Below are 57,268 nucleotides of genomic sequence, written 5' to 3'. Positions count from 1 at the left end.
GCCCGGTCAATCACCCGCAAGGCCACGTTCGGTGCGACAACCTTGATCTGAGCGATTTCGCTCTTCGCAATCTTGTTGCCGACGGTGTCCATCATGTACGCCGCTTTCAACGTCAGCAGGCGCGCCATGTCGATTTCCATCCGCGAGTCGGCGATCTTGTCGATATTGCCGCCCAGACGTGCCAATGGTTTACCGAACGCAGTACGGGTTACCGCCCGTTTGCACATCAGTTCCAATGCACGTTCGGCCATGCCGATCGAACGCATGCAGTGGTGAATCCGACCTGGGCCAAGGCGACCCTGAGCGATTTCGAAGCCGCGTCCTTCGCCCAACAGGACGTTTTCGTACGGCACGCGGACGTTTTCGAACAGCACTTCGGCGTGGCCGTGAGGTGCGTCGTCGTAACCGAACACTGGCAGCGGACGAACGATCTTCACGCCCGGGGTATCCACCGGCACCAGAATCATCGAGTGCTGCGCATGACGCGGCGCGTCAGGATCGCTCAGGCCCATGAAGATCAGGATCTTGCAGCGTGGATCGCAAGCGCCTGAGGTCCACCATTTTTTGCCGTTGATCACCCACTCGTCGCCATCACGCACGGCGCGGGCGGCCATGTTGGTGGCGTCGGACGAGGCCACGTCCGGTTCGGTCATGGCGAACGCCGAGCGGATCTCGCCGCGCAGCAGCGGTTCGAGCCAGCGCTGTTTCTGTTCTTCATTGGCGTAGCGCACCAGCACTTCCATGTTGCCGGTGTCTGGCGCGGAGCAGTTGAACGGCTCGGGGCCCAGCAACGAACGGCCCATGATTTCGGCCAATGGCGCGTATTCGAGGTTGGTCAGGCCGGCACCGAGTTCGGACTCAGGCAGAAACAAATTCCACAAACCTTCAGCCTTGGCCTTGAGTTTGAGCTCCTCCATGATTGCGGTCGGCTGCCAGCGATCGCCCTCGGCGACCTGGCGCTCAAACACCGCTTCAGCGGGATAAACGTAGGTATCCATGAACGCGGTCACGCGCTCACGCAGTTCTTGCACCTTGGGCGAATAAGCGAAATCCATGGGCAGCTCTACCTTTTAACGGAGGGTTTTGATGAGTTGTTCAGGTCATGCAATCGATGCTAGAACAGCTACGAAAATTTACCTAGCCTATTCTCGGCGTGTATTAACATTCATCACCGATATATGATCGGCTGATCGAGAGCCCAACAATAAGAGTGCAGCGCAATGAATCTGAGCAAGGTCGACCTCAACCTTTTCATCGTCTTCGACGCGATCTACACCGAAGCCAACCTGACCCGCGCCGGGCAGATTGTCGGCATTACTCAACCGGCGGTCTCGAACGCGCTGGCCCGTCTGCGCGAGACCTTCAATGACCCGTTGTTCGTGCGTACCGCTCAGGGCATGGTCCCGACGCCAATGGCGCAAAACATCATCGGGCCAGTGCGCAACGCCCTCTCGCTGCTGCGGGTGTCGGTGCAGGAAAGCCGGATTTTCAACCCGTTGCAGGCGGTCAAGACCTATCGCATCAGCATGACCGACCTCACCGAAGCGGTGATCCTGCCGCCACTGTTCCAGCGCCTGCGTCGCCTGGCGCCGACGGTGATCATCGAAAGCTTTCTGTCCAAGCGCCGCGAAACCACCAAAGAACTGGCGGCCGGGCGTCTCGATTTCGCCGTCGATGCGCCGCTCAACACCGACCCGCAAGTACGCCACGTCAAGTTGATGGAAGACCGTTACGTGTGCGCCATGCGCAAAGGCCATCCGCTGGCGGGCAAAGAGAAATTCACCCTCGATGATTACCTGTCGCTGACCCACATCCACATCTCCAGCCGCCGCAGCGGTCTGGGCCATGTCGACCTGGCCCTGGGCAAGATGGGCATCCAGCGCAAGATCGCCCTGCGATCCCAGCATTATTTGATGGCATCCCAAGTGCTGCAGCAGACCGACATGGTGATGACCGTGCCGGAACGCTTTGCCCGTCGCCATGATTTGTACTCGGTGAACCTGCCGGTCAACGATGTGCCACCGGTGGAAACCCACCTCTACTGGCACGAAAGCACCGACCAGGACCCGGCGAACCGCTGGATGCGCGAGCAGATGATCGAGTTGTGCCAGCAGGTGACGGCACACGAGAAGAAACTCGACAAAGTGTAGGACTTGGCACCGCGTCATCGTTCTTCGCGAGCAAGCCCGCTCCCACATTCGATCGCATTCTTTCTGAAAGAACTGGGTTAAATGTGGGAGCGGGCTTGCTCGCGAATGGGCCCGCAAGAACACTGAAGATTCTTGCTGCTTGACGTAAACGTCAACCTGACATTAGCTTAGCGCCATGACCTTTTTCGAGCGCTTCCATGAGCAGCCAGACCTATAGCATTTCCGACCTCGCCCGCGAGCTCGACATCACCACCCGGGCCATTCGCTTTTATGAAGAGCAAGGCCTGCTCAGCCCCGAGCGACGCGGCCAGGAACGCATCTATTCGCCCCGTGACAAGGTAAGCCTGAAGCTGATCTTGCGGGGCAAGCGCATTGGTTTCTCCCTGGCCGAATGCCGCGAGTTGATCGAACTCTACGACCCCACCGGCGGCAATCAGAAACAGCTGCAAACCATGCTGACCAAAATCGCCGAACGTCGCGAACAGCTCGAGCAGCAAATGCTCGACATCGAGCAGATGAAACTCGAGCTGGACACCGCGCAGGAGCGTTGCACCCAGGCGCTGGAACAGACCATCCAGAACCAGAAGGTCGCCCAGTAAATCAACACAATCCCCTGTAGGAGTGAGCCTGCTCGCGATAGCGGACTGTCAGGCAGCATCAATGTTGAATGCAAGTCCGCCATCGCGAGCAGGCTCACTCCTACAGGGGTATTTGAACATTCAGACAATCAGCACAGGTCCATTGCCATGTCCCTACCCACTCACGTACGCCTGGTCGAAGTCGGCCCGCGCGACGGTCTTCAAAACGAAGCCCAACCCATCAGCGTTGCGGACAAGGTGCAACTGGTCGACGCGCTGACCGCCGCTGGCCTCGGCTATATAGAAGTCGGCAGTTTTGTGTCGCCCAAATGGGTTCCGCAAATGGCCGGTTCCGCCGACGTCTTCGCGCAGATCCAGCGCAAACCGGGCGTGACCTATGGTGCGCTTGCACCGAATATGCGCGGGTTTGAAGACGCCATCGCGGCCGGGGTCAAGGAAGTCGCAGTGTTCGCCGCCGCGTCGGAATCGTTTTCCCAGCGCAACATCAATTGCTCGATCAGCGAAAGCCTGGAGCGTTTCGTGCCGATCATGGACGCCGCGAGGCAACACGGTGTCAGCGTGCGCGGTTACGTGTCCTGCGTGCTGGGCTGCCCTTACGAAGGTAACGTCGCGCCGGAACAAGTCGCTCGAGTCGCTCGCGAGCTCTACGCGATGGGCTGCTATGAAGTATCCCTGGGCGACACCATCGGCACCGGCACCGCTGGCGCGACCCGCAAGATGTTCGAGGTGGTGTCGGCCGATGTGCCCCGTGAAAAACTGGCCGGGCACTTCCACGACACTTATGGCCAAGCCATGGCCAACATCTACGCCAGTCTGCTGGAAGGCATCTCGGTGTTCGACAGCTCCATCGCCGGCCTCGGCGGCTGCCCGTACGCCAAGGGCGCCAGCGGTAACGTCGCGACCGAAGACGTGGTTTACCTGCTCAATGGCTTGGGTATCGAGACCGGTATCGACCTGGACGCCTTGATTCTGGCCGGTCAGCAGATCTGCACGGTGCTGGGGCGACCGACCGGTTCGCGCGTGGCCAAGGCTCGTAGCGCTCAATGAGTGCGCGGATGTGTCCGGGTGTTACCGCTGCGTCTGAAACGTGGGGCGCAAGCGAGTAACACGGAAACAAATTGTCGGGTTTTGACTGAGCGAAAAATCCGACAAATACTTAAGACGCTGATTTTAAAGGCTTTTTAAAAGTTGGCACGGCTTCTGCTATCTCTACTGCATAACAAGAACAAAAAAAGCGGCAAACCTAATAAAAATAAGACGTAACGACTCTGACATAACAAAAACAACACGGCAGAGACGCAGCTAACAGATTTTTTTGGAGAGGATGTGCTTTTCAGGGTGCTTTCCGGAGTAACCCGCAACCGGGCAGAGAACAATAAAACTACCTTCAGGTAGCTCCCGAACTGGTTGGATCGCTTAGCGAAAAAGTAGATCAGCGCTCAAAAAAATACGTTTGCTCTTGATCCCGGATGGGGATCGACAAAAACAGCGGTAAAGGGTCACGGTTTCCAAAAACAACAACAGACCGCCCCTCAATAATAAAAAAAGAGCACGCGCAACGAAAAAATTAAAGGGGAGCTTCGGCTCCCCTTTGTGCTTTCTGGCGTTTGTAATTTGCAGCGCCACCCCATGTGGAAGCGATCTCGCTCCCACATGGGATTTTCGTCAAATGTTATTGGCCTTCAACTCCTCGATACTGATCTCGCGCATCCGGAACTTCTGGATCTTCCCGGTCACGGTCATCGGAAATTCATCGACGAACTTAAAGTAACGCGGTGTCTTGAAGTGCGCGATGCGCTCTTTGCACCACGCTTGCAGCTCCTGCTCGGTGGCGCTGTGGCCCGGATGGAACTTGATCCACGCGACAATCTCTTCGCCATACCGCGAGCACGGAATCCCGATCACTTGCACATCCGCCACTGCCGGATGGGTAAAGAAGAACTCTTCCAGCTCCCGCGGGTAAATATTCTCGCCGCCGCGGATGATCATGTCTTTGTTACGCCCGGCAATGCATACGTAGCCTTCGTCGTTCATGCTCGCCAGATCACCGGTGTGCATCCAACCGGCCTGATCGATGGCCTCGGCGGTGCCTTGCGGGTTGTTCCAGTAACCGAGCATCACGCTGTAGCCGCGGGTGCACAGTTCGCCGATAGTGCCACGCGGCACCAGGTTGCCCGCCTCGTCGATGATCTTGCTTTCCAGTTGCGGCTGAGTGCGACCGACGGTGGTGACGCGCAACTCCAGTTCGTCTGACGGACCGGTCTGCAACGACACCGGACTTGTTTCCGTCATGCCGTAGGCAATCTGCACTTCGCTCATGTGCATTTCACTGATGACCCGACGCATCACTTCGATCGGGCAGGTCGCCCCGGCCATGATCCCGGTGCGCAGGCTCGACAGATCGAATTCAGCGCGTTTGGGCTGATCGAGCATGGCGATGAACATGGTTGGCACGCCGTAGAGCGCGGTGGCCTTTTCTTCGGCGACGGTGGTCAGGGTCTGCAGCGGATCAAACGCATCGTTGGGGTAAATCATGGTGCTGCCATGGGTCATGCAGCCGAGGTTGCCCATGACCATGCCGAAGCAGTGATACAGCGGCACCGGGATGACCAGACGATCACTCGCGGTCAGGCCGAGGCTTTCGCCGACCATGTAACCGTTGTTCAGAATGTTGTAGTGACTGAGGGTCGCGCCCTTGGGGAAACCAGTGGTGCCGGAGGTGTACTGGATGTTCACCGCCTGGTCGAAATGCAGGCTGTGCTGACGTTCGCTCAACTGCTCGGCCGACACGCTCCCCGCGAGATCGGTCAATTGCGACCACGGCAGGAAACCCGAGGGCGGCTGAGCATCAAGACTGATGACACCGCGCAGTTCCGGCAATCGTTCGCTCTGCAACTTTCCGATGGAGTGCTCAGCCAGCTCGGGAACGAGGCCTTGCAGCATTCCGTGATAGTCGGAGGTTTTGAAGGCTCCGGCGCAGACCAGCCATTGGCAACCGGATTGCTTCAACACGTATTCGAGTTCGGAGCTGCGGTAGGCCGGGTTGATATTGACCAGAATCACGCCAATTTTCGCGCTGGCGAACTGGCTGATACACCACTGGGCGCAGTTCGGCGCCCAAATGCCGAGACGGTCACCGGCCTGCAAACCCAGCGCCAACAGCGCTTTGGCATGCAGGTCTACGGCTTCGGCCAGTTGCTGCCAGGTGTAACGCAACTGTTGATGACGAACGACCAGCGCCTCCCCGGTCGGATACTTCGCGACGGTCTGATCGAACTTCTCGCCGATGGTCATCGCCAGCAAGGCTTTGTCCTGGGAACCACGGGTATAACTGCGCTGCGGGCTTGCACTGGGTTGATCCATGACGACCCCTATTGTCTTTATTAGTGGGTGTTACGGCGGCCCCCCTGTGGGTTGGCTCACCTACTATGAACTGGCTCTACTCTCGCTCAAGTTGACGTTAACGTAAAGGGTGATTGACAGCCATTCGTCCCAGACTTACGTTAACGTAAAGGTGAGAACCAAATCACGGCCCTCCCTACCCTACAAAAAAGCCAAAAGGTGACCCATGAGCTACCCATCCCTGAACTTTGCCCTCGGTGAAACCATCGACATGCTGCGCGATCAGGTTCAGTCCTTCGTCGCCAAAGAGATCGCACCTCGCGCCGCTCAGATCGACATCGACAACCTGTTCCCCGCCGACCTGTGGCGTAAATTTGGCGACATGGGCCTGCTGGGCATTACCGTGCCGGAAGAGTACGGCGGTGCTGGCCTGGGTTACCTGGCCCACGTAGTGGCGATGGAAGAAATCAGCCGTGGCTCGGCCTCGGTTGCCCTGTCCTACGGCGCGCACTCCAACCTCTGCGTCAACCAGATCAACCGCAACGGCAATCACGAACAGAAAACCAAATACCTGCCGAAGCTGATCAGCGGCGAGCACATCGGCGCCCTGGCCATGAGCGAACCGAATGCCGGTTCCGACGTGGTATCGATGAAACTGCGTGCCGACAAACGCGGCGATCACTATGTCCTCAACGGCAGCAAGACCTGGATCACCAACGGCCCTGACGCCAACACCTACGTGATCTACGCCAAGACCGACCTGGAAAAAGGCCCCCACGGCATCACCGCGTTCATCGTAGAACGTGATTCCAAAGGCTTCAGCCGCAGCAACAAATTCGACAAGCTCGGCATGCGCGGTTCCAACACCTGCGAGCTGTTCTTCGACGACGTCGAAGTGCCGGAAGAAAACATTCTCGGCGTGCTCAACGGTGGCGTGAAAGTGCTGATGAGCGGTCTCGATTACGAGCGCGTTGTCCTGTCCGGCGGCCCGACCGGGATCATGCAGGCCTGCATGGACCTGATCGTGCCGTACATCCACGACCGCAAGCAGTTCGGCCAAAGCATCGGCGAGTTCCAGCTGATCCAGGGCAAGGTCGCCGACATGTACACCCAACTCAACGCCAGCCGCGCCTACCTCTATGCGGTAGCGCAAGCCTGCGAACGCGGCGAAACCACCCGCAAGGATGCCGCCGGGGTGATCCTTTACAGCGCCGAACGCGCCACACAAATGGCCCTCGACGCGATCCAGATTCTCGGTGGCAATGGCTACATCAACGAATTCCCGGCCGGTCGTCTGCTGCGTGACGCCAAGCTGTACGAAATCGGTGCCGGCACCAGTGAGATCCGTCGCATGCTGATCGGTCGCGAACTGTTCAACGAAACCCGCTAAACGGAGCTGTCCATGGCTATCCTGCATACCCAGCTCAACCCCCGTTCGGCGGAGTTCGCGGCCAACAGCGCGGCGATGCTCAAACAGGTCGACGCCCTGCACACCCTGCTCGCTAAAGTGCAGCAAGGTGGCGGCCCGAAGGCGCAAGAGCGCCACACCTCGCGGGGCAAACTGCTGCCTCGTGAACGGATCAATCGCCTGCTCGATCCGGGCTCGCCGTTTCTCGAGATCAGCCAACTGGCGGCCTACGAGGTGTATGGCGAAGACGTTCCAGCCGCTGGCGTGATTGCCGGGATCGGCCGTGTGGAAGGCGTCGAATGCATGATCGTCGCCAACGATGCCACCGTAAAAGGTGGCTCGTATTACCCGCTGACCGTGAAAAAACACCTGCGCGCCCAAACCATCGCCCAGCAGAATCGCTTGCCGTGCATCTACCTGGTGGACTCGGGCGGCGCCAACCTGCCGCGTCAGGATGAAGTGTTCCCGGACCGTGAGCACTTCGGACGGATCTTCTTCAACCAGGCCAACATGAGCGCCATGGGCATCCCGCAAATCGCGGTGGTCATGGGTTCCTGCACCGCCGGTGGCGCGTACGTGCCGGCCATGGCCGACGAAGCAATCATGGTGCGTGAACAAGCGACGATTTTCCTCGCCGGCCCGCCACTGGTGAAAGCCGCGACCGGTGAAGTGGTCAGCGCCGAAGACCTTGGCGGGGCCGATGTGCACTGCAAGATTTCCGGGGTGGCCGACCACTACGCCGAGAGCGACGAACACGCCTTGGCCATTGCGCGACGCAGCATTGCCAACCTCAACTGGCGCAAACTCGGTGAACTGCAACAGCGCACGCCCATCGCCCCGCTCTACGCCAGCGACGAGTTGTACGGCGTGGTGTCGGCGGACGCCAAGCAGCCGTTCGACGTGCGCGAAGTGATCGCGCGGCTGGTCGACGGTTCGGTGTTCGACGAATTCAAAGCGCTGTTCGGGACGACCCTGGTGTGCGGCTTTGCCCACCTGCACGGTTACCCGATCGCGATCCTCGCCAACAACGGCATTCTGTTCGCCGAAGCCGCGCAGAAAGGCGCGCACTTTATCGAACTGGCCTGCCAGCGCGGCATTCCGCTGCTGTTCCTGCAAAACATCACCGGTTTCATGGTCGGCCAGAAGTACGAGGCCGGCGGCATCGCCAAGCACGGCGCGAAACTGGTGACCGCCGTGGCGTGCGCCAAGGTGCCGAAATTCACCGTGATCATTGGCGGCAGTTTTGGTGCCGGTAACTACGGCATGTGCGGTCGAGCTTACGATCCACGATTCCTGTGGATGTGGCCGAACGCACGCATCGGCGTGATGGGCGCTGAGCAGGCCGCGGGTGTTTTAGTGCAGGTTAAACGCGAGCAGGCCGAACGCAGTGGTCACGGTTTCAGCGCCGAGCAGGAAGCCGAGATCAAGCAACCGATCCTCGACCAGTACGAAGAACAGGGTCATCCCTACTACTCCAGCGCCCGGTTGTGGGACGACGGTGTCATCGACCCGGCGCAAACCCGCGATGTATTGGCCCTGGCCTTGTCGGCATCGCTGAATGCGCCTGTCGAACAGAGCCGCTTCGGCGTGTTCCGGATGTGATCGGGAGAAAATCATGAGCGACTTCAACACCCTCGAACTGCTGACCGACCCGCGTGGCTTTGCCACCCTGTGGCTCAGCCGTGAAGAAAAGAACAACGCGTTCAACGCCGAAATGATCCGCGAACTGATCCTCGCGCTGGACAAAGTGTCGAGCGACACCAGCCTGCGGTTTCTGCTGGTGCGCGGACGCGGCAAGCATTTCAGCGCCGGCGCGGATCTGGCCTGGATGCAGCAATCGGCCGAACTCGATTACCACACCAACCTCGACGACGCCCGGGAACTGGCGGAGTTGATGTACAACCTCGCCAAGCTGAAAGTCCCGACGCTGGCGGTGGTGCAAGGCGCTGCATTCGGTGGTGCGCTGGGCCTGATCAGTTGCTGCGACATGGCAATTGGCGCCGATGACGCGCAGTTCTGCCTGTCGGAAGTGCGCATCGGCCTGGCCCCGGCGGTGATCAGTCCGTTCGTGGTGCAAGCCATCGGCGAACGTGCGGCACGTCGCTACGCGCTGACCGCCGAGCGTTTCGGCGGACAACGAGCACGGGAAATCGGTTTGTTGTCGGAGAGCTATCCGATCGCTGAGCTGGAACAGAAAGTCGAACAGTGGATCGACAACCTGTTGCTCAACAGCCCGGCCGCCATGCGCGCCAGCAAGGACTTGCTGCGCGAAGTCGGCCACGGCGCGCTGACCCCGGCGCTACGCCGCTACACCGAAAACGCCATCGCCCGCATCCGCGTCAGCCCCGAAGGTCAGGAAGGCTTGCGGGCCTTTCTGCAAAAACGTCCGCCGAGCTGGCAAGCCGAAACCACCACCAAGGAGCCGCGTTGATGAGCGCACCTGTTCTCACCACCCTGCTGGTGGCCAACCGCGGCGAAATCGCTTGCCGGGTGATGCGCACCGCCAAAGCCCTAGGCCTGACCACCGTGGCCGTGCACAGCGCCACGGACCGAGAAGCCCGACACAGCCGCGAAGCGGATATCCGCGTCGACCTCGGTGGCAGCAAAGCCGCCGACAGTTACCTGCAAATCGACAAATTGATCGCCGCCGCCAAGGCCAGCGGTGCTCAGGCGATTCATCCGGGTTATGGCTTTCTTTCCGAGAATGCCGGGTTCGCCCGTGCTATCGAAGAAGCTGGCCTGATTTTCCTCGGCCCGCCCGCCTCGGCCATCGATGCGATGGGCAGCAAATCTGCGGCCAAAGCCTTGATGGAGACGGCCGGCGTGCCGCTGGTGCCCGGCTATCACGGCGAAGCTCAGGACCTCGACACCTTCCGCGACGCCTGCGAACGCATTGGTTATCCGGTGCTGCTCAAAGCCACCGCCGGGGGCGGCGGCAAAGGCATGAAAGTGGTCGAGGATGTCAGCCAATTGGCCGAAGCCTTGGCATCGGCCCAGCGTGAAGCGAAATCCTCATTCGGCGATTCGCGGATGCTGGTGGAGAAGTACCTGCTCAAACCGCGCCACGTAGAAATCCAGGTTTTCGCCGACCAGCATGGCAACTGCCTGTACCTCAACGAACGTGACTGCTCGATTCAGCGTCGACACCAAAAAGTCGTTGAAGAGGCACCCGCTCCAGGCTTGAGCCCGGAACTGCGTCGCGCCATGGGTGAGGCCGCCGTGCGTTCAGCACAGGCCATCGGTTATGTCGGCGCCGGCACCGTGGAATTTCTTTTGGATTCGCGCGGGGAGTTCTTCTTTATGGAGATGAACACCCGTCTGCAAGTCGAACACCCGGTCACCGAAGCCATCACCGGCCTCGACCTGGTCGCCTGGCAGATTCGTGTGGCCCGCGGCGAAGCGCTGCCGATGACTCAAGATCAGGTTCCGCTGATCGGCCATGCCATCGAAGTGCGGTTGTATGCCGAAGACCCGGGCAATGATTTCCTGCCGGCGACCGGTCGACTGGAGCTGTATCGCGAATCCGCGCAAGGTCCGGGACGACGGGTGGACAGTGGCGTCGAAGAAGGCGACGAGATCTCGCCGTTCTACGACCCGATGCTCGGCAAACTTATTGCCTGGGGCGAGGATCGTGAACAGGCGCGATTGCGGCTGCTGAGCATGCTCGATGAGTTTGCCATTGGCGGGCTCAAGACCAACATCAACTTCCTGCGCCGGATCGTCGGCCATCCAGCGTTTGCTGCGGCCGAACTGGATACCGGGTTCATTCCCCGTTATCAAGAAGAACTGCTGCCAGTCGCCTCGGACCTCAGTGACGATTTCTGGCAAGCCGCCGCTCAGGCGTTTGCCCAAAGTCAGCCGAGTTCTCCACGAGCCGACGACCCGGTTTCACCTTGGGCCAACAGCAATGGTTTCCGTGCCGGACTGCCGACAGAAATCACCCTGCATTTGAGTTGTGAAGGCCAGGATCGCGCGCTGACATTGGGCGACGCTGATGCCCACACCGCTCAACTCAAGGGCGAGCAACTGCTGACCGAGCACAACGGCCTGCGCCGTCAGCATCGGGCAATACGCCATGGCGACGTCGTGTATCTGCAATGGGAAGGTGAATTGCGCCGCATCGAGTCCTACGACCCGATCAGTGCCGTCGAAGCCAGTCATAGCCATCACGGCGGGCTGACCGCCCCCATGAATGGCAGCATCGTGCGGGTACTGGTGGAAGCCGGGCAAACGGTCGAAGCCGGGGCGCAGTTGGTGGTGCTGGAGGCGATGAAGATGGAGCACAGCATTCGTGCGCCTCACGCCGGGGTGATCAAGGCGCTGTATTGCCAGGAAGGCGAGATGGTCAGTGAAGGCAGTGCATTGGTCGAGTTTGAAGAAGCATGAAATGAAGATCGGTCCTACGACTTGCGAGGACCGATCTGATTAGAACCTGGCTGTCGCCTGAACCACCACGCCGATAATTCGGCACTCTTCGGTGTAAAGGGCTTTCGGATAGGTCGGATTGAGCGGGACCAGGTAACGCTGCCCGCCCTCTTCGATCAGCTTGCGAAAAGTCGCCTCGGCGCTGTCGGGCCATTGGGCGATCACCAGCTTTCCGGGCTCCGGCACAATGGCCGGGTCCACCAGGATCATCATGCCCTCGGCGATGCTGATTCCCGTGGGCGCGGTCATCGCATCGCCCACCACACTCAGCCAGAAGGCCGGGCCCTGGGCGTGGTAGTCGGTCAGCTCGAAGCGTTCCTCCTTGCGATACACCGTCAGCTCACCATCGCGCAGCTGCGCCGGCTCCTTCCAGTCACTGACCGGGTAGCGGAAGTACGGGTTGTACTTCAGCGCCAGAGGCATCTCCTCCTCTTCCAGGATGAGTGGTTCGCGGATCACCAGCGCTACTTCGAGAAAGTCCATGCCCAGCGCCTTCAACACACGGTTCATGTTGACGACGCCGGGGTCGCGGCGTTTGTTTAGCCAGTGGCCGACGCCGCCCTGGGACATCCCGAGGCGATCTGCGAGTTCGTCTTGAGTGACTTTGAGTTCACTCATCTTGGCCTTGACCAATTCAATCCATTTATCCATGTGCGGCACGATACGTGGGCGCCTCCGGCCGTCAAAACACAAATTGTAGTATTTAATCTCTCGTCATAAATACAGTACGTACTAGGATGGGTTCACGGATCTGAATCTATCACGGAGTTTGCCATCGCCATGTCCATCCCCTGCAACGACCTGCCTGACATGCAAATCGACACGTCCCTCACCTCGCCAAAAGGCTCTGCCGCCGCGCAACGAGCGCTGGACTATTACTTGAAACCAGCTGTTTCAGAGGAAGCGGTCGAAGAACGTTTCTTTGACGTAAACCGCAACATCAGTGGCGAAGAGGCGCTGGTCCATGCCACGGATTTGCTACGTTGTGCCGCTGCCATCGCGTACGAGTCAGCCAGCAATTTGCAGGGCGCAAGTCGGGACCTGGCGTTTTCGGCGGTGCACATGATCGACATGGCCAGGGCGATGGTGGATCGATCCCTGGAGGGCGATCAGAACGGGTGACACATGGGTGCTTGCGAGGAGGACGGGAAAGATTTTTCCAATCGCGCAGATAAAAGCATTTGACTTGCAAACGAGAATGATTATTATTGCACGCAGCTGATCGCGAGATCAGTCGATTGTCCAAGTGACCTTAGGTCGGTCTCCTGGACTATCTCCTCATCAGGCTAATCACGGTTTTTGACCCGGCTTTTTGCCGGGTCTTTTTTTTGCCAGTTAATCTGGCTTTACCTTCAGGCTAATGAAGTCTTTAGTGCTGCAAATTCGAATGGCGCGGATGATATCAAAAGAATATTCGTTAGCAAGAGAAGCCCGGCATCATTGGCCCAAACTAATAAAAAATAGCGCTTGAGAATCAATCACACAGTCTCTAAGCTGCGTCGGCGTCAAGGAGGACGCCCCCCGCTTCAGCCCAGAATTTCCCCCGGTTTTTCCCTTCCCAGCGTGTAAAGTAGCAGCCATAAAAATCATATTCAGGAATCGACTATGAGCGTGGCTAAATCTTCTTTCGACATCAGTGCCGACTTCGACAGTGGCAACATTGAAGTGCTGGACATCAGCAATCCGTTGCAAGCCCTGCTGGCCATCAAGCCAGACACCCGCAGCCAGCACTTTCAGTGGTTCCACTTCAAGGCCAGCGGTCTGCACGTCGGTCAGGAACACTGGTTTCGTCTGAACAATGCCAGCAAGTCCTCCTACAACAAAGCCTGGGATGGTTATCAGGCGGTGGCGTCCTACGACCACGTCAACTGGTTCCGGGTGCCGACCATTTTCGAAGGTGACTGCCTGCGCTTCAGCCTTGAAGCCACCGCCACCCATGCCTGGTTTGCTTACTTCGAACCCTACAGCCGCGGTCGCCATGACTGGTTGATCGAGCAAGCGCTGACCAAGGCCGGCACCGAACTGCTGGCCACCGGCAAAAGTGTCGAAGGTCGGGACATCCAGCTGCTGCGTAAAGGCACGGGCGCCGAAGGTCAGCGCAAGGTCTGGATCATCGCCCAGCAACACCCCGGCGAACACATGGCCGAGTGGTTCATGGAAGGCGTGATCGAACGTCTCGAAAAACACGACGATCCGGTACTGAACAAACTACTGGCCAGTGCCGATCTGTACCTGGTTCCGAACATGAATCCGGACGGCGCTTTCCACGGTCACCTGCGCACCAACGCCATGGGCCAGGACCTGAACCGTGCCTGGCAGAGCGCCAGCCAGGAAGTCAGCCCGGAAGTGCTGTTCGCTCAGCAGCAGATGGAAAAATACGGCGTGGACCTGTTCCTCGACGTCCATGGCGATGAAGAAATCCCCTACGTGTTCACCGCCGGTTGCGAAGGTAACCCGGGGTACACGCCACGGATCGAAAAACTCGAAGAGCATTTCCGCAGTCATCTGAAGCACCTGACCAAGGACTTTCAGACCAAGCACGGCTACACCCGCGACGAACCGGGCAAAGCCAACATGACCCTGGCGTGCAATGCCGTCGGCGAGAAATTCGACTGCCTGTCGCTGACCCTCGAAATGCCCTTCAAGGACAACAATGATGCGCCGAATGCGCTGACTGGCTGGTCTGGCAAGCGCTCGAAGCAGTTGGCCAAGGATGTGCTGACCACCGTGGCTGACATGATCAATACCTTGCGTTGATCACGTTCGATGGCTGCATGCACGGCATGCAGCCATGCTTCACTCGGCGGCGATCCGCACGCAATCCTCAGGTCCCAGCAAGCGCCCATCCTCGGCGCGTAATTCCAGCGTTTGCACCGGTCGGCCGTTCTCTCGGTCAACAACCCGCGAGTGCGCCTCCCCTGCCTCATAGAAAAACGCCTCGCCCCATTGGCGCAATCCGATGATCAACGGAAACAGGCCTTTGCCTTTCTCGGTCAGCACATATTCCTGATACGCACTGCCGTCCGATGCCGGCACCAGGTCGAAAATGCCGTGGGCCACCAGGGTGCGCAGCCGCGCAGACAAAATATTCTTGGCCATGCCCAAACTGCGCTGAAACTCCCCGAACCGGCGCATGCCGTCAAATGCATCGCGCACGATCAGCAACGACCACCAATCACCAATGGCATCCAGGGAACGGGCAACCGGGCATTCGGCGTTTTCCATGCTTGTACGTTTAGCCATGAGCGCGCTCACATCCATCAAATGTAGTTGCAATATAAAACCAGCTTCCTTACCGTACAACTGGTTTCAATTTGAAACCACATAAGGAAGCCCGTCATGAAACCTGAACATCCATTGAGCGGCGCCGTGGTGCTGCTGTTTGCCATCGCCTGTGGCCTGGCCGTCGGCAATGTTTACTACGCACAGCCGCTGCTCGATGCCATGGCCGAGGCCTTCGCCATGGACCCCGCCACCATCGGCATCGTCGTCACGCTGACTCAAGTCGGTTACGGCGCAGGCCTGGTGTTGCTGGTGCCGCTGGGTGACCTGTTCAATCGCCGACGCCTGATCGTTACGCAAACGGTGCTTTCGTCGCTGGCCTTGCTCGCGATTGCACTGGCGCCTAATAACATCTGGCTACTGATCGGCATGACATTGACCGGTTTTTTGGCTGTCGTAACCCAAGTGCTGGTGGCCTACGCCGCGACATTGGCCATCCCGGAACAGCGAGGGCGTGTGGTCGGAGTGGTCACCAGCGGCATCGTCGTCGGCATTCTGCTCGCCCGGACAGTGGCCGGCGGCATGGCTGACCTCGCCGGTTGGCGTTCGATTTATCTGTTGTCAGCGGGTTTGACGCTGGTGATGGCGTTGCTGCTGTTTCGTGTGTTGCCCAAACATGAAGATGCGCAACCCGCCAGTTCCTACGGCGCCTTACTGGGCTCGGTATTTACGCTGTTCAAGGAAGAACCGGTGCTGCGCCAGCGTGCGGTGCTCGCGCTACTGACCTTCGCCAGCGCCATGGTGTTGTGGACGCCCATGGTGCTGCCGCTGAGCGTCCCGCCGCTGTCGTTGTCCCACACACAAATCGGATTATTCGGACTGGCAGGTGCCGCCGGTGCACTGGCCGCCGCTCGCGCCGGGCATTTGGCTGATCGTGGACTGGGACAATCGACCAGCGGTTTGTCACTCTTGGTGATGCTGGTTTCCTGGCTGCCGATCGCCTTCACCCAGTCCTCATTGTGGGCCTTGCTGCTTGGCGTGATTACCTTGGATCTGGGTTTGCAGGCCGTGCACGTCACCAGCCAGAGCATGATCTACAGCGTGCGCCCCGAAGCCCAAAGCCGACTCACCGCCGGCTACATGCTGTTCTATTCAATTGGCAGCGCCTTGGGGTCAATCGGTTCGACGGCAATGTACGCGTGGGCCGGGTGGCTCGGCGTATGCCTGCTGGGCGCAGGCATCAATGCTGTGGCGTTGGGTTATTGGTGGCTGACACTCGCCCCCCAGACACTTGAATCCTGTGGCGAGGGAGCTTGCTCCCGCTCGCCTGCGTAGCAGGCGCAAAACCTGTATCTGCGTGGTTTCCGACACTACTGTGTTGCAATTGATGGGGCTGCTTCGCAGCCCAGCGGGAGCAAGCTCCCTCGCCACAATGTTGTGCCAACCTTTAGATCAACCGCGATCCTTGCCCCGCAACATACTGTCCAGCACCTCATCGCGGCGCACCCAGCCGTGAAACAACGCCGCCGCCAAATGCAGCAGCACCGTCAGGAACAGCAAGTACGCCAGATACCCGTGAGCCTTGCGCAGGAACGCAAACACTTGCGCATTCGCCGGGACGATCGACGGCAACTGCAAGGAGCTGCTGAGCATCACCGGATCCCCCGCCGCCGAAATCATCGCCCAACCCAGCAGCGGCAGAATCAGCATCAAGGCGTACAACAAGACATGCGAAGCCTTGGCCGCCAGTGCTTGCCAACCCGGCAGATCTGCCGGCAGCGGTGGCTGTTGCGTGGAAAAGCGCACGGCCAGGCGCACGATCACCAGCAACAGAATCGCGACGCCCAAAGGTTTGTGCAGATGAATCAGCCACTCATGACGCTCGGACACCGAAGCGGCCATGCCCGCGCCGATAAACAGCATGGCAATGATCATCAGCGCCATCAGCCAGTGCAGCAATCGCGCTAAAGGCGCGAAATGGTTCGGTTGAGCGCTCATTGATGAGACTCCTGTTTATTAGCGGCGGGCAACTGGCTGACTTCACTGGTACGACGCAAGTAGGAAGTGGCGTACCCCGCCGAACGAGCGGCGAGCAATGGGTCGTCGGAACCTTCTATGCCGGCGGGCAGTACCAGCGGGTCGTAGTTGATATCACGGCATTCGCCATTGAGTTGCGGCTGGGTGCTTTCGAGCACCAGGGTGCCGGCGTTCAACACTTTGCGACCCTCGGGCCAGGACTTGCTGGCGTCGTTGACTGGATCACCGGGATTGGCCAGTGTGATGTTCAGCTGCCAACGTAGCGGCCCTGCGGAAATCCGCTGAACCAGGTCCTTTTCCAGGAAATCTCCACCCTCAGGCGCCGTAGCACCTGCGGCATCCTGAGCGACGGGCACCATGCTCCAGCGCACCGCTTGCCGTTGCCCGGCCGCGTTCACCAGGTAAAACGCATTGACGCTGTTGTAGGTTTCCGTCACGTAACTGGCCGACGGCTTGGCGGTTTTGATCCAGGCCAGGAACGGTCCAGCTTCCGGGTGCGAGCCGAAGAACGCCGGCACCGCAGCCGGGTTCGGCTTGCCGGTGGCCGGGTCCGGTGACTGGGCTTGTTGCAATTGGTAGAACGCTTCGGGCGTACCCACCGGGAACACCGACATGCTGTTCATCCCGGTGCGCCATTGCTGGCCGTTGGCCTGGGTGAATCGCAACGCCAGGCTACGGATCGGCACGCTGTTGTCCGGCGCATAAGGATTACCGGCCGGCAATGCGAAACGCCCGACCACCGGGGTCCGCGCTACATTGAACACTTGAGCGCTGGAATAGCTGCGCGCCTCACCGCTGCTCTCGAAATGCCCGATCACGCACACCCCTTTGGAGTGGTTACGCCGGAAACCCGGGTGCACGCCGTTGTTGGTCTCCAGCACATTGATCAGTTTTTTCGGCGTCAGGCGCTGTGGGTCGAAGGTGCCGTTAACGTAGGCAAAAGCCCCGGCCAGGACGGCAACCACCACAGCGATACCGGCCAGACGTAATGTCAGGCTCGCCGCACTCAAGGGTGGCCGGGTGGGCGGTGATGAGCGATCTACCATGAAAGACTCCAGGGCCATCGGCCACAAGTGAGAAGGATCAAGCAGACGAACCCCATGGCGGTTTATTCCATCGCGCGGTGTTTATTTTTTCGGGCGTGGAATAACCTCGCATGCCGGGCGTCTTCCTAGTCCACAGCGTAGTGACTAGCCAGAATTTCATGAACGATATCGACGAACAGCTGCGAGAAATCATTCCCCGATTGCGCCGGTTTGCCCTGTCGTTGACGCGCAATCCCAGCAGCGCCGACGACCTGGTGCAATCTTGCCTTGAGCGCGCGCTGTCGAGTTGGGGCGACAAACGCCCCGAGGGCGACTTGCGCGCCTGGTTGTTTTCGATTCTGTATCGGCAGTTTCTCGATGCTCACCGGCGCTCCCGGCGTTATGCGCGGATGCTCGAATTCTTTACCGGGCGAGACGATTCACAGCCGTCGGTGGAACGCACCGTGATCGCCCAATCGACCCTGAAAGCCTTCGATCAACTCACCACTGAACAGCGCGCCCTGCTGCTCTGGGTCTCGGTCGAAGGCTTGAGTTACAAAGAGGTCGCCGAGATTCTCGACGTCCCTACCGGCACCGTAATGTCCCGCCTGTCCCGTGCCCGCCAGGCCTTGCGCCAGTTGAGCGACGGCGAAATCACCCGCCCTTCTCTGCGGAGACTCAAATGATCAGCCTGCCCCCAAGCGAGCGTGACCTGCACGCTTATGTCGACCAGCAACTCAGCGAGGCCGACCGACGTCTGGTGGAGACTTTTCTGGCCAGCAACGCTGAGGTGGCTGCCCAAGTGCGCGCCTGGCAGCAGGACGCCCAGCAATTGCGCGCGGCATTGAGCGGCGCCCTGCAGCAACCGGCCAACCCGAACCTCGACCCGGCGCTGATTCGTCAACGCCTCAAACGACAATCCCGCCGTCACCTGGCCAGCGCCGCGGTGTTGCTGATCGCGGTCAGCGTCGGCGGGCTCGGCGGTTGGCAAGCCCGGGAGATGATGCTCATCAGTGCCATGCCGCCGATGACCGATGCCCTGCAGGCCTATCGCCTGATTGCCCAGCAAGGCATCCTGCCGGCTGATTACAAAGTCAGCGACGACGGCGACATGCAGGGTTGGCTCGACCGCTATTTCACTCAAGCCAATCGCTTGCCTGACCTCTCGGGCGCCGGTTTCAAACCGGTCAGCGGGCGCTTGCTGAGCACCGAGCAAGGGCCGGCGGCGATGGTGGTCTACGAGGATCAAAGCGGCCATAAAGTCAGCTTCTACGTCCGTCCACCGGGTCCGAAAAACTACCTGTTGCCGAGGGGCAGTCGCAGCGATGGCGAGTTGCAGGCCGAGTACTGGTCAGGGGGCGGATACAACTACGCGATGGTCAGCCCGAGTGATACGCCGGCGGCGCAGATGCTCAAGCAAACCGTGCAGTTCTGACCTCTGACACTGGGGCAATCAGCCCTGCCCGAACACTTGCGAAGGCCTGCGCAGCAACGGGTCGAACGGGTTGATCCGCGGCCCGATCAATGCTGCTTCGCGCTTGAGCATTTCCACCACCGTCGGCAAGCGATCCGGCCCCAGCCGATCACTCACGGTCGCCACACTCAGTGCCGCGACTGCCCGCCCTTCACGATCCAGGATCGGCACCGCCACCCCGGCCATGCCCTGCAACACGCCAGTGTTGCGCCCGGCATAACCGAGCTTGCGCACGTTCTCGACTTCCGAGCGCAGGAACACTTCGTCGTACAGGTGGAAATCCTTGAGCCGCGGCAAGTTGTAGTGAATCACCGTGTCGCGCTCTTCTTCCGGCAAAAACGCCAGAATCGCCAGGCTGCCCTGCCCCACGCCCAGCGCCACCCGCCCGCCGATGTCACCGGTAAAGGTGCGGATCGGAAACGGCCCTTCGCTGCGATCCAGGCAGATCGCATCAAACCCACTGCGCGCCAGCAAGAACAACGAATCCCCCAACGACGCTGACAGCCGCAGCAACGCCGGACGCACCAGTTCGCGCAGGTTTCCGGTGTTCCCGGCGCGAGCCGCCAGAGCAAAGAACTCCAGACTCAAGCGATAGCGTTTGCTGCGCGCATCCTGCTCGACCATGCCCTCATCCATCAGGCTGCGCAGCAATCGGTGCGTGGTCGGTTGCGACAGGCCAATGCGCTGGGCCAGTTGCGTCACCCGCTCCCCGCCCTCGACGGTGTCACCCAGACTGCGCAGCACGGCAAACAGTCTGGAGACCGCGCCAACACCGACATCACTTTTACTTTCATTCCGCTCAATGGAATCTGTCATGGGTTTTCCCGAGTATTAATTTACTCACCGAATGAAACTGAAAATAGTCATCGCTTCAGTGAAATAGGCCATTGAGCCCATCCTATTCTTCGTCCTACTCTGCGTCCAGACAGGGGCGATTCGAACAACAGCGGCAGCCGACAGAAGTCGAGCGCCAACGCACCCAGAAACATTTTTTCGTATCTGCCCATACAAAAAAGCGCGCCTTCGGGCGACGCATAACAATCTCAGGTGGAGCGCAGTTATGGCTTTTGTGCAACTTGAAGGACTCGGCAAACGTTACGGTGAAATCGACGCCGTCGTTGCCACCAACCTCTCGGTCGAGAAAGGCGAGTTTGTCTCGCTGCTCGGCCCTTCCGGATGCGGTAAAACCACCACCCTGCAAATGATCGCCGGCTTCGTCGAAGTCACGAGCGGTCGCATTGTGCTGGACGGTCGCGACATCACCCACGCCAAACCCGCCAGCCGTGGTCTGGGCGTGGTGTTCCAGAGCTACGCGCTGTTCCCGCACATGACCGTGAAAGACAACGTCGCCTTCGGCCTGCGCATGCGCAAAGTGCCCGGTGCCGAGTTGCAGCAGCGAGTGGAGCGGGTGCTGAAACTGGTACGCCTCAACCAGCATGCAGAGCGTTACCCCCGAGAACTCTCCGGCGGTCAGCGTCAACGCGTTGCATTGGCTCGGGCCCTGGTGATCGAACCGCCGGTGCTGCTGCTCGATGAGCCGCTGTCCAACCTCGACGCCAACCTGCGCGAAGAGATGCAATTCGAGATCCGCCGCATTCAGCGCGAAGTCGGAATCACCACACTGATGGTCACCCATGACCAGTCCGAAGCGCTGTCCATCAGCGACCGCGTGGTGGTGATGCAGGCCGGGCGCATCACCCAAATCGACGCGCCCTACACCCTCTACGAACACCCACGCACCGAGTTCATTTCCGGTTTCGTCGGCAAAGCCAATCTGCTGCCGGGTGAGCGTGATGGCGCGGGAGTGGTCCAGGTTCGCAGTGGCGGCGAACTGACCCTGAGTCTGCGTCCGGAAAAAATCGATCTGCGGGACAAAGGTCAGGGTCGCTTGCAAGGCAACATCGTCAGCCGCTTCTTTCTAGGCAGCCAATGGCTGTACGGCGTATCGACCACTCTGGGCGAACTCAGCGTAGTACGCCGCAACGACGGTTCGGCACCGCTGACTGAAGGCACGGCGGTCGGCCTCGATTGGGACGCGGCGCTGTTGCGGGTACTGAGTGTCGACGAGGTGCCGGCATGAGTACGCTTGTCGCCATTCGTCAGGGACGCCAGGGTTACTGGCTGTCGGCACCGGCCCTGGCCTTATACCTCAGCCTGCTGGTTATCCCGCTGCTGCTGACCTTGGTGCTGTCGTTCAACGTCTTCGACTACAGCTCGGGGATCAACGGCGACGCCTTCACCCTCGATCATTACAGCAGCCTGTTGGGTGACTCGTACTTCTACGAAATCTTTTTGCGCACGATGTGGATCAGCGCCCTGACCACCCTGCTCTGCGTGGTGATCGGCGTACCCGAGGCCTACATCCTCAGTCGCATGGGCACGCCGTGGCGCTCGATTTTCCTGATTCTGATCCTCACCCCGTTGCTGATTTCGGTGGTGGTGCGCGCCTTCGGCTGGAGCCTGTTGCTCGGCGCCGACGGCCTGGTCAACCAGACCCTGCAAGCCTTCGGCGGCTCGCCGATGAAACTGCTCTACACGCCGTTCGCGGTGGTGATTGCGCTGGTCCACGTGATGCTGCCGTTCATGATCATTCCGGTCTGGACCTCGCTGCAAAAACTCGACCCAGCCGCCGAGCAGGCCGCGATGTCCCTCGGCGCCAGCCACTTCACCGTGATGCGCCAAGTGGTGTTGCCGCAAATCATGCCCGGCGTGCTCTCGGGCACCTTGATCGTGTTTGGCCTTGCAGCCAGTTCGTTTGCCATCCCCGGCCTGCTCGGCGGACGCCGGATAAAAATGGTCGCCACGCTGATCTACGACCAGTACCTGTCGGAGCTCAACTGGCCGATGGGCGCGGCCATCGCCGTGGCCCTGCTGTTGCTCAACCTGCTGATCATGCTGTCGTGGAACCGGATGATCGAAGGCCGCTACAAGAAGTCATTGGGATAACTCGTCATGTCCAAGAACGGTCCTTTCGCCCTGCTGTTCCATACCCTGGTGGTGCTGTTCATGCTGGCGCCGCTGGTGGTGGTCTGCCTCGTGGCCTTCACCCCGGAAAACACCCTGAGCCTGCCGACCACCGAGTTTTCCCTGCGCTGGTTCCGCGCGGTGTTCGAGCGTGCTGACTTTGTCGATGCGTTCTACAACAGCCTGATCCTGGCCTTTTGCGCGGCCAGTCTGGCGACACTGATCGCGGTGCCGGCGGCGCTGGCGATCACGCGCTTCGAGTTCCCCGGCCGGGACTTTTTCAACGGTCTGTTCCTGTCGCCGATCATCATTCCGCACTTGGTGCTGGGGGTGGCGTTACTGCGCTTGTTTGCGTTGATGGGCGTCAACGGCAGCTTCGCCTGGCTGATCTTCGCCCATGTGCTGGTGATCACGCCCTATGTGCTGCGGCTGGTGCTGGCGTCGGCCATCGGCCTGGATCGCAGCGCCGAACACGCCGCGCAATCCCTCGGTGCCGGGCGCTTCACACTGTTCAGGGAAATCACCTTGCCGATGATTCTGCCGGGGGTGGCCGGTGGCTGGCTGCTGGCGTTCATCAACAGTTTCGATGAGGTCACGCTGTCGATTTTCGTCACCTCGCCGGCCACGCAAACCTTGCCGGTGCGGATGTACGTTTACGCCACCGAATCCATCGATCCGATGATGGCGGCGGTGTCGGCACTGGTGATTGGGCTGACCGCGCTGACGATGATTTTGCTCGACCGGGTCTACGGCCTCGATCGGGTTCTGGTGGGCAAACAATGAGGGCGCCATGGCTCTGCTGAAACGACTGGCCGAAGGCGACCGCCCGGCCCTGGACTTTACCCTCGATGGCCAACCGGCCACCGGCCTGCTTGGCGACACCTTGCTGACGGCGGTGCTGACCTGCAGCGAACACTTGCGCGGCAGCGACTTCAGCGCCGAACCCCGCGCCGGGTTTTGCATGATGGGTGCCTGTCAGGACTGCTGGGTTCGACTGGGCGACGGTCGACGCGTGCGCGCCTGCTCGACGTTGCTCGAAGCCGGGCAGCAGATCAGCCGCGAACCGGGGCGACACTTATGAGCACACCCTTGGTGGTCATCATCGGCGCCGGCCCGGCCGGCATACGTGCCGCACAAACCCTGGTCGCCCATGGCGTTCGCCCGGTGCTACTGGACGAAGCAGCACGCGGTGGCGGGCAGATTTATCGACGCCAACCGGCAAACTTCAAGCGCTCACCGGTCAAGCTGTATGGCTTCGAAGCCGGCAAGGCCAGCGCGTTGCATCAGACGATTGATGTGCTGCGCGAGCACCTCGACTACCGCCCCGAAACCCTGGTATGGAACGCCGAGGACGGCGCGCTCGACACCTTGCATGAGGGCCGCGCCGCGCGGCTGGCGTTCTCTCGAGTGATCGTCGCCACAGGCGCCACCGACCGGATTCTGCCGGTACCGGGCTGGACCCTTCCGGGGGTCTACAGCCTTGGCGCCGCGCAGATCGCCCTCAAGTTTCAAGGCTGCGCCATCGGTGAACGGGTGGTGTTCGCTGGCAGCGGGCCGTTGCTGTACCTGGTGGCGTATCAATACGCCAAGGCCGGTGCGAATGTCGTCGCGGTGCTCGACAGTTCGCCCTTCCGCGCTCAGGCCCGCGCCCTGCCCGGCCTGCTCTCGCAACCGGCCACCCTGGCCAAAGGCATCTATTACCGCAGCTGGTTGACCGCCCACGGCATCCCAGTGCATCAGGGGGCCAGCCTGAAACGCATCAATGGCGAACAACGTGTGCAATCGCTGAACTGGTCCAACTCCAAGGGTGAACAGCAACTCGATTGCGACGCCGTCGCCTTCGCCCACGGCCTGCGCAGTGAAACCCAACTCGCCGACCTGCTCGGTTGTGAATTCACCTGGAACCCGCTCAACCGCGCCTGGCTGCCGCAACGTGACAGCGCCGGTCGCAGCAGTGTCGCCGAGGTTTACCTGGCCGGTGACGGCGCCGGCATCATGGGCGCCGACGCGGCGGAAATGGCCGGTGAACGCGCGGCCCTGGCGTTGCTCGAAGACATCGGATACCTGATCCCAGCGCAACGTGGGGCGCAATTGGAGCAGGCGCTGGGACGGATCGATACCTTCCGCCAAGGTCTGGAGCGGGCCTTCATCTTTCCCGAGCATTGGGCCGCCGATGCCCCGAATGACGTGATGATCTGCCGCTGCGAAGAAGTGCGGGCCGGCGACATCCGCCAGGTCGTGCGCGAGGGCCATTGGGAGATCAACCGGGTCAAGGCGCATTGCCGGGTCGGCATGGGTCGTTGCCAGGGGCGGATGTGTGGCGCCGCCGCTGCGGAAATCATTGCCTGCGAAAGCCAGCGCTGCGTCTCCGACATCGGCAGGCTTCGGGCTCAGGCGCCGATAAAACCCCTGCCGTTTGGTCTGGAGGTCGAGCCATGATCGAAGTCGATGCCGTCATCATTGGCGGCGGTATTGTCGGTGCCTCCGCCGCGCTTTTTCTGAGCAAGGCCGGGCGTCGCGTGGCGCTGCTGGAGCGGGACTTCTGTGGCTCGCATTCCAGCGGCGTGAACTACGGCGGCGTACGGCGTCAGGGGCGACCGTTGTCGCAACTGGCGCTGTCGCAACGGGCCCACGACCTCTGGGGGCAACTGCCGCAGCTGATTGGCATTGACGGTGAATATCAGCGCAGCGGCCACCTGAAACTGGCCCGCAGCCTCAACGACCTGCACGCCTTGCAAGACTATGCCGCCAGCAGTAGGGGCTTTGGCCTCGATTTGCAGGTACTTGAACGCAGTGAATTACGCGCACGTTTTCCGTGGGTCGGCGAGGTGGCGGTCGGTGCCTCGTTTTGCCCCGATGACGGTCATGCCAACCCGCGACTGGTCTCTCCGGCGTTTGCCCGGGCGGCGCGGCGACATGGTGCACAAGTCCATGAACAATGCCCGGTGACGACAGTGGAACACGACGGGCAACGCTTTTGCGTCAGCACGCAAACCGGTCTGGAGTTGCAGGCGCCCTGGCTGCTGAATTGCGCCGGAGCCTGGGCCGGCAGCCTCGCAGAACAGTTCGGTGAGGGGGTGCCGATGCACGCCGGGCACCCGGCGATGCTGGTCACCGAGCCGTTGCCACTGGTGATGAATGCCAGCACCGGGGTCGAGGGTGGCGGTATCTATGCCCGCCAGGTCGCGCGCGGCAATTGTGTGTTGGGTGGCGGTCAGGGTTTTGCCCTCGACGGCGCCCGCGCCCGGCCGGGTCAGCACGCGGTGATCGAGATCCTGCGTCAGGCCGTCGAGCTTTATCCGTTTCTTGAAGGCGCCCAGGCGATTCGCACCTGGAGCGGCACCGAAGGTTACCTGCCCGATCGCCAACCGGTGATCGGCCACAGCGGCACTCAACCCGGTCTGTTGCACGCGTTCGGCTTTGCCGGCGCGGGCTTTCAGATCGGGCCTGCGGTGGGCCAGGCGCTCACCGAGATCATCTGTAGCGGCGCGTCAAAGACGCCGCTGGATGTGTTTTCCATCACCCGTTTTCACTCCATCTCCGTAGCTTGATAGAGGAAGGTCGCGCCAATGAATAACCTCAAACGCACTGCACTGCTCGGTTTGTCCTGCATGAGCGCCCTGCTCACGGTCACCCAGGCCCACGCCGAACCGACGCTTTACCTGGGCATGAACGGCGGGACCATGGAGCGGCTCTACGCCGACAAGGTGCTGCCGGTTTTCGAGAAGGCCAATAACGTCAAAGTGGTGATTGTGCCTGGCACCTCCGCCGACATTCTGGCCAAGGTCCAGGCCAGCAAAGGCAACCCGCAGATGCACGTGATGTTCCTCGACGACGGCATCATGTACCGCGCCATCGCCATGGGCCTGTGCGACAAACTCGAAGACAGCGCACCGCTGGCACAGATTCCGGCCAAGGGCCGCATCAAGGATCAAGCGGTGGCGGTCAGCCTCGGCGTGACCGGGCTGGCGTACAACACGCGTCTGTTCAAGGAGAAAGGCTGGACCGCGCCGACCTCGTGGATGGACATGGCCGATCCGCGCTTCAAGGACAAACTGGTGTTCCAGTCGATGGCCTCTTCGACCTTTGGCCTGCACGGGTTCCTGATGTTCAACCGGATTCAGGGCGGCAGCGAAACCGACGTCGAGCCGGGCTTCAAGGCGTGGCCGAACACCGTCGGGCGCAACGTGCTGGAGTACATCCCGAGCTCGGCGAAGATTTCCGAAATGCTTCAGACCGACGAAGCCGCGCTGTTCCCGCTGACACCGACCCAGGTCACCGCCCTGAAACTCAAGGGCATGCCAGTGGAGTATGCGCAACCGAAGGAAGGCGCCGTGGTGCTCAACGTGGCCGAGTGCGCCATCGCCAACAACACTCAGCCGGAACTGGCGCAAAAACTCGCCGCTTTCCTGCTGACGCCGCAAGCGCAGGCTGCCGCGCTTGAAGACGGCGACCAGATCCCGTCCAACCCCAATACCCCGACCACCGACAAAACCCGCGGTCAGGTCGAGGCGATGAAGCAGTACCTGACCACTGCCATTGCGATCGATTGGGATCAGGTCAACGAACAGCGCCCGGCGTGGAATGCGCGGTGGAATCGCAGTATCGAGCGCTAACTGACAAACGCCCAGCAGGAACGCAATCGATGTAGCAGCTGCCGAGCCTGCGAGGCTGCGTTCGGCTACGCAGCAGTCGCCAATCCATTCACTGCGGTTTACCTGAACGACCGCGGTGTTTAGTTTTACGACTGCTGCGCAGCCGAACGCAGCCTCGCAGGCTCGGCAGCTGCTACAGGTTGGAGGGTGCACAGGCCGACACAACTGGAATGGAAATTCCCCCTTTGGTTACACTACGGCGCGGCAGCTCGGGGAGCTGCCTGACGATTACGGGGTAACCTCACAGTGGCCGTTCGACCGCCCAACCGTTCGCGACTCACACCACGCTGGCCTGCGCTACGCCGCTTGTTCGGCGCATCGGCAGCATCCGCCGGTGCCACCGCGACCGGTCGAGTCATCCACGACTACTTCCACCGCAAGGCCCACTCCCAGGGCTACACCCTCAGCCATAGCCAACTGCGCGTCATCGACTGCATGGCACAACACGCCGCAGCACTGGTGGGCACCTCGGCAAAAACGCTTCCCGGCTTATACCTGCACGGCGCCGTGGGTCGCGGCAAGAGCTGGCTGCTCGACGGGTTTTTCCAGGCCCTTCCCATCGCGGAAAAACAGCGCCTGCATTTTCATGAGTTTTTTGCGCACCTTCACCAAGGAATGTTCAGTCATCGCGATCAACCCGACGCGCTGGAAATCACCCTCGACGAACAGCTGCGCGATTGCCGGGTGCTGTGTTTCGACGAGTTTCACGTCCATGACATCGGCGACGCGATGCTCATCAGCCGACTGTTCAAGGCATTGTTCCGCCGAGGCATCCTGCTGCTGGTCACTTCCAACTACCCACCGGAAGGACTGCTGCCCAACCCGCTGTACCACGCGCGCTTCAAACCGGTGATCGACCTGATCAACGCTCGCATGCAGGTCATGGAGGTCGGCGGCCCCCACGACTACCGCAGTCAGGTCAGAACCCATGCCCAGCAGCTGTTTACCCAGGGACAGTACGTCTGGCCCGCTACCGCAACGCAGCGTCAATCGTTGAACCTGCCCGAACGCGCCGCGCCGGCCATTCAACTGCCCGTCGGGACACGCCACCTTCAGGCCCGACACTGCGAAGGGCGAACCATCGGTTTCACCTTCGGCGATCTGTGCGACCACCCCACTGCGGTGATGGATTACCTGGAGCTGTGCCGACGTTTCGATCACTGGTTCATCGATGAACTGCCCAACCTCGCCGATTGTTCCATCGCCGCCCAACAGCGGTTCATCAATCTGGTCGACGTCCTGTACGACCAGGACAAGCACCTGATTCTGCTCGGGCAGCAGTCTTTGCGCGAAAGCCTGGGCGGCGATGCCATCGATCTGGCGCGCACGCGCAGCCGCTTGGGGCAGTTGGTCGAAGTCAGGGAACCGGTCTGACACGTCCCCGGCCTTTGCCGGTATCATGTCGCCCGTTTCCAGGCCTCCGCGCCCTCCTCCCGATCAAAGTGAATCTGTTCATGGATACCCTTGCCCAACTGCGCGCCGGCCAACTGTCGGGCGTTACCCGCCTGGACCTCACCGGCGGCCTGACGGAGTTTCCGCGAGAAATCTTCGACCTGGCGGACTCGCTGGAAGTCCTCGAACTCAGCGGCAATGCCTTGAGTAGCCTGCCGGACGACTTGTACCGCCTGACCCGTTTGCGCGTGCTGTTCTGCGCGGACAATCTGTTCACCGAACTGCCCGACTGCCTGGGCCAATGCGCTGCACTGACGATGGTCAGTTTCAGGGGCAACCGCATCGAACGCGTGCCCGGCGCCGCCCTGTCACCGTTGCTGCGCTGGCTGATCCTGACCGATAACTGCATCACTGAATTGCCGGCCGAGCTGGGTGAACGCCCGAACCTGCAAAAACTCATGCTCGCCGGCAACCGTTTGCAAGGTTTGCCCGAGAGCTTGCGTCATTGCCATCGACTCGAACTGATCCGCATCGCCGCCAACCAGTTGACCGAGTTGCCCGAGTGGCTGCTGACCCTGCCGAGCCTGGCTTGGCTGGCGTACGCCGGTAACCCGCTGGAGACCGAAGCCGATGCGGCCGCCCTCGAAGCCACGCCTCACATTCCCTGGACCGAACTGCGTCTGGCGCAGCAACTGGGCGAAGGCGCGTCGGGGGTGATTCATCGGGCTGATTGGGATCGACAGGGCCAACCGGCCACTCAGGTCGCGGTCAAACTCTACAAAGGCGAAATGACCAGCGATGGCTCGCCGTTGCACGAAATGAACGCCTGCATCACCGCCGCTAGTCACCCCAACCTGATCCGGGTTGAAGGGCGCGTCGTCGGGCATCCGCAAGCCCAGGCCGGGCTGGTGATGCAACTGATCGATCCGAGCTATCGCAATCTGGCCGGGCTGCCGAGCCTGGCGTCATGTACCCGCGACGTTTACGCCAATGACACCCGGCTCAGCGCTGGCGTGGCATTGCGCATCGCCTGTGGCGTCGCCTCGGCAGCCGAGCATTTGCACCAGCATGGCATCACCCACGGCGACCTCTACGGTCACAACATTCTGTGGAACGAGCACGGTGATTGCCTGCTGGGGGATTTTGGCGCGGCGTCGTTCCATGCCACCTCGGACAGCCTTGAAAGCCGTGCGCTGCAACGGATCGAAGTGCGGGCGTTTGGTATTTTGCTGGGGGAATTGTTGGAGCGGATCGACTCGGGGTTGAGTGATGAAGGTCGTGTGCAGCTGGAGCAATTGCAGCAGCGCTGCTGTCAGCCGCAGGTGCTGACGCGACCGGGGTTCGGCGAGATTATTCAGGCGCTGGCGGTAATCAACACAAATCTTTAGAGAAAAACGAAACCTGTGGCGAGGGAGCTTGCTCCCGCTGGACGGCGAAGCCGTCTCCAAAAGCGACGGCTGCTGCGCAACCGAGCGGGAGCAAGCTCCCTCGCCACAAGTCAGATCACAAACAGTCCGGTTTAACCCGCCAACCCGACAAACATGTCCTGCACGTCATCGTGGTTATCGAGGCCTTCGAGGAAGGCTTCGACTTCAGCCATCTGCTCATCGCTCAGGCCGCTGACCGGGTTTTTCGGCTGGTAACCCAACTTGGCCGACAACACGGTGAACCCTTGCTCGGGCAGGGCTTTCTGCACGGCGTCCAGGTCCCCAGGCTCGGTCAGGAACAGGGTCGCGCCCTCTTCTTCGCCCGGTTCGAAATCCTGGGCGCCGGCTTCGATGGCGGCCATTTCCGGATCGGCGTCAGGGCTGTCCGGGGACGCCTCGATCATGCCGACATGGTTGAAGTCCCACGCTACCGAACCGGAAGCGCCCAGTTGGCCCTTGCGGAACGCCACGCGGATTTCCGCCACGGTGCGGTTGATGTTGTCGGTGACGCACTCGACGATCACCGGCACCTGGTGCGGAGCGAAACCTTCGTAAGTCACGCGATGGTACTGAACGGTCTCACCCAGCAGGCCCGCGCCTTTTTTGATGGCGCGATCCAGGGTTTCCTTGGGCATCGAGGCTTTCTTGGCCTGTTCAACCACCAGACGCAGGTGTGCGTTGGTAGCGACATCGGCACCGTTACGGGCAGCGATGGTGATTTCTTTTACCAGTTTGCCGAAGATCTTGCCCTTGGCGTTAGATGCCGCTTCTTTGTGTTTAACCTTCCACTGTGCGCCCATTACTCACTCTCTTGATCTATGGCGCCGAGACATCTATTGGCCGACGCATGGCGCAAGTTTATACGCCCTAAAGTTGGCAATCGACCAAAAAATCCACCCTGTTTACCCGCATGACCAATCGACATCTTCACCGGCAGTTGTAGGGCGATTCTGAAACTTCGATTTGCGGTGACCATAAAGGGCTGTGGTTTCGTACCCTCTGCGCCCGAATTCCATGGCAGAAGCGCGCTCGATGCACAACGACAAGGAAAGTCCCTTCACCCTGACACTCCTCGACGGCGATTTGAGTTTGCAGGTGTTGCAGTTCAGTGGCCGAGAAGCCCTCAACCAGCCCTATCGATTCGACATCGAAGTCATCGGCCTCGCACCGGCCATGAGCCTCGACCGATTGCTGCAACAGCCGGTGTTCCTCAGCCTGACGGAGGGCCAGGGTATTCACGGCGTCCTTCACAGTGCCAGTCGCGAGCATCGCGGCCCCCACCGGATCGGCTACAAACTGGTGCTGGTGCCCTACCTTCAATGGCTCGACCGGCAGCGTTCACGTCGCGTGTTTCATCACCTCAGCGTACCGATGATCCTGCGCCAACTGCTGGAGGAACATGATGTGCCCGAGGGGAGCTATCGCTTCGAATTATCCAACGGACACTATCCCGTACGGCCATTCTGCATTCAGTACGAGGAGAGCGATCTGGCATTGCTGCAACGGCTGTGCGAAGAAGAAGGCATTCACTATCACTTCGAACATCAGCGCGACGGGCATATGCTGGTCCTGGCCGATGACAGCCTGAGTTTCCCCCAGGAACCGGTCCTTACGCCTTTCCAGGGCAACGCGCCCGAAGGCAATGACGTGCCGGTGATCAGTGAGTTGTTCCAGCGCCATGACTCGCCGCCCTTTCCCTCACGACGGGAGGCCAGGAACCGTGGCTCGCAAAAACCCGACAAGGGCGCGGCCAACCACGCTTTCAGCAAACCATTGCCGGTGATGGTCCGGCCCGCGGCCGAGCATATCCATCACGATCAGTTGAGCCGAAGACAACTGGAACGTCTGCGTTGCCAGCACTTGCAAATCCACGGTCAAAGCAACCAGAGCGCACTGCGCAGCGCACGGATAGTGCAAGTGTCAGAACATCCACTGCCGAATTTCAACGATCAATGGCTGCTCACCGAAACCCGCCACCAGGGGCAACAACCTTCGATTCTTGCCACCGACAAACCCGTCACTGTTCGCCATTACCGCAATCAGTTCACCGCCATTCCCTGGTCAACGGTCTTCAGGCCGGCGCTCAAACAGACCAGGCCGAGCATCCCGGGTTATCAGCCCGCCCGGGTGCTGGGCCCTGCCGGGCAGCCGGCGGCGCTGGATGATCGAGGTCGAATACAGGTTGGGCTGTGGCCAACAGCGCAAGCGGATCCGCTTGAATCTGCCGGACTCTGGCTGCTGGTGGCCCTTGCAGCGCCGGACGGTCGGATTGACCCGTCCAGCCTGCCAACGGCCGGCAGCGACGTCCTGATCAGTTTCCTCGACAGCGACCCGGACCGGCCAGTGCTGTGCGTCGGCATGGGTCATCACCCGCGCACTCGGCCGGTTCCCGCGCCACGCCGTGATAGCCACTTGCTGCTCGACTGGCTGGTCAATCGCTCGGACCTCTCGCCCTGACATTCAGCCCTTGTCGGCCTTGCCTGCCGCCGCCGCGAATTTCGCCAGACGCACATCCAGATGCCGTGGCCGGTGTCCGTGATCCTCGGCGCGTTCCTTGCGGCGGATGGCGTTGCGCACCATCAATGAGCCGAGGTAACGAATCGGTTCCGGCGGAAAGTAGCCCAAGGGGCCGTTGACCAGAGGCGAACGGGTCCAGGCGTTGTCCAGTCCCTGAACCATCGAGGCGAGAATCTGCCCGCCCATGTGACACGGGCCAACCCCGCTGCCGGAGTACCCGAAACCGTAGAACACATTGCCGCTGGCACTCATCTGACCGAAGAACGGCAAACCGGTGACCGAGCGATCAGACGGACCGTTCCAGGTCGCCTCGACCTTGACCTGGGCAAACGCCGGAAAGAACTCGCTCAGGCTGTGCTGCAACAAACCGGCATAGGGCGATGGTTGATCGAACACCGGCAACATTCGCCCGCCGTAAGCAAAGGTATTGCCGCCCTTGCCGAGCATGATTCGGCCGTCCGGGGTGTTGTGGTAGTAGTGCACGAAAATCCGCGAATCGAGCACGGTGACGCCGCTGGTCAAACCGATCTCATTGAGCAGATCGGGTCGCGGTTCGGTGATCAGCATGTCACTGGAAACGATCGCCACACTGCGCTCGAACTGTGGAAACGCCCGGGCCATCCAGGCGTTCATTGCCAGCACCACGCGATCCGCGCGGACGGTGCCGTTCGGGGTTTGAATCCCCGCAGGCTGGCCCTCCTGCAACCCGGTCATGGCGGTGTGCTCGTGAATCCTCACCCCGAGTTGCAACGCGACCCGGCGCAAGCCGCGCACCAGTTTGCCCGGCTGCACACTGGCCGCCGCCGGGGAAAACCAGCCTTCCAGGTGTTTGCTGGAACCGGCCATGCGTTGCACATCGGCCACCGGCCGTTGGGTGAAGGAGTTGATGCCATTGCGCTCCAACGCCGCGATCACGGCGTCGGTCGAACCGCATTGGGCACGGTTGGTGGCGGTGTAGAGCGTACCGTCGAGGCGGTAATCGGCGTCCACCGCGTACTGCTCGCAGAAGGCGCCGATGGCATGGATGCTGCGCTCTGACTCCTTGACCAGCCGCACGGCTTCTTCGACGCCGAACAGCCGTTCAAGGGTGAAGTACTTGGCCGACCACGACAGTGCACAACCACCGTTGCGGCCACTGGCGCCGGCGCCGCAGATATCGGCCTCGATCAGCAACACGTCGAGCTCAGGGTTCTGCTCCTTGAGCATGATCGCGGTCCAGAGTCCGGTGTAGCCGCCGCCGACGATGCAGACGTCGGCGCGGGTATCGCCCGCCAGGGGTTCGCACGGCGCGCAGGACTCGGCCGCCAGCGCCTGTTCCAGCCAGAAAGGTCTCATGGGTCAATCCTTAAGTACGCAGAGGTTTTACGGTGATCGGTTGGTTAGGCACGAAAGCGCTTTCGGCACGCAGGCCAGCCGGGCGGCTGTTCCAGTGCGGGATCAGCACCAGGGCTGAAAACATCGCGCAACCGGCGAAGACGATGAACACGGTGACCGAGTCGAAGTAGCCCGGCAGCAATCCGCCGAGAATCGCTCCGACCGAGCCGCAACCGTTGACGAAACCGGCCGCTGTGGCGCCCGCCTTGGCGGTGCCGAAATCGATCGCGGCCGCGCCGCTGATCATCGAGTCCGGTCCGTACAGAGTCAGGCCCATCACGAACAGCAGGGCCACCACCAGCATCACGCTGCCGGTATGCAGGGCGCCCATGAACAAGGCCAGGGTCACGGTCAGCGCCAACAGGCTGAGCACACACGCCGGCATGCGTCGGGCGCCGAACAGTTTGTCCGAAGCGAGCCCCAGCAGAATCGGACCGAGCAACCCGGCCAGCTCAAACGCGGTCGGAATGATTGCCGCGCCCACCTTGCCCACCGAGGGCATCTGTTCGAAGACGATCACCGGTCCCCAGAGCAGAATCGCGTAGCGCGCCGGTTTCAGCAGAAAGTACGCCAGGCCCAGAACCAGCACGGTGCGGTTGCGCAGAATTTCTTTTAACGGTTCCAGCATGCTGATCTTGCTTTGCGCGTCGGCCTCTTGCGCCGTCAGTTGCGGCTCCGGCTCCACCGCTGGCAAGCCAACGTCTTCGGGTTTGTTACGCTGAAAAATAAAAAACAGCACGGCGACCAGCCCAACCACCGCCGCACTGGAAAAGAACGCCGCATGCCAGGTGCCGATCAGCGTATACGCCCACCAGCCAGCAAACGGCGACGCCACCAACCCACCAAAGGCGTAGCAAGAACTCCACAACCCCAGCACCCGCCCGCGCTGTTCGGCGGGAAAGAAACTGCCGAGGTTCTTGCACAGCCCGGACCAGCCGGTGGACTGGGCAAACCCTTGAATCAACATGCAGGTCGCGAAAATTGGCAACGTCGCAAAACTGCCCATCACCAAGGCGGCCGCCGCTGAAATCAGCAACCCGCCCAACACTACGACCCTTGGGCCAAAGCGGTCGGCCAGGATGCCCCAGGTGAATTGCCCGATGGCGTAAGCCGTGAGGTAGATGGCGTCGAGGTTGGCCATGGCCATTTTGTCGAGCATGAAGGTGGGGTCTTCGGCGATCCCCAGTTTTGCCACGGAAAAGGCTTTGCGGGTGAAGTAGAAAGCGGCGTAAGCGAGCCAGGTGATCGCGAAGATCTGCACGCGCCAACGCTTGATAGTGCCGATGTGCTTGTTCATGGTGGTTCTGACCTCAGGGTGTGAGTGTGCCGGCAGAAATTGAGAAATAACGCCTGTTTTTTTATTGTTGAGCACTTCGATATCGCAGCTTCCCTTTGGCGATATCGGTCAGATGAGTCCTGCTGTTGCACGCACAGGCTCATGGCCGCCGATGCTGTTCGACTGACCAGTTACCGGGGCTGAGGTCGATAAAAACAATTACTGATTAATAAGTGAAATCGATTTATCGTATTTCCAATATAAGCTCAGCTTGTTACTGGAGGTTTCGATGTCGGTTTCCCACGCCCAGCTCAAAGCCTTCCACGCCGTCGCCGTGCACGGAAGCTTTACCAAAGCCGCCGAGCGGCTATTCCTCACGCAACCGGCGATTTCCGACCAAGTGCGCAAGCTCGAAGAGCGGTTCGGTGTGCTGCTGTTCCACCGCAACAAACGCTCGGTCCGCCTGACCGATCTGGGCGAGCGGTTGCTGAGCATTACCCAGCGATTGTTCGTTATCGAGGCCGAGGCGCAGGAGCTCCTGCATGACTCCAGGGCCTTGCAGACCGGCAGCCTGATTCTCGCGGTGGATGCGCCAGTGCACGTACTGCCGCAGATTGCTCGCTTTTGTGAGCGCTACCCCGGCATCAGCGTGAAGATCGAAACCGGTAACACGGATGAGTCGCTGTTTCGCCTGTTCAACTATCAGGCCGACCTGGCGTTGTTGGGCCGCGAGGTGAGTGACGAACGACTGATCTCGCTGCCGCTGCGCAATGACCCGATGGTGGCGTTCGTTTCCCGCCATCATCCGTGGGCCGACCGCGAGTCGATTTGCCTCGCGGATCTGGATGACACGCCTTTGGTGCTGCGGGAAATCGGCTCGGTGACGCGCCAGACGCTGGAAGAAGAAATGGCCCAGGCAGGCTTTCGCATCCGCCCGGCGATTCAGGTTGAAGGTCGGGAAGCGGCGCGTGAAGCGGTGGTCGTGGGGATTGGCGTCGGTGTGGTATCGGCTGCCGAGTTCGGTGCGGATTCGCGGGTGTGTGCGTTGCCGATTACCGACTGCAAACGACGGCTGACGGAAACACTGGTGTGCTTGCGCGAGCAGAGTTCGCGGCGGGTGGTGGCGACGTTTCTGGAGATGATTCGCGAGAGTCTGGTATAGGCAGGCCCGGCCTCATCGCGGGCAAGTCGAATCGTCGCACCGCCGCTCCCACAGGTATTTGTGCTGGCCGCAGATCTTGTGCACGAGGCAAAACCTGTGGGAGCGGCGGTGCGACGATTCGACTTGCCCGCGATGGCCGCGCCTCGGTCTATCGGTCTGGCGCCAACTCGAAAAACGCCTGTATCAAACGCAAATCCCGCCGCCGCTCCATGCAGCCAATCATGTGTCGGTTAACCAGTCCTTCACCCATAATCGGCACCGCCGCCACCCGCGGGTCATGGCTGACCTCCACCGACGACACCACGCCAACCCCCAACTCTGCGGCGACGGCTTCGGTCACCGCCTCGCGACTGTCCAGTTCCAGTAACACCCGTGGACTGACCGACGCCGTCGCGCAGGCTTCGTCGAAGGTGCGCCGGGTGATCGAACTGGGCTCGCGCAACACCATGATCACCTGGTCCAGCGCCTTGAGCGCCACCCCCTTGGACATCTGCGCCCAGGGATGACCGTCAGGCACCAGCGCACAAATCCGTGATTCGCTCAAGTCTTGCAAATGCAGGCCCTTGCGCGGTTCGACCTCGGTCAGCACCGCCACGTCGGCGTGCTCCGACAGCAACGCCGCCAAGGTTTCCTGAGCATTGCCCAGCCGCAGGTTCACGGTGATCCCCGGATAACGCGCACGCAGGCTGGCGAGCATCGGCATGACCATGTGCGGCCCGTCCGCCGCAACCTCCAGACGCCCGGTCAGCAACTGCCGGTTGGCCTCGAGCATCACCTGCGCCTCTTCGGCCAGACCGAACATTGCCCGGGTAATCGCGGCCAGTTTGGTGCCCTCCTCTGTCAGCTCCACCCGTCGTGCGGTGCGCCGCAACAGGGTGATCTGGTAGTGCTCCTCCAGCGCCTTGATGTGCCCGGTGACCGCCGGTTGGCTGATGAACAGTCGCGCGGCGGCCCGGGTGAAGCTGCCCTCGCGGGCCACCGCATCGAATGCGCGGAGCTGGAACAGGTTCATGAATAACCCTCACTGATGACTGGCATAACAACAAACAATTTGATTGATAGCACGGCAAATTGCAATTTAAGCCCCGTAGCTTCATCCCATCGATTGCGAGGACACGAGAATGAGTACTGCCGAACCCATCCTGCTCACCCCCGGCCCACTGACCACATCGGCCCGCACCCGTCAGGCGATGATGGTCGACTGGGGTTCATGGGATGACCGCTTCAATCAACTGACCGCCAGCCTGTGCGAACAACTGCTGGCAATCATCAACGGCGGCGACAGCCACCACTGCGTGCCCCTGCAAGGCAGCGGCACGTTCGCGGTCGAAGCGGCGATCGGCACGCTGGTGCCTCGCGACGGCAAAGTTCTGGTGCTGATCAACGGCGCCTACGGCAAACGCCTGGCCAAAATCTGCGAAGTGCTCGGTCGCTCCCTCAGCACCTTTGAAACCGCTGAAGACGAACCGACCACCGCCGCCGACGTCGATCGCCTGCTGCGCGCCGACGCCAGCATCACCCACGTCGCGCTGATTCACTGCGAAACCAGCACCGGCATCCTCAACCCGCTGCCGGAAATCGCCCACGTCATCGCGCAACACGGCAAACGCCTGATCATCGACGCCATGAGCTCTTTCGGCGCGCTGCCGATCGACGCGCAACAGGTGCCGTTCGACGCGCTGATCGCCGCCTCGGGCAAATGCCTGGAAGGCGTGCCGGGAATGGGCTTTGTCTTCGCTCGCAAAGAAGCGCTGGCCAATGCCGCCGGCAACTCGCACTCGCTGGCGATGGACCTTTTCGATCAACACACCTACATGGCCAAGACCGGCCAATGGCGCTTCACCCCGCCAACCCACGTGGTCGCCGCGCTGCACGAAGCCCTGCTGCAATACAACGAAGAAGGCGGCTTGCCCGCCCGGCATCAGCGCTATGCCAACAACTGCAAAGTGCTGCTCGATGACATGGCCAAACTGGGGCTGCGCAGCTTCCTGCCCGCCGCGATTCAGGCGCCGATCATTGTCACGTTCCACGCGCCGAAAGACCCGCGTTACCAGTTCAAGGAATTCTACGAACGCGTCAAGGCCAAGGGTTTCATCCTCTACCCCGGCAAATTGACCCAGGTCGAAACCTTCCGCGTCGGCTGCATCGGCCACGTCAACCAGGCCGAGATGCACGCGGCGGTAGCGGCGGTCGCCGAAGCGCTGCGCGAGATGGAAGTCCTCGAAATCTAAGCCACACCAAAATCCCCTGTAGGAGTGAGACCGGCTTGCCGGCGATAGCGGTCTTGCATTCACCGACGATGTCGACTGACACACCGCCATCGCGAGCAGGCTCACTCCTACATTGAACCGTATTGCCAACTCAGGAATTTGATCACCATGAACTACGCAAACCCAACCAAGCTGCAAGCCGCCATCCTCGACTGGGCCGGCACCGTGGTCGACTTCGGCTCTTTCGCGCCGACTCAGATTTTTGTCGAAGCCTTCGCCGAGTTCGACGTCCAGGTGTCCATCGAAGAAGCCCGCGGCCCGATGGGCATGGGCAAGTGGGACCACATCCGCACCCTGTGCGATCAGCCAGAAGTGGCCGAACGGTATCGCACAGTGTTCGGCCGTACGCCGACTGACGATGACGTCACCGCCATCTACAAACGCTTCATGCCCCTGCAAATCGAGAAAATCGCCGAGCACTCGGCGCTGATTCCGGGCGCACTGGACACCATCGCCCATCTGCGCCAGCAAGGGATCAAGATTGGTTCCTGCTCCGGCTATCCAAAACAGGTCATGGACAAAGTTGTCGAGCTGGCCGCCACCAACGGTTACGTCGCCGACCACGTGGTCGCCACCGACGAAGTGCCCAACGGCCGCCCATGGCCGGCCCAGGCGCTGGCTAACGTGATCGCCCTCGGGATCGATGATGTCGCGGCCTGCGTGAAGATCGACGACACCGTGCCGGGCATTCTCGAGGGTCGTCGTGCCGGGATGTGGACCGTGGCGTTGATCTGCTCGGGTAACGCGCTGGGCCTGGACTACGAAGGTTATCGGGCCTTGGGCAGTGACAAACTGGCCAGCGAACGCAAGCGTATCCACGCCATGTTCGAAGGCTCGCGGCCGCACTACATGATCGACACCATCACCGATTTGCCGGAAGTGATCGCCGATATCAACCAGCGCCTGGCCAAGGGCGAGATGCCGCAAACCAACTGATTGCACCTGTCGCCGCATTAAAAAGCGCCAGCTCCTTAACGGAACTGGCGCTTTTTTGTGGCCAACCTCCTGATCCAGAGCATTGAACGCCCAAATAGCCACAGGCAAATCCATCAAAGCGGATTACAGTTAAAGCACACCGTCAAACAAGAACGGTGGTCTGGACCTGACCTGTGAGGAACACCGTATGCCCTGGAAGAATTCCGAATCACGCTACAGCACCGTATCGATCGCGCTGCATTGGTTGATGCTGGTCCTGCTGGCGCTGGTTTACGCCTGCATCGAATTTCGTGGAATCTTTCCAAAAGGCAGTGGCGGCCGGGCGCTGATCACCGAATCGCACTTCTTGCTGGGCTTGACGGTGTTTGTATTGGTCTGGCTGCGGCTGTTTGCTCGCAGCCTTGGCCCCGCCCCGCAAATCTTCCCGGCCTCGCCTCACTGGCAGACCGTGTTAGCCAGACTGATGCACTGGGCGCTGTACATTTTCATGATCGCCATGCCGATTCTGGGCTGGCTGGTCACCAGCGCAAAAGGTCACCAAGTGATGTTCTACGGCTTCGACCTGCCGCTGCTGATCGCGGAGGACAAGGTGCTGGCCAAGCAGATCGAGGGTTGGCATCAACTCGGCGGCACCATTGGATACTGGCTGATCGGCCTGCACGCCATGGCGGGGATTTATCACCACTATGTCGTGGGCGATAACACCTTGCTGCGGATGATGCCCAAGCGCGGGTGAATCCCGCCGCTCACTGGAACCCCCGGCGGCCCTGCAAACCGCCGGTATGGACGAAGATCAGGCGCGTGCCTTTTTCAAATCTTCCCGCTTCTACTTGCTGCTTGAGCGCCAACAGGGCTTTGCCGGTGTACAGCGGTTCGAGGGGAATGCCGCTGACCTGTTCGGTCTGATCGATGAATTCGAGCAACAGCGGATCGACTTTGGCAAAGCCGCCACGGCTGGCGTCGATCAATTCATAGGCGCGATGGTGTAAACCCGCCTCTTGCACAATTGATTCGACGTGCTGCGCCACTCCATGATCGTCGGGCACCGCCAGCGCGCCATACACCGGGTGTTCACCTGCTTCGGCCAGCACCAGACCGGCCAGGGTCGTGCCCGTTCCGCAGGCCAGCCACCAGCCGTCGTAGTCACTCCAGCCCAGAGCGTTCAGTTGCTCGCTGACCATTGTCCTCAACTGCCGACAGCCCTTGGCGCCCTGTAAACCGCCGCCACCTTCCGGCACCGGATGCAGATCGGGATACTGCGCCTGCCATGGTAACCAGAAACCCGGCTCGTGCCGCGCTCGATAACCGCCATAACCCAGCCAATGCAACTGCATGCCGAACGCCTGCAAGTCTTTTACCGTTGGCGTTTCTTGCGGATGACCGCGCAGCAGGCCAACGGTGCGAAAACCAAAACGCTTACCCGCTGCGGCCAGTGCATGCAGATGATTGGAGTGGGCACCGCCCAGACTGATGATGCCTTTGGCACCGATCTGGTCAGCGGCTTTCAGGTGCTCGATGAGTTTGAACCACTTGTTGCCGCTGATCAGCGGGTCGATCTGGTCGAGGCGCAGGATCGCGACTTCGATGCCAGCGTTGGTCAGCCAGCCAAGATGAAGGGGTTCAAGGGGGGGAATAGGTAGCCAGTTGGCTGGAGGAGAAGGCATCGGCTCTGCGCAGACGGAAAAGACGCCAGTCTATCAGCCAACGCAAACCCTGTAGCAGCTGCCGAAGGCTGCGTCCGGCTGCGCAGCAGTCGTCAATCCTGCCATCCTCGTTTACCTGAATCACCGCGGTGGCCGATTTTACGACTGCTGCGCAGCCGGACGCAGGCTGCGCCAGCTGCTACAGGACGTGTGAGTTTTAGAGTTCAGCCGCCAGACGCGAACCCTGGTTGATCGCGCGTTTGGCATCCAGCTCTGCCGCCACATCCGCGCCGCCAATCAAATGCACGTTCTGCCCGGCTGCCACCAGCCCCTCGTGCAATTCACGCAGCGGATCCTGACCGGCGCAGATCACGATGTTGTCCACTGGCAACACTTGCGGCTCGCCGGTTTCGCCGATGCGGATGTGCAAGCCTTCGTCGTCGATCTTCAGGTACTCGACGCTGTTGAGCATCTGCACCTGTTTGTTCTTCAGACCGGTGCGGTGAATCCAGCCGGTGGTTTTACCCAGGCCGTCGCCGACCTTGGATTTCTTGCGCTGCAGCAGGAACACTTCACGCGCCGGTGCATGGGGTTCAGCCTTGATGCCGGCGACACCGCCGCGCGCTTGCAGATGCGTATCGATGCCCCATTCCTTCCAGAACGCTTCGCGATTCTGGCTGGTGGCCACGCCCTGGTGAACCAGGAACTCCGAGACATCGAATCCGATACCACCGGCGCCGATCACCGCGACGCGCTTGCCCACCGGTTTGCGCTCAAGGATCACGTCCAGGTAGCTCAGCACCTTGGCGTTTTCGACACCCGGAATCGCTGGCGTTCTTGGCGCGATGCCGGTGGCGAGAATGATCTCGTCGTAACCGCCCTCAACCAGTTTCGCCACGTCGACGCGGGTGTTCAGGCACACCTCAACGTGGGTGGTCTGCAGTTTGCGGTTGAAGTAGCGCAGGGTTTCGAAGAACTCTTCCTTGCCCGGCACACGCTTGGCGATGTTGAACTGGCCGCCAATCTCGCTGGCCGAATCAAACAGCGTCACCTGATGACCACGCTCAGCCGCAACAGTCGCCGCAGACAGACCCGCAGGGCCGGCACCGACCACCGCGATTTTCTTGATCTGCTGCACCGGCAGGTAATTGAGTTCGGTTTCGTGACAGGCGCGTGGGTTCACCAGGCAACTGGTCAACTTGCCGCCGAAGGTGTGGTCCAGGCAGGCCTGGTTGCAACCGATGCAGGTGTTGATTTCATCGCCGCGACCTTCGGCGGCCTTGTTGACGAAGTCCGGGTCGGCGAGGAACGGCCGCGCCATGGAGACCATGTCGGCATCGCCTTCGGCCAGAATCTGCTCAGCGACTTCCGGGGTATTGATACGGTTGGTGGTGATCAGCGGAATGCTCACCGAGCCACGCAGCTTGGCCGTGACCTTGCTGAACGCGCCGCGTGGCACTTTGGTGGCGATGGTCGGGATCCGCGCTTCGTGCCAGCCGATGCCGGTGTTGATGATGGTCGCACCAGCCTGCTCGATGGCCTTGGCCAACTGGACGATTTCTTCCCAGCTGCTGCCACCTTCCACCAGATCAAGCATCGACAGGCGGAAGATAATAATGAAATTCGGGCCTACCGCTTCGCGCACCCGGCGGACAATTTCCACCGGCAGGCGCATGCGGTTTTCGTAGCTGCCGCCCCAGCGGTCAGTACGGTGGTTGGTATGGGCGGCGAGGAACTGGTTAATGAAATAACCTTCGGAGCCCATGATCTCGACGCCGTCGTACTCGGCCTGTTGCGCCAGGGTCGAACAGGTGACGAAATCGCTGATCTGCTTCTCGATGCCTTCCTCGTCCAGCTCTTTAGGCTTGAACGGGTTGATCGGCGCCTGAATGGCGCTCGGTGCAACCTGTTTCGGGCTGTAGGCATAACGACCGGCGTGAAGGATCTGCATGCAAATCTTGCCGCCCGCCTCGTGCACCGCGCGGGTGACGATGCGGTGCTTGAGCGCTTCTTCCTCGGTGGTCAGCTTGGCTGCGCCGGAGTACACCCCGCCCTCGTCGTTGGGGCCAATACCGCCGGTGACCATCAGGCCAACGCCGCCACGGGCACGTTCGGCGAAGTACGCCGCCATGCGCTCGAAACCGCCGGGTTTTTCCTCAAGACCGGTGTGCATCGAACCCATCAGGGTACGATTGCGCAGCGTGGTAAAACCCAGGTCCAGCGGGGCTAACAGGTGCGGGTAATGAGCGGCGGCCATCGGTAACTCCACATCGAGCGATCACGGAAAAAGTGCAGGAGCTCTTCGGCCCCTGTCAGTCATATTGAACAGACTAAGAGTCGCGCCGCTGTCACTCAATGACCGAAACTGACAACTTATTGATCCAAATGCACAGCGCCCCTTGGCAAGCGCCGGCATGCGCCCTACCCTAGTCGCGAACCCTGCACACGGCTGTTGACTGTTTCCCCATGCGCAAACTTCTGTACCTGACCTTTTCCATGGCATTGATTGCCGCACTCACGACCTACGCCATGTGGGCCGCGGACCGTCCGGTGGGTCATTACCTGTCGGACCTGCGCATCAACCTTGCGGTTGACCAAGGCATACCCGCTGATCGCGGCAATTTGCTGGGCATCCAGCCCGAACTGTTTCCCACCGACTATCAAAGCTCCGAGCGCTTGCACCGCAAGTTGGCGGCCTATTTGCAGAAGGCCCAGGACCAGGGCCTGCTGAATGAAAAAACCATCGTCGTCCTGCCCGAACATGTCGGCACCTGGTTGATGGTCAGTGGCGAGAAAGATGAGCTGTACCAGGCGACCACGCTCAAGGAGGCCATGAACTGGCTGGCGGTCAGTAACCCGTTGAAGTTCGTCCGCGCACTGATCAGCGCCGAGGGCGAAAAACGTCTGGACGACGCGCACCTGCGCATGAAGGCCAAAGGCATGGCCAAGGACTATCAGACACTGTTTGGTGGTCTGGCAAAAGAATTCCACGTGACGTTGGTAGCGGGCTCCATCGTGCTGCCCGAACCCAGCGTCATCGACGGCACCCTGAAAATCGGCCACGGCGCGCTGTACAACAGCAGCGTGGTGTTCGGCCGCGATGGTCTACCCATCGGCCAGCCCCAGCGCCAGATGCACCCGATTTTCGATGAACATGACGTCATCGCCGCCAATGGCGAGCACACGCTCAACGTCGTCGACACCCCGGCCGGACGCCTGGGTGTGCTGATCGGCAGCGACAGCTGGTACCCGGACAATTACCGCAAGCTCGACGATCAGGGGGCGCAGTTCGTCGCGGTCCCGGCGTTTGTGATCGGGCGCGGCACCTGGGACAAGCCGTGGCGCGGTTACAAGGGGCTGTCAACGCCTGGTTCCGTCAGCCTCAAGGCCGGGGAGCTCAGCGAAGGCCAGGCCTGGCATCGTTTGACACTCACCGCTCAACCGCCCAGCAGCCAGGCAATCGCCGGCATGAGCGTGTTTCTGCGCGGTCAGTTCTGGGATCAGGGCAGCGCGGGTCAAAGTTTTCTCAGCAGCAACGGGCAGCAATTCGCCGACGGCAATGCCCGTGGCGCGCGTTTGCTGAACCTCTGGTTGTAACCGATGAAACCGTTGCCGATGCGCCTCGGCGATCTGTCGGTCGGCTTTGTTCATAGCCTGGCCGACGCCGTGCGCAGCCACGGTGTAGACCCTCAGCCGTTGCTCGAACAATACGGTCTCGACGCGGCTCGCCTCAGTGAAGCGGGCGCCCGGCTCTCGATCCCGCGCTACATGCGCCTGGGCCACAGCGCCATTCAACTGACCGACAACCCGGCACTTGGCTTGCGCATGGGCCAGCTCAGTCGCCTGAGCCAGGTCGGCCTGGCCGGGGTCACAGCGGCTCAGGCGCCAACGGTGCGAGAGGCCGCGCGGTGCCTGATTCGCTTCGAAGCCTTGTATGGCTCCAACTATCGCGGTCAATCGAGCTTTCACGAAGACGCCCAAGGTGCCTGGCTGCGGTTCTATTCCATCAGTCCTTACAACGCCTACAACCGCTTCGTGGTGGATTCGATCATCGCGGGCTGGTTGCAGCAATTGTCCAGCATAAGCCCTGCCCCGTTACGGGCCGAACGTATCGAGATCGAGTTTGATGAGCCGGATTACCGAACGGCTTATGAAGTGCTGGGCGACTGCCCGATCCAGTTCGGCAGTGAACACAATCAACTGCGACTGAGCCTGGCCAGCCTCGCCCAGCGCAACCCGGAACACTGCCCGAGCACCTGGCGACACTTGCTGCAACTGTGTGAGCGGGAACTGGAGCAACTGACACGCACCCGCAGCCTGCGTGAACGCATCACTCAGCTACTGGGGCCATTGCTCAATGGTGGCCGGGAACCCGACCTGGAAGAAGTGGCGGCACGCCTGAAGCTGCCAACCTGGACCTTGCGTCGCAAACTCGCCGAGGAAGGCACGCAATTTCGCGCGATCCTCAATGATACGCGTCGCGACCTGGCCATGACCTACATCCGCGATACCGAACTGGCGTTCGGAGAAATCGCCTACCTGCTGGGTTTTGCCTCAGCCGAAGCCTTTCAGCGGGCCTTCAAACGCTGGAGCGGCCAGACGCCCGGCGAGTTTCGCCGCAGTCATCGCCAATCCGCCTGACGCTTACAGCTCGGTCGCGTCTTCGGCCGGTTCCAGCGGGTCCAGTTCAAACGCCTGATACTCGAGCAGCTCTTCTTGATAATCGTCCATTTTGAATCCCCCACAGCTCGTTGAAAAAAACGCCTGAATAAATGACCAGCGCCCCGAGCATAAAGTGCCCACGTGAAAGAAAAATGACGCAGGCACGACGCTCAGCGGCTACTTAATAAAACGTAGCAGGCCGTCAGGAATTTATCACAGGATTTTTTCGATACAGGCTGTAGGACAACGGCCTGGGTTGACGCGGATCAATTTAAAGACGCTGCGGGATCGGTGTCGTCTGACCCGATCCCGCAGCGTCAGAGCACGATTACTGGCCAGATACAGGAATGGCCGAAATAGGCTCGGTGGGTGGAGGCAGGCTTGATTGAGGCGGCGGAGTGACCGTTTCCGTGGTCGATGCCGGCTCGGAATTCCCGGCTGGGGCAATCGGAGCGGCTTCAGGCGGCGGAGCAACAGGCTCAGAGGCTGCTGGAGCAGCTTCGGCAGGTGCCGGCGCAGGTTCTGCCGCCGACGGCGCCAACGGAGCCGGTGCGACCTTGGCTTCAGGCACGCCGAGATCGGGTTTGGGCTTATCCTGGATGTGCGCGGCCTTTTTCGCTTCCGGCGGCAGGAACAACTCGACCAGGGTGAAGAACCGCTCGTAAAACTTGGGCGACGATACGGTTTCGCTGGCGACCTTGACCATCGAGTCGTCGGACGAGCCGATCGGCATCGACACAGAACCCAGCACGCCGACACCAACGCTGGCGGAGTTGTTGGTCTTCTTCAGCGCATAACGGTCCTGCAGGGCGTTGGCGAACATGGTCGCGTGGCGCCCCTCACTGCCGTCATCGGCACAGACCACACTGAAGCTGATCTCCATGTGGGTTTCGCCGGTCTGCTGGAAGCTTTTGTGTCCGCTGACCAGTTTCGGGTCGGCGCTGGTGATGATGTAGCCCTGGCTGAGCAATGCCCGACGGGCGGCTTCGCACGTCTGCGCATCAGTCACCGGGTAGCTACGCGAAAACGTTCCGGAGTCATCGAAGTTCTCATGCTCGTAGATAGGGGCTTTCTTCGACGAGCAGCCGGCCGCGGCGGCCAGCAATAACGCCAGCCCTGCAACACGCATGGGAATTGATTTAAACATTGAACATCCTGAGGAAAACGGTCCGAGGCGTATTGTGCAACAGATCGATGCTTAGCGGAGTATCGATTAGTGTCTTAAAACAGTTACAAGTCTACTGACTGTCATTTACAGGAAAAAGTCGCACGGTAAACACTCAGGCGACGGGTAACCCGCGCCGCTTTTGTTTCGCCCATAAAAAACCCGGCCTTTCGGCCGGGTCTTTGTGTTGCGCAAAACTCAGTCAGGCATCAGAAACGTTTGATCTCAGCCTGGCTTTCCAGCATTTTGCGGTAGGCCGCAAAGTCTTGCTGGCCAATGCGCGAAGCAAGGAAGCGACGGTATTGAGCCTTCTCTTCTTCGGTCGGCGCAGCCGCTTCGTTCACGCCGTTCAGACGCACAATCACCAGGCTACCATCGGCCAGGGTCACGTTGCTGAAGGTCGGCTTGTCCTTGGCAGCAGGCTTGGGCATGCGGAACAGCGCCTGCAGCACGGTTGGGTCAACCCCTTCCTGGCCACGAGTGGCTGCCTGGGTCACTTTCCAGCTCTGACCGTCGATCGCCTTGTCCAACGCAGTCTTGCCATCGCGCAGGCTGACAATCAGCTCTTCAGCCTTGGTCTTGGCGGCAGAACTGGCGTGCTCCTTGGACAATTGCACGCGAATACTGGCAGCTACGCTTTCCAGCGGCAGTTGCGCAGGCTTCAGGTGCTCCTTGGCGCGCAGCACGATCACGGTTTCCGGATCGAGCTCGATGGCGGTGCTGTTGGCACCCTCATCCAGCACTTCAGGGCTGAACGCTGCAGTGACCACGGCGCGGTTGGCCGCAACACCTTCGCCACCTTCACGGCCGAACGGCTTGGACGTATGAACAGTGAGCTTCAGGTCCTGCGCCGGCTGAGCCAGATCGGAGGATTCGAACGACGAATCTTCCAGTTGCTTGGTCGCCTCGACGAAACGCTGCTCGACCTGCTGGGTTTTCAGCTCACGGGTCAGCTTGTCTTTCAGGCTGGCGAGCGTCGGCACTTCAGGCGCTTCAACGCCCAACAGCTTGATCAGGTGGAAACCGAAGTCGGTGCGAACCGGCGCCGAGACCTGATCCTTGGCCAGCGCATACAGCGCTGTTTCGAAGGCTGGGTCGTAGACGCCAGGACCGGCATAGCCGAGGTCACCGCCGTTGTTCGCCGAACCAGGATCCTGGGAGAACTCCTTGGCCAGGGCCTCGAACTTCTCGCCTTTAGCCAGACGTGCCTGGATCTCTTCGATCTTGGCCTTGGCTTGCGCTTCGGTCACCTTGTCGTTCACTTCGATCAGAATGTGCGCGGCCCGGCGTTGTTCCGACAGGTTCGCGATTTCTTTCTGATACGCCGCTTGCAGGTCTTCGTCCTTGACGCTGACCTGATCAAAGAAGGAAGCCTTCTTCAACTCCAGGTAATCAATGACCACCTGATCCGGCGTCATGAATTCCTTGGCGTGTTCGTCATAGTAGGCTTTGACTTCATCGTCGGTCAGCTTCACAGCCGCCGGGTCAGCCTTGACGTTCAGGGAAGCGAAATCGCGGGTCTGTTTTTCCAGACGGGCGAATGCCAGAACCTGTGCGTCGGTGACGAAACCGCTACCTGCCAGACCAGCGCGCAGCTGACCGATCAGCATTTCCTGAGCCAGCATCTGGCGGAATTGCATGCGGCTGTAGCCGAGTTGACGAATAACCTGGTCAAAACGCTCTGGGCTGAACTTGCCATCAACCTGGAATTCAGGCGTTTGCAGGATCACCTGGTCCAGAGCAGCTTCGGAAAAAGCGAACTTCGAGTTTTCTGCGCCTTGCAGCAGCAGCTTGCGATCGATCAGGCCTTTGAGGGCCGATTCGCGCAGCATTTTTTCGTCGAGCAAGGAAGCATCGAAATCCTTGCCCAGCTGTTGCATGAGCTGACGGCGTTGCATATCGACCGCCTGGCTCAGCTCGTTCTGGCTGATTTCTTCGCCATTGACCTTGGCCGCATCATTGCGGTGCGTCGTGGCCTTGAAGATGGCGTCGAAACCGGTCAAAGCCATCAGTGCAACGATGACCCCGATGATAGTCTTGGCAATCCAGCCTTGTGAATTGTCCCTGATATTCTGCAGCATGCGTCCCCCAGAAACGGTTGAACTTCAAAATTAGGCAACCGTGGAGCGTGGGTAGAATCCGGATAGAAGAAAGGCGCATCCGAGGATGCGCCTTCTCGTAACTGGCGGAGCGGACCGATGACTCGAACTTGCGAGCCTCGGGGTCTCGGATCGGCGACTCGCCGACTGGACTACCGCTCCGCTGCCAGGTCAGGCATGACCCCGACCCGGATAGGCAAAAACCTGAATCGAACTTAGTTGACAGCTTCTTTCAGTGCTTTACCGGCTTTGAAACCTGGTTTTTTAGCGGCTGCGATTTCCAGCGTCTTACCGGTCTGTGGGTTACGACCAATGCGAGCTGGACGATCAGTGACGGAGAAAGTACCGAAACCAACCAGAACAACAGAGTCGCCAGCCTTGAGAGCGCCAGTGACGGATTCGATTACAGCGTCCAGCGCACGGCCAGCAGCAGCTTTCGGGATATCAGCGGATGCAGCGATAGCATCAATCAGTTCCGACTTGTTCACTCTAAGTCCCCTTATATCTATTTGAGTATGATTCTAAGTTTTTTGGTGAAAGCAAAAACGAGTGCTGAATGGCCTACAGACACTTAAGAGCCGCTTTATAACAAGGGCTCTAAAAAGCTGTCAACAAGCCACCCAGGCAAATGCGTACTAATGCGTGCTAATTCTTTCCTTAGAGTCAGACTCGCGTTTTTCATCCTTTGCAACTATCTCCGGAGCTACATCTGGCAAGGGCTCCGGCGCGTATTGCAGCGCAATTTGCAGGACCTCGTCAATCCATTTAACCGGTTTAATCTGCAGATCTTGCTTGATATTGTCAGGAATTTCCTTCAGATCGCGTACGTTCTCTTCAGGAATGATCACCGTCTTGATTCCGCCACGGTGAGCAGCGAGCAGTTTTTCTTTCAAACCACCAATCGCCAGCACCTGACCACGCAGGGTAATTTCGCCAGTCATGGCGACGTCCGCGCGCACAGGGATCCCGGTCAATGCCGACACCAGAGCCGTGCACATGCCCACACCGGCGCTAGGGCCGTCCTTCGGGGTCGCCCCTTCCGGCATGTGGATGTGCGTGTCGCGCTTCTCGTGGAAGTCCAGGGGAATCCCCAGGCTCTTCGCGCGACTGCGAACAACGGTCAGGGCCGCAGTGATCGATTCGACCATGACGTCACCCAGGGAACCGGTCTTGATCAACTGGCCTTTACCCGGTACGACGGCGGCTTCGATGGTCAGCAATTCGCCACCCACCTGAGTCCACGCCAGCCCGGTGACCTGACCGATCTGATCCTGCGATTCGGCCAGACCGTAGCGGAATTTGCGCACGCCCAGGAAGTGTTCCAGCATCTCGGCAGTGACCTTCACCGAGAAGCGTTTTTCCATTGCATGCTCTTTGACCGCCTTGCGGCAAACCTTGGCAATCTGGCGCTCCAGCCCACGTACACCGGCTTCGCGGGTGTAGTAGCGGATGATGTCGCGGATCGCCTCGGCGTCGAATTCCAGCTCGCCTTTTTTCAAGCCGTTAGCCGTAATCTGCTTTGGCGAAAGGTATTTGACGGCGATGTTGATCTTTTCGTCTTCGGTGTAACCCGGCAGACGAATCACTTCCATCCGGTCCAGCAACGCTGGCGGAATGTTCATGGAGTTCGAGGTGCAAAGGAACATCACATCGGACAGGTCGTAGTCGACTTCCAGATAGTGATCGTTGAAGTTGTGGTTCTGCTCAGGGTCGAGCACTTCCAGCAACGCCGACGCCGGATCGCCACGCATGTCGCTGCCCATTTTGTCGATTTCATCGAGCAGGAACAGCGGGTTGCGGACACCCACCTTTGTCATCTTTTGAATCAATCTTCCTGGCATCGAACCGATATAAGTACGGCGATGACCACGAATTTCCGCTTCATCACGCACACCGCCGAGGGCCATGCGCACGAATTTGCGGTTGGTGGCGTGAGCAATCGACTCCGCCAGAGAGGTTTTACCCACCCCCGGAGGACCGACCAGGCACAACACCGGACCACGAATTTTCTTCACGCGTTTTTGCACGGCGAGGTATTCGAGGATCCGCTCTTTGACTTCTTCCAGACCATAGTGGTCGGCATCGAGAATGTCTTCAGCACGTGCCAGATCCAGGCGCACTTTGCTCTGCGCCTTCCACGGCACCTGAACCAGCCAGTCAATATACGAGCGCACCACGGTCGCTTCCGCAGACATTGGCGACATTTGTTTTAACTTGTTCAGCTCACCCTGGGCTTTGGCCAAGGCATCTTTCGGCAGACCGGCGGCATCAATGCGCTTTTTCAGCTCTTCGATTTCGTTGTGGCCTTCGTCGCTGTCGCCGAGCTCTTTCTGAATGGCCTTCATCTGCTCATTCAGGTAGTACTCGCGCTGGCTGCGCTCCATTTGTTTTTTGACGCGACCGCGAATGCGTTTTTCGACTTGCAGCAGGTCGATCTCGGCATCCAGCAACGCCAGAACGTGCTCGACCCGGGCCGACAAATCAATGATTTCGAGGATTTCCTGCTTCTGCTCGATCTTCAGGGCCATGTGGGCGGCCATGGTGTCGACCAGGCGACCTGGTTCGTCGATGCTGTTGAGCGACGACAGGACTTCAGCCGGGACTTTCTTGCCCAGCTGCACATATTGTTCGAACTGAGCCAGCAGGCTGCGTACGAAAACTTCCGACTCGCGCTCTGGTGCGTCGACTTCGTCGATCAATGAGACTTCGGCACGGCAGTGGCCGTCCACTTCGCTGAAACGCTCAACAGCGCCCCGCTGCTCACCTTCGACCAAAACCTTGACCGTGCCGTCAGGCAGCTTGAGCAGCTGTAGAACGGTAGCAATGGTACCTACGCGATAAAGTGCATCTTCACCGGGATCGTCGTCAGCAGGGTTTCTCTGAGCCAGCAGAAGGATCTGCTTGTCGCCCGTCATCGCTGCCTCGAGGGCTTCGATGGATTTCTCGCGCCCCACGAACAGCGGGATAACCATGTGCGGATAAACCACAACATCACGCAATGGCAGGAGAGGCAATTCGATGGTTGTCTTCATGATTTCGCCTCTACGGCGGCCATAAGGCCGTAAACAGATGGAAGTGAGCTTGAAACCAAGATGGGGGCTACCTTCAAAAAAAACAAGCTTAAAGAAGGTGTTAAAACGCGCAAAAAGCAAAGGGGCCCGAAGGCCCCTTCTTTATTCCAGCAGCGTGACGCTTAGGCGTCTGGCGCTGCCTTGGCAGCCGGCTCACTGTTTTCGTAGATATACAGTGGCTTGGACTTGCCTTCTATAACGCTTTCGTCGATCACTACTTTACTCACCTCGGACTGCGAGGGGATTTCATACATAGTGTCGAGCAACACACCTTCGAGAATCGAACGCAGTCCACGGGCACCGGTTTTGCGTTCCAGGGCACGTTTGGCGACCGATTTCAGTGCGTCAGCCCGGAATTCCAGGTCCACGCCTTCCATCTCGAACAGCTTGGCATACTGTTTGGTCAGAGCATTTTTCGGCTCGGTGAGAATCTGCATCAGCGCAGCCTCATCAAGCTCGTCCAGCGTGGCAAGTACCGGCAGACGACCGACGAACTCCGGGATCAGACCGAACTTGACCAGATCGTCAGGCTCGACTTCACGCAGGGACTCACCGACTTTCTTGCCTTCTTCCTTGCTGCGCACTTCCGCGTTGAAACCGATGCCGCCTTTGGTGGAACGGTTTTGAATAACCTTTTCCAGACCGGAGAACGCACCACCGCAGATGAACAGGATGTTACGGGTGTCGACCTGAAGGAATTCCTGCTGCGGATGCTTGCGACCACCTTGAGGCGGAACGGAAGCGACCGTGCCTTCGATCAACTTGAGCAGGGCCTGCTGCACGCCTTCACCGGAAACGTCCCGGGTGATCGACGGGTTGTCAGACTTGCGCGAGATCTTGTCGATCTCATCGATGTAGACAATACCCATTTGGGCCTTTTCTACGTCGTAATCGCACTTCTGCAGCAGCTTCTGAATGATGTTTTCGACATCTTCACCCACGTAACCTGCCTCGGTGAGGGTGGTTGCGTCGGCGATGGTGAACGGAACGTTCAGCAAGCGGGCCAGTGTTTCGGCAAGCAGGGTTTTACCCGAGCCTGTCGGGCCGATCAGCAAGATGTTGCTCTTGCCGAGTTCGACATCGTCATTCTTTTTGTCACGCTGGTTCAGGCGCTTGTAGTGGTTGTACACCGCTACGGCCAGAACCTTTTTCGCACGCTCCTGACCAATCACGTACTGATCAAGGATGCCGCTGATTTCTTTAGGCGAAGGCAATTTATGCGCGCTGCTTTCGGCCTGGGCTTCCTGCACCTCCTCACGGATGATGTCATTGCACAGGTCGACGCACTCGTCGCAGATAAAGACCGAGGGGCCGGCAATCAATTTGCGCACTTCATGCTGGCTTTTGCCACAGAAGGAGCAATAGAGCAGCTTGCCGTTGTCCTCGCCGTTGCGGGTGTCAGTCATTCGTTCGATCCAAATCCGATAGGCTTGCAACACAAGATGAAGGCTATTGCGGGCTTTTTCAAGCCCGCTAGTGATCGGACGCGCCGACCAGCCCTATTTTGAGCTGCTTAATTTAAGCGGGGCGCTGGCTGATCACTTCATCGATCAACCCGTATTCACGCGCTGCTTCTGCACTCATGAAATTGTCGCGGTTGGTATCGCGCTCGATTTCTTCAAGAGTGTGCCCGCTATGCTTGGCCATCAGCGTGTTGAGACGCTCACGAATGAAGAGGATTTCCTTGGCATGGATTTCGATATCCGAAGCCTGGCCCTGGAAACCGCCCAGTGGCTGGTGAATCATCACACGCGAGTTCGGCAGGCAGTAACGCTTGCCGGCTGCACCGGCCGTCAATAGAAACGCACCCATGCTGCACGCTTGACCGATACAGGTGGTCGACACGTTTGGCTTGATGAACTGCATGGTGTCATAGATCGACATGCCCGCCGTCACCGAACCACCCGGGGAGTTGATATAGAGATGGATGTCCTTGTCCGGGTTTTCCGCTTCAAGGAACAGCAGTTGCGCACAGATCAGGTTGGCCATGTAGTCCTCTACCGGACCAACCAGAAAGATCACTCGTTCCTTTAGAAGGCGCGAGTAGATGTCATAGGCGCGCTCGCCACGAGCAGATTGCTCGACAACCATCGGGACCAGGCCGCCTGCGGCCTGGATATCAGAGTTCTGCTGAATATACGAATTACGGAACATGCTCTGCAGTCACTCCCAAATAGTTATGTCTTGAATACGCATAAGCCAGCACGAAGGCTGGCTTATGGTGTGTGCTTCTTACCGCAAAAACGATCAGTCGGCTTGTGGAGCTTCTACCGGCTTGACTGCTTCTTCGTAAGAGACCGATTTGTCGGTCACGCTAGCTTTCTGCAGAACAGTATCCACAACTTGTTCTTCCAGCACAACCGAACGAACTTCGTTCAGTTGCTGGTCGTTCTTGTAGTACCAAGACACAACCTGCTCAGGCTCCTGGTAAGCCGAAGCCATTTCCTGAATCATTTCACGAACGCGGGCTTCGTCAGGCTTGAGGTCGAATTGCTTGACCACTTCAGCCACGATCAGACCCAGCACAACGCGACGCTTGGCTTGCTCTTCGAACAGCTCGGCCGGCAGTTGCTCAGGCTTGATGTTGCCACCGAACTGCTGAACAGCCTGCACGCGCAGACGGTCAACTTCGTTGGACAGCAGAGCCTTAGGCACTTCGATCGGGTTGGTGGCCAGCAGACCGTCCATTACCTGATTCTTGACCTTGGATTTGATCGCCTGACGCAGTTCACGCTCCATGTTCTTGCGAACTTCGGTGCGAAAGCCTTCCAGACCCGTTTCCTTGATGCCGAATTGAGCGAAGAATTCTTCGGTCAGTTCTGGCAGTTTTGGCTCGGAAACAGTGTTCACGGTCACGGTGAACTCAGCGGCTTTGCCTGCCAGGTCGAGGTTCTGATAGTCCTCTGGGAAGGTCAGGTTCAGAACGCGCTCTTCGCCGGCTTTAGCGCCAACCAGACCGTCTTCAAAACCAGGGATCATGCGGCCGGAACCCAGAACCAGCTGAGTACCTTTGGCGGAACCGCCAGCGAACACTTCACCGTCGACCTTGCCAACGAAATCGATGTTCAGCTGGTCTTCGTTTTGAGCAGCGCGATCGGCCACTTCGAAACGGGTGTTCTGCTTGCGCAGCACTTCCAGCATTTTGTCCAGATCGGCATCAGCCACGTCAGCGCTCAGGCGCTCAACCGCGATACCTTCGAAACCGGCAACGGTGAACTCAGGGAACACTTCGAAAACCGCGACGTATTCCAGGTCTTTGCCAGCTTCCAGCGATTTCGGCTCGATCGAAGGAGCGCCAGCCGGGTTCAGCTTTTGTTCAACAACAGCTTCGTAGAAAGAAGACTGGATCACGTCGCCAACCGCTTCCTGACGTGCATCAGCACCAAAACGGCGCTTGATTTCACTCATTGGCACTTTGCCTGGACGGAAGCCAGCAATCTTGGCCTTTTGGGCAGTCTGCTGCAGACGCTTGTTGACCTGAGTCTCGATGCGCTCAGCCGGCACGGTGATGCTCATGCGGCGCTCAAGAGCAGAAGTATTTTCAACAGAAACTTGCATGGATATTCCTCGTTGCACAGACGTTAGCCGGCCGTTTCCGACCCCAGAATCAAGGGCATGCATTCTAGTGGGTCAAACTCAAGAAGTCACCCTACTGAAAACGGGTAAAAAAGCAGCAGGCAATTTATAGGCGAGGGACAAACGGTTGTGCCTCGCCCTGTTAGCAAATACAGCCAGTCACGCCAGGGCTCTGCACCAATCCTTCTATATATAGAAGAAGTTGCCAATCATCTCCCTGACAGCCGGTCTTGCGAGCAAGGCCGGCGGGCGGCGCGGCATCATCGAGAAACATAAATACGACGAAACACCCCACCCCTGCGGCCCAGGACATGCAGCCGATTGATACTCGAACCGCTAAAACAAAAAAGGCGCCAGACTGTTAAATCTGGCGCCTCTCGAAATATGGGGTGGACGAAGGGGATCGAACCCTCGACAACGGGAGTCACAATCCCGTGCTCTACCAACTGAGCTACGCCCACCATATTGCCTGACAAAGAAGCCAAAAACTCCCTTGCTGCGCCCCAACCAAACCAACCGGCCTGGGTGAAGCTTTATTTGGTGCGGATGAAGAGACTCGAACTCTTACACCTTGCGGCGCTGGAACCTAAATCCAGTGTGTCTACCAATTCCACCACATCCGCGATTTGAAGCTGTTAAAGCAAAGGCGCCAGACTGTTAATCTGGCGCCTTTTGAAATATGGGGTGGACGAAGGGGATCGAACCCTCGACAACGGGAGTCACAATCCCGTGCTCTACCAACTGAGCTACGCCCACCATATTGCGCTACTTGTGCCAAAGCTGCCTAATGGCGCACCCGGCAGGACTCGAACCTGCGACCATCCGCTTAGAAGGCGGATGCTCTATCCAGCTGAGCTACGGGCGCCTTATTAATCTGTACTCTTGGAGGACTACAAACTAAGTGCTTTCCAGTCTCGCAGAATCGCAATTCCGCTCGACCTTCTCATCCAGTGCTAGGCTGTGCCCGACAAGTGCGACGAATAGTATAGAGCGCCCCGAAGGCCGTCAAATCCTTTTTATAAAAAATTCATTTAATTAAAGGGCTTAGAGGAATTTGCAGACCAAGCGCCTTTGCCCTCACCTCATGACATGCGAGAATGCGTTCTCTTTTTTTTCCCTCTCGATGGTTAATCACGCGCAATGACTGCACAACTAATCGACGGCAAATCGATCGCCGCCAGCCTGCGCCAGCAGATCGCCAAACGCGTCAACGAGCGTCGCCAGCAAGGTCTGCGCACGCCCGGCCTCGCGGTGATCCTGGTCGGCAGCGATCCTGCCTCTCAGGTTTATGTCTCGCACAAGCGTAAAGACTGTGAAGAGGTCGGCTTCATTTCCCAAGCCTACGACCTGCCTTCCGAAACCACTCAAGAAGCGCTGACCGATCTGATCGATCGCCT

50 protein-coding genes and 4 tRNA genes (2 of these 54 running past the window's edge) are annotated in these 57,268 nt (G+C 59.8%); 29 read left to right on the top strand and 25 right to left on the bottom strand.

The annotated features are described in order from the left end of the window. Nucleotides 1–1,055 carry the 5' portion of an acyl-CoA dehydrogenase gene (locus QF010_RS27820; RefSeq protein WP_046056409.1) on the bottom strand. It extends 175 nt beyond the left edge of the window, so 1,055 of the gene's 1,230 nt are visible here — the first part of the coding sequence; the start codon lies at nucleotides 1,053–1,055; the stop codon falls past the left edge of the window. Between the two features lie 165 nt (nucleotides 1,056–1,220). Between QF010_RS27820 and QF010_RS27815 the strand changes: the two genes are divergently transcribed. The 3 genes from QF010_RS27815 (at nucleotide 1,221) to QF010_RS27805 (ending at nucleotide 3,796) form a co-directional block, all read left to right on the top strand. Continuing rightward, nucleotides 1,221–2,150 (top strand): LysR family transcriptional regulator, encoded by a 930-nt coding sequence (locus tag QF010_RS27815; RefSeq protein WP_008148497.1) that lies wholly within the window; start codon nucleotides 1,221–1,223, stop codon nucleotides 2,148–2,150. Between the two features lie 197 nt (nucleotides 2,151–2,347). Beyond that, nucleotides 2,348–2,749 (top strand): MerR family transcriptional regulator, encoded by a 402-nt coding sequence (locus tag QF010_RS27810; protein WP_033057215.1) that lies wholly within the window; start codon nucleotides 2,348–2,350, stop codon nucleotides 2,747–2,749. A gap of 147 nt (nucleotides 2,750–2,896) precedes the next feature. Next, nucleotides 2,897–3,796, top strand: coding sequence for a hydroxymethylglutaryl-CoA lyase (locus QF010_RS27805; protein ID WP_429534336.1), 900 nt, complete (start codon nucleotides 2,897–2,899; stop codon nucleotides 3,794–3,796). Between the two features lie 618 nt (nucleotides 3,797–4,414). Here the strand turns inward: QF010_RS27805 and QF010_RS27800 are convergent. Continuing rightward, complete coding sequence (locus tag QF010_RS27800; protein WP_429534335.1) at nucleotides 4,415–6,112, bottom strand: AMP-binding protein; 1,698 nt, start codon at nucleotides 6,110–6,112, stop codon at nucleotides 4,415–4,417. Nucleotides 6,113–6,317: 205 nt separating this feature from the next. On the opposite strand from QF010_RS27800, the gene QF010_RS27795 reads away from it, so the two are divergent. From QF010_RS27795 to QF010_RS27780, 4 genes are read left to right on the top strand one after another with little or no spacing between them, the layout of a single operon-like run. Next, nucleotides 6,318–7,481, top strand: coding sequence for an isovaleryl-CoA dehydrogenase (locus QF010_RS27795; protein WP_033057219.1), 1,164 nt, complete (start codon nucleotides 6,318–6,320; stop codon nucleotides 7,479–7,481). Nucleotides 7,482–7,493: 12 nt separating this feature from the next. After that, nucleotides 7,494–9,101, top strand: coding sequence for a carboxyl transferase domain-containing protein (locus tag QF010_RS27790; RefSeq protein ID WP_429534334.1), 1,608 nt, complete (start codon nucleotides 7,494–7,496; stop codon nucleotides 9,099–9,101). 13 nt (nucleotides 9,102–9,114) lie between these two features. Then, nucleotides 9,115–9,930: a gamma-carboxygeranoyl-CoA hydratase gene (locus QF010_RS27785; protein WP_134099249.1), complete on the top strand. Its 816-nt coding sequence runs from the start codon at nucleotides 9,115–9,117 to the stop codon at nucleotides 9,928–9,930. Next, the gene (locus tag QF010_RS27780; protein WP_429534333.1) at nucleotides 9,930–11,885 is read left to right on the top strand and encodes an acetyl/propionyl/methylcrotonyl-CoA carboxylase subunit alpha; all 1,956 of its coding nucleotides are present in this window, start codon (nucleotides 9,930–9,932) and stop codon (nucleotides 11,883–11,885) included. Before QF010_RS27785 ends, QF010_RS27780 begins: the two co-directional genes overlap by 1 nt. Before the next feature lie 39 nt (nucleotides 11,886–11,924). On the opposite strand, the gene QF010_RS27775 is transcribed toward QF010_RS27780, so the two are convergent. Further along, a complete protein-coding gene (locus tag QF010_RS27775) occupies nucleotides 11,925–12,575 on the bottom strand; it encodes a LexA family protein (RefSeq protein ID WP_033057227.1) in 651 nt (216 codons plus the stop codon). Nucleotides 12,576–12,704: 129 nt separating this feature from the next. On the opposite strand from QF010_RS27775, the gene QF010_RS27770 reads away from it, so the two are divergent. Beyond that, nucleotides 12,705–13,046 carry a DUF6124 family protein gene (locus QF010_RS27770; RefSeq protein ID WP_033057228.1) on the top strand — a complete coding sequence of 114 codons (342 nt, stop codon included), beginning with the start codon at nucleotides 12,705–12,707 and terminating at the stop codon, nucleotides 13,044–13,046. A 483-nt stretch (nucleotides 13,047–13,529) separates the two neighbouring features. Continuing rightward, on the top strand, nucleotides 13,530–14,681 hold the full coding sequence (locus tag QF010_RS27765) for a M14 family metallopeptidase (protein ID WP_429534332.1): 1,152 nt from the start codon (nucleotides 13,530–13,532) through the stop codon (nucleotides 14,679–14,681). Between the two features lie 39 nt (nucleotides 14,682–14,720). Here the strand turns inward: QF010_RS27765 and QF010_RS27760 are convergent, their stop codons facing one another. Then, entirely contained in the window at nucleotides 14,721–15,167 is a 447-nt protein-coding gene (locus QF010_RS27760; protein WP_033057394.1) for a winged helix-turn-helix transcriptional regulator, read from the bottom strand. Nucleotides 15,168–15,263: 96 nt separating this feature from the next. Between QF010_RS27760 and QF010_RS27755 the strand changes: the two genes are divergently transcribed. After that, nucleotides 15,264–16,481: an MFS transporter gene (locus tag QF010_RS27755; RefSeq protein ID WP_429534331.1), complete on the top strand. Its 1,218-nt coding sequence runs from the start codon at nucleotides 15,264–15,266 to the stop codon at nucleotides 16,479–16,481. Between the two features lie 117 nt (nucleotides 16,482–16,598). Here QF010_RS27755 and QF010_RS27750 read toward each other — a convergent pair whose 3' ends face one another. Beyond that, nucleotides 16,599–17,144: a cytochrome b gene (locus tag QF010_RS27750; RefSeq protein WP_046047551.1), complete on the bottom strand. Its 546-nt coding sequence runs from the start codon at nucleotides 17,142–17,144 to the stop codon at nucleotides 16,599–16,601. Continuing rightward, nucleotides 17,141–18,229 (bottom strand): catalase family peroxidase, encoded by a 1,089-nt coding sequence (locus tag QF010_RS27745; protein ID WP_429534330.1) that lies wholly within the window; start codon nucleotides 18,227–18,229, stop codon nucleotides 17,141–17,143. Before QF010_RS27745 ends, QF010_RS27750 begins: the two co-directional genes overlap by 4 nt. Nucleotides 18,230–18,387: 158 nt before the next feature. Between QF010_RS27745 and QF010_RS27740 the strand changes: the two genes are divergently transcribed. Both QF010_RS27740 and QF010_RS27735 read left to right on the top strand, forming a co-directional pair. Beyond that, nucleotides 18,388–18,894: an RNA polymerase sigma factor gene (locus QF010_RS27740; RefSeq protein ID WP_033057236.1), complete on the top strand. Its 507-nt coding sequence runs from the start codon at nucleotides 18,388–18,390 to the stop codon at nucleotides 18,892–18,894. Continuing rightward, a complete protein-coding gene (locus tag QF010_RS27735) occupies nucleotides 18,891–19,643 on the top strand; it encodes an anti-sigma factor family protein (RefSeq protein WP_429534329.1) in 753 nt (250 codons plus the stop codon). The genes QF010_RS27740 and QF010_RS27735 overlap by 4 nt, the downstream gene beginning before the upstream one ends. An 18-nt stretch (nucleotides 19,644–19,661) precedes the next feature. Here the strand turns inward: QF010_RS27735 and QF010_RS27730 are convergent, their stop codons facing one another. Next, nucleotides 19,662–20,498: an IclR family transcriptional regulator gene (locus QF010_RS27730; protein ID WP_008148459.1), complete on the bottom strand. Its 837-nt coding sequence runs from the start codon at nucleotides 20,496–20,498 to the stop codon at nucleotides 19,662–19,664. Between the two features lie 244 nt (nucleotides 20,499–20,742). Between QF010_RS27730 and QF010_RS27725 the strand changes: the two genes are divergently transcribed. The 9 genes from QF010_RS27725 to QF010_RS27685 all read left to right on the top strand — a co-directional run bounded on the left by QF010_RS27725 (nucleotide 20,743) and on the right by QF010_RS27685 (nucleotide 30,081). Next, nucleotides 20,743–21,762, top strand: a complete 1,020-nt coding sequence (locus QF010_RS27725; protein WP_429510607.1) for an ABC transporter ATP-binding protein — start codon at nucleotides 20,743–20,745, stop codon at nucleotides 21,760–21,762. Continuing rightward, the gene (locus tag QF010_RS27720) at nucleotides 21,759–22,628 is read left to right on the top strand and encodes an ABC transporter permease (RefSeq protein WP_033057241.1); all 870 of its coding nucleotides are present in this window, start codon (nucleotides 21,759–21,761) and stop codon (nucleotides 22,626–22,628) included. Before QF010_RS27725 ends, QF010_RS27720 begins: the two co-directional genes overlap by 4 nt. Before the next feature lie 6 nt (nucleotides 22,629–22,634). Then, on the top strand, nucleotides 22,635–23,429 hold the full coding sequence (locus tag QF010_RS27715) for an ABC transporter permease (RefSeq protein ID WP_033057243.1): 795 nt from the start codon (nucleotides 22,635–22,637) through the stop codon (nucleotides 23,427–23,429). 7 nt (nucleotides 23,430–23,436) lie between these two features. Next, nucleotides 23,437–23,727 (top strand): (2Fe-2S)-binding protein, encoded by a 291-nt coding sequence (locus QF010_RS27710; protein ID WP_033057244.1) that lies wholly within the window; start codon nucleotides 23,437–23,439, stop codon nucleotides 23,725–23,727. Continuing rightward, nucleotides 23,724–25,085, top strand: coding sequence for an FAD/NAD(P)-dependent oxidoreductase (locus QF010_RS27705; protein WP_429534328.1), 1,362 nt, complete (start codon nucleotides 23,724–23,726; stop codon nucleotides 25,083–25,085). The genes QF010_RS27710 and QF010_RS27705 overlap by 4 nt, the downstream gene beginning before the upstream one ends. Beyond that, nucleotides 25,082–26,197: an NAD(P)/FAD-dependent oxidoreductase gene (locus QF010_RS27700; protein WP_429534327.1), complete on the top strand. Its 1,116-nt coding sequence runs from the start codon at nucleotides 25,082–25,084 to the stop codon at nucleotides 26,195–26,197. The genes QF010_RS27705 and QF010_RS27700 overlap by 4 nt, the downstream gene beginning before the upstream one ends. Nucleotides 26,198–26,215: 18 nt before the next feature. Next, nucleotides 26,216–27,262: an ABC transporter substrate-binding protein gene (locus QF010_RS27695; RefSeq protein ID WP_033057249.1), complete on the top strand. Its 1,047-nt coding sequence runs from the start codon at nucleotides 26,216–26,218 to the stop codon at nucleotides 27,260–27,262. A 285-nt stretch (nucleotides 27,263–27,547) separates the two neighbouring features. After that, nucleotides 27,548–28,675 carry a cell division protein ZapE gene (zapE, locus tag QF010_RS27690; protein ID WP_429534326.1) on the top strand — a complete coding sequence of 376 codons (1,128 nt, stop codon included), beginning with the start codon at nucleotides 27,548–27,550 and terminating at the stop codon, nucleotides 28,673–28,675. A gap of 80 nt (nucleotides 28,676–28,755) precedes the next feature. Further along, nucleotides 28,756–30,081 carry a leucine-rich repeat-containing protein kinase family protein gene (locus tag QF010_RS27685; RefSeq protein WP_429510613.1) on the top strand — a complete coding sequence of 442 codons (1,326 nt, stop codon included), beginning with the start codon at nucleotides 28,756–28,758 and terminating at the stop codon, nucleotides 30,079–30,081. A 131-nt stretch (nucleotides 30,082–30,212) separates the two neighbouring features. Here QF010_RS27685 and QF010_RS27680 read toward each other — a convergent pair whose 3' ends face one another. Continuing rightward, entirely contained in the window at nucleotides 30,213–30,920 is a 708-nt protein-coding gene (locus tag QF010_RS27680) for a YebC/PmpR family DNA-binding transcriptional regulator (protein ID WP_033057256.1), read from the bottom strand. 232 nt (nucleotides 30,921–31,152) lie between these two features. Here QF010_RS27680 and QF010_RS27675 point away from each other — a divergent pair, with 232 nt between their 5' ends. Beyond that, nucleotides 31,153–32,577: a type VI secretion system Vgr family protein gene (locus QF010_RS27675; protein WP_429534325.1), complete on the top strand. Its 1,425-nt coding sequence runs from the start codon at nucleotides 31,153–31,155 to the stop codon at nucleotides 32,575–32,577. Nucleotides 32,578–32,580: 3 nt separating this feature from the next. On the opposite strand, the gene QF010_RS27670 is transcribed toward QF010_RS27675, so the two are convergent. Both QF010_RS27670 and QF010_RS27665 read right to left on the bottom strand, forming a co-directional pair. Beyond that, complete coding sequence (locus QF010_RS27670; RefSeq protein ID WP_429534324.1) at nucleotides 32,581–33,972, bottom strand: FAD-dependent oxidoreductase; 1,392 nt, start codon at nucleotides 33,970–33,972, stop codon at nucleotides 32,581–32,583. Between the two features lie 10 nt (nucleotides 33,973–33,982). Continuing rightward, entirely contained in the window at nucleotides 33,983–35,308 is a 1,326-nt protein-coding gene (locus tag QF010_RS27665; protein ID WP_429534323.1) for an MFS transporter, read from the bottom strand. 268 nt (nucleotides 35,309–35,576) lie between these two features. Between QF010_RS27665 and QF010_RS27660 the strand changes: the two genes are divergently transcribed. Further along, the gene (locus QF010_RS27660) at nucleotides 35,577–36,449 is read left to right on the top strand and encodes a LysR family transcriptional regulator (protein WP_429534322.1); all 873 of its coding nucleotides are present in this window, start codon (nucleotides 35,577–35,579) and stop codon (nucleotides 36,447–36,449) included. Nucleotides 36,450–36,597: 148 nt separating this feature from the next. On the opposite strand, the gene QF010_RS27655 is transcribed toward QF010_RS27660, so the two are convergent. Next, the gene (locus QF010_RS27655) at nucleotides 36,598–37,461 is read right to left on the bottom strand and encodes a LysR substrate-binding domain-containing protein (RefSeq protein WP_429534321.1); all 864 of its coding nucleotides are present in this window, start codon (nucleotides 37,459–37,461) and stop codon (nucleotides 36,598–36,600) included. Between the two features lie 109 nt (nucleotides 37,462–37,570). Here QF010_RS27655 and QF010_RS27650 point away from each other — a divergent pair, with 109 nt between their 5' ends. From QF010_RS27650 to QF010_RS27640, 3 genes are all read left to right on the top strand, one after another. Next, a complete protein-coding gene (locus tag QF010_RS27650) occupies nucleotides 37,571–38,680 on the top strand; it encodes a 2-aminoethylphosphonate--pyruvate transaminase (RefSeq protein WP_429534320.1) in 1,110 nt (369 codons plus the stop codon). 147 nt (nucleotides 38,681–38,827) lie between these two features. Beyond that, the gene (gene phnX / locus QF010_RS27645) at nucleotides 38,828–39,655 is read left to right on the top strand and encodes a phosphonoacetaldehyde hydrolase (protein WP_429534319.1); all 828 of its coding nucleotides are present in this window, start codon (nucleotides 38,828–38,830) and stop codon (nucleotides 39,653–39,655) included. Between the two features lie 187 nt (nucleotides 39,656–39,842). Then, nucleotides 39,843–40,391, top strand: coding sequence for a cytochrome b (locus QF010_RS27640; protein WP_429534318.1), 549 nt, complete (start codon nucleotides 39,843–39,845; stop codon nucleotides 40,389–40,391). Between the two features lie 10 nt (nucleotides 40,392–40,401). Here the strand turns inward: QF010_RS27640 and QF010_RS27635 are convergent, their stop codons facing one another. Both QF010_RS27635 and QF010_RS27630 read right to left on the bottom strand, forming a co-directional pair. Beyond that, nucleotides 40,402–41,319 (bottom strand): 1-aminocyclopropane-1-carboxylate deaminase/D-cysteine desulfhydrase, encoded by a 918-nt coding sequence (locus tag QF010_RS27635; protein ID WP_429534317.1) that lies wholly within the window; start codon nucleotides 41,317–41,319, stop codon nucleotides 40,402–40,404. 196 nt (nucleotides 41,320–41,515) lie between these two features. Then, on the bottom strand, nucleotides 41,516–43,555 hold the full coding sequence (locus tag QF010_RS27630; RefSeq protein WP_429534316.1) for an oxidoreductase: 2,040 nt from the start codon (nucleotides 43,553–43,555) through the stop codon (nucleotides 41,516–41,518). A gap of 209 nt (nucleotides 43,556–43,764) precedes the next feature. On the opposite strand from QF010_RS27630, the gene QF010_RS27625 reads away from it, so the two are divergent. After that, nucleotides 43,765–44,895, top strand: coding sequence for a carbon-nitrogen hydrolase family protein (locus QF010_RS27625; RefSeq protein ID WP_429534315.1), 1,131 nt, complete (start codon nucleotides 43,765–43,767; stop codon nucleotides 44,893–44,895). A gap of 3 nt (nucleotides 44,896–44,898) precedes the next feature. After that, entirely contained in the window at nucleotides 44,899–45,939 is a 1,041-nt protein-coding gene (locus QF010_RS27620) for an AraC family transcriptional regulator (RefSeq protein ID WP_429510624.1), read from the top strand. 3 nt (nucleotides 45,940–45,942) lie between these two features. Here the strand turns inward: QF010_RS27620 and QF010_RS27615 are convergent, their stop codons facing one another. The 12 genes from QF010_RS27615 to QF010_RS27560 form a co-directional block, all read right to left on the bottom strand. Beyond that, nucleotides 45,943–46,125 (bottom strand): hypothetical protein, encoded by a 183-nt coding sequence (locus tag QF010_RS27615; RefSeq protein WP_080932598.1) that lies wholly within the window; start codon nucleotides 46,123–46,125, stop codon nucleotides 45,943–45,945. A gap of 163 nt (nucleotides 46,126–46,288) precedes the next feature. Further along, the gene (locus tag QF010_RS27610; protein ID WP_429510625.1) at nucleotides 46,289–47,107 is read right to left on the bottom strand and encodes a DUF2242 domain-containing protein; all 819 of its coding nucleotides are present in this window, start codon (nucleotides 47,105–47,107) and stop codon (nucleotides 46,289–46,291) included. Between the two features lie 227 nt (nucleotides 47,108–47,334). Beyond that, nucleotides 47,335–49,206, bottom strand: coding sequence for a SurA N-terminal domain-containing protein (locus tag QF010_RS27605; protein ID WP_429534314.1), 1,872 nt, complete (start codon nucleotides 49,204–49,206; stop codon nucleotides 47,335–47,337). 233 nt (nucleotides 49,207–49,439) lie between these two features. Beyond that, entirely contained in the window at nucleotides 49,440–49,712 is a 273-nt protein-coding gene (locus tag QF010_RS27600) for an HU family DNA-binding protein (protein WP_002552737.1), read from the bottom strand. 147 nt (nucleotides 49,713–49,859) lie between these two features. Continuing rightward, complete coding sequence (gene lon / locus QF010_RS27595) at nucleotides 49,860–52,256, bottom strand: endopeptidase La (RefSeq protein ID WP_027926069.1); 2,397 nt, start codon at nucleotides 52,254–52,256, stop codon at nucleotides 49,860–49,862. Nucleotides 52,257–52,417: 161 nt separating this feature from the next. Next, entirely contained in the window at nucleotides 52,418–53,701 is a 1,284-nt protein-coding gene (gene clpX, locus QF010_RS27590) for an ATP-dependent Clp protease ATP-binding subunit ClpX (RefSeq protein WP_007946893.1), read from the bottom strand. 112 nt (nucleotides 53,702–53,813) lie between these two features. Then, nucleotides 53,814–54,449, bottom strand: a complete 636-nt coding sequence (gene clpP / locus QF010_RS27585; protein WP_033057292.1) for an ATP-dependent Clp endopeptidase proteolytic subunit ClpP — start codon at nucleotides 54,447–54,449, stop codon at nucleotides 53,814–53,816. Nucleotides 54,450–54,542: 93 nt separating this feature from the next. Continuing rightward, nucleotides 54,543–55,853, bottom strand: coding sequence for a trigger factor (tig, locus tag QF010_RS27580; RefSeq protein WP_429534313.1), 1,311 nt, complete (start codon nucleotides 55,851–55,853; stop codon nucleotides 54,543–54,545). Between the two features lie 403 nt (nucleotides 55,854–56,256). Next, a tRNA-His gene (locus QF010_RS27575) sits at nucleotides 56,257–56,332 on the bottom strand. Between the two features lie 77 nt (nucleotides 56,333–56,409). Continuing rightward, nucleotides 56,410–56,494, bottom strand: a tRNA-Leu gene (locus QF010_RS27570). Between the two features lie 57 nt (nucleotides 56,495–56,551). After that, a tRNA-His gene (locus QF010_RS27565) sits at nucleotides 56,552–56,627 on the bottom strand. A gap of 32 nt (nucleotides 56,628–56,659) precedes the next feature. Next, nucleotides 56,660–56,736: transfer RNA gene (locus QF010_RS27560), tRNA-Arg, on the bottom strand. 275 nt (nucleotides 56,737–57,011) lie between these two features. On the opposite strand from QF010_RS27560, the gene folD reads away from it, so the two are divergent. Further along, a protein-coding gene (folD, locus tag QF010_RS27555; protein ID WP_429510627.1) for a bifunctional methylenetetrahydrofolate dehydrogenase/methenyltetrahydrofolate cyclohydrolase FolD crosses the window boundary here: on the top strand, nucleotides 57,012–57,268 show its beginning. The gene runs 598 nt beyond the window's last position; the window shows 257 of its 855 coding nt (coding positions 1–257); its start codon is at nucleotides 57,012–57,014; the stop codon falls past the right edge of the window.

It is taken from the genome of Pseudomonas silensiensis (assembly GCF_050434865.1).
Taxonomy (GTDB): Bacteria; Pseudomonadota; Gammaproteobacteria; order Pseudomonadales; family Pseudomonadaceae; genus Aquipseudomonas; species Aquipseudomonas fluorescens_W.
Note: the sequence above shows the minus strand (reverse complement) of the source record. Positions and strands in the feature narration are given on the sequence as shown.

Bases quoted from the DNA above. Each gene is read 5' to 3' on its own strand.
- QF010_RS27815 (WP_008148497.1), top strand. From the start codon at position 1,221: ATGAATCTGAGCAAGGTCGACCTCAACCTTTTCATCGTCTTCGACGCG.
- QF010_RS27810 (WP_033057215.1), top strand. From the start codon at position 2,348: ATGAGCAGCCAGACCTATAGCATTTCCGACCTCGCCCGCGAGCTCGAC.
- QF010_RS27805 (WP_429534336.1), top strand. From the start codon at position 2,897: ATGTCCCTACCCACTCACGTACGCCTGGTCGAAGTCGGCCCGCGCGAC.
- QF010_RS27800 (WP_429534335.1), bottom strand. From the start codon at position 6,112: ATGGATCAACCCAGTGCAAGCCCGCAGCGCAGTTATACCCGTGGTTCC.
- QF010_RS27795 (WP_033057219.1), top strand. From the start codon at position 6,318: ATGAGCTACCCATCCCTGAACTTTGCCCTCGGTGAAACCATCGACATG.
- QF010_RS27790 (WP_429534334.1), top strand. From the start codon at position 7,494: ATGGCTATCCTGCATACCCAGCTCAACCCCCGTTCGGCGGAGTTCGCG.
- QF010_RS27785 (WP_134099249.1), top strand. From the start codon at position 9,115: ATGAGCGACTTCAACACCCTCGAACTGCTGACCGACCCGCGTGGCTTT.
- QF010_RS27780 (WP_429534333.1), top strand. From the start codon at position 9,930: ATGAGCGCACCTGTTCTCACCACCCTGCTGGTGGCCAACCGCGGCGAA.
- QF010_RS27775 (WP_033057227.1), bottom strand. From the start codon at position 12,575: ATGGATAAATGGATTGAATTGGTCAAGGCCAAGATGAGTGAACTCAAA.
- QF010_RS27770 (WP_033057228.1), top strand. From the start codon at position 12,705: ATGTCCATCCCCTGCAACGACCTGCCTGACATGCAAATCGACACGTCC.
- QF010_RS27765 (WP_429534332.1), top strand. From the start codon at position 13,530: ATGAGCGTGGCTAAATCTTCTTTCGACATCAGTGCCGACTTCGACAGT.
- QF010_RS27760 (WP_033057394.1), bottom strand. From the start codon at position 15,167: ATGGCTAAACGTACAAGCATGGAAAACGCCGAATGCCCGGTTGCCCGT.
- QF010_RS27755 (WP_429534331.1), top strand. From the start codon at position 15,264: ATGAAACCTGAACATCCATTGAGCGGCGCCGTGGTGCTGCTGTTTGCC.
- QF010_RS27750 (WP_046047551.1), bottom strand. From the start codon at position 17,144: ATGAGCGCTCAACCGAACCATTTCGCGCCTTTAGCGCGATTGCTGCAC.
- QF010_RS27745 (WP_429534330.1), bottom strand. From the start codon at position 18,229: ATGGTAGATCGCTCATCACCGCCCACCCGGCCACCCTTGAGTGCGGCG.
- QF010_RS27740 (WP_033057236.1), top strand. From the start codon at position 18,388: ATGAACGATATCGACGAACAGCTGCGAGAAATCATTCCCCGATTGCGC.
- QF010_RS27735 (WP_429534329.1), top strand. From the start codon at position 18,891: ATGATCAGCCTGCCCCCAAGCGAGCGTGACCTGCACGCTTATGTCGAC.
- QF010_RS27730 (WP_008148459.1), bottom strand. From the start codon at position 20,498: ATGACAGATTCCATTGAGCGGAATGAAAGTAAAAGTGATGTCGGTGTT.
- QF010_RS27725 (WP_429510607.1), top strand. From the start codon at position 20,743: ATGGCTTTTGTGCAACTTGAAGGACTCGGCAAACGTTACGGTGAAATC.
- QF010_RS27720 (WP_033057241.1), top strand. From the start codon at position 21,759: ATGAGTACGCTTGTCGCCATTCGTCAGGGACGCCAGGGTTACTGGCTG.
- QF010_RS27715 (WP_033057243.1), top strand. From the start codon at position 22,635: ATGTCCAAGAACGGTCCTTTCGCCCTGCTGTTCCATACCCTGGTGGTG.
- QF010_RS27710 (WP_033057244.1), top strand. From the start codon at position 23,437: ATGGCTCTGCTGAAACGACTGGCCGAAGGCGACCGCCCGGCCCTGGAC.
- QF010_RS27705 (WP_429534328.1), top strand. From the start codon at position 23,724: ATGAGCACACCCTTGGTGGTCATCATCGGCGCCGGCCCGGCCGGCATA.
- QF010_RS27700 (WP_429534327.1), top strand. From the start codon at position 25,082: ATGATCGAAGTCGATGCCGTCATCATTGGCGGCGGTATTGTCGGTGCC.
- QF010_RS27695 (WP_033057249.1), top strand. From the start codon at position 26,216: ATGAATAACCTCAAACGCACTGCACTGCTCGGTTTGTCCTGCATGAGC.
- QF010_RS27685 (WP_429510613.1), top strand. From the start codon at position 28,756: ATGGATACCCTTGCCCAACTGCGCGCCGGCCAACTGTCGGGCGTTACC.
- QF010_RS27680 (WP_033057256.1), bottom strand. From the start codon at position 30,920: ATGGGCGCACAGTGGAAGGTTAAACACAAAGAAGCGGCATCTAACGCC.
- QF010_RS27675 (WP_429534325.1), top strand. From the start codon at position 31,153: ATGCACAACGACAAGGAAAGTCCCTTCACCCTGACACTCCTCGACGGC.
- QF010_RS27670 (WP_429534324.1), bottom strand. From the start codon at position 33,972: ATGAGACCTTTCTGGCTGGAACAGGCGCTGGCGGCCGAGTCCTGCGCG.
- QF010_RS27665 (WP_429534323.1), bottom strand. From the start codon at position 35,308: ATGAACAAGCACATCGGCACTATCAAGCGTTGGCGCGTGCAGATCTTC.
- QF010_RS27660 (WP_429534322.1), top strand. From the start codon at position 35,577: ATGTCGGTTTCCCACGCCCAGCTCAAAGCCTTCCACGCCGTCGCCGTG.
- QF010_RS27655 (WP_429534321.1), bottom strand. From the start codon at position 37,461: ATGAACCTGTTCCAGCTCCGCGCATTCGATGCGGTGGCCCGCGAGGGC.
- QF010_RS27650 (WP_429534320.1), top strand. From the start codon at position 37,571: ATGAGTACTGCCGAACCCATCCTGCTCACCCCCGGCCCACTGACCACA.
- phnX (WP_429534319.1), top strand. From the start codon at position 38,828: ATGAACTACGCAAACCCAACCAAGCTGCAAGCCGCCATCCTCGACTGG.
- QF010_RS27640 (WP_429534318.1), top strand. From the start codon at position 39,843: ATGCCCTGGAAGAATTCCGAATCACGCTACAGCACCGTATCGATCGCG.
- QF010_RS27635 (WP_429534317.1), bottom strand. From the start codon at position 41,319: ATGCCTTCTCCTCCAGCCAACTGGCTACCTATTCCCCCCCTTGAACCC.
- QF010_RS27630 (WP_429534316.1), bottom strand. From the start codon at position 43,555: ATGGCCGCCGCTCATTACCCGCACCTGTTAGCCCCGCTGGACCTGGGT.
- QF010_RS27625 (WP_429534315.1), top strand. From the start codon at position 43,765: ATGCGCAAACTTCTGTACCTGACCTTTTCCATGGCATTGATTGCCGCA.
- QF010_RS27620 (WP_429510624.1), top strand. From the start codon at position 44,899: ATGAAACCGTTGCCGATGCGCCTCGGCGATCTGTCGGTCGGCTTTGTT.
- QF010_RS27610 (WP_429510625.1), bottom strand. From the start codon at position 47,107: ATGTTTAAATCAATTCCCATGCGTGTTGCAGGGCTGGCGTTATTGCTG.
- QF010_RS27605 (WP_429534314.1), bottom strand. From the start codon at position 49,206: ATGCTGCAGAATATCAGGGACAATTCACAAGGCTGGATTGCCAAGACT.
- lon (WP_027926069.1), bottom strand. From the start codon at position 52,256: ATGAAGACAACCATCGAATTGCCTCTCCTGCCATTGCGTGATGTTGTG.
- clpX (WP_007946893.1), bottom strand. From the start codon at position 53,701: ATGACTGACACCCGCAACGGCGAGGACAACGGCAAGCTGCTCTATTGC.
- clpP (WP_033057292.1), bottom strand. From the start codon at position 54,449: ATGTTCCGTAATTCGTATATTCAGCAGAACTCTGATATCCAGGCCGCA.
- tig (WP_429534313.1), bottom strand. From the start codon at position 55,853: ATGCAAGTTTCTGTTGAAAATACTTCTGCTCTTGAGCGCCGCATGAGC.